Here is a 57,671-nt window from a genome sequence, read left to right as displayed (position 1 = left end):
TCCGCTCTCCTCCTGCCGAATTCGTCATTATGTACTCGATATCATTTTGCAAATGCTGAACCCATCCTCTAACCGTCAAATCTCATTTGATCTCCAAAAGGCTATGTTTACTTTGATCGAAACCGTTCAGGCAGCGCCAGAAAAGAGATGGACTAATAAAGATTTAGCTAATCAAATCGGCGTAAGTGAATCCCATTTCTATCGATTGTTTCACCTTATGTATGGTCAGTCACCTGCTAATTATATTGATCGGCTACGAATTGAACTTGCCTGTCAAATACTCCTTCAGAAAGAAATTAGCGTCACAACAGTTGCAATGGATTTAGGTTATAAGACTAGTCAGCATTTTGCCACTGTATTTAAAAAGTATATGGGTCTGTCACCTTCGCAGTGGCGAAGATGATTTCAGTTTAATAAGTACTCCAAAAAATATTACACAAAATCTAACGAGGTCATTTGTTACGCTAAACTTTCCGTTAGTTGAACGAATAGGCAGCCAATGTCTAGCTGGCTGCCGTAATGTCTTGTTGAGCTATAGTTCCTCGTTAGTTGAATCCCGTTATTAGAAAAATGCATATAGTCCGTCTTCAAAATATTTGTATTCTCTTTCATTTAATGTTTTTTCTCCGTATCCTTCAAAGAAAGTATTAATTTCCGAATTAGTTACAATAGCATTGGGCTTCGGACGTATTGCTAAAGATAAATCATATCTTGGGTCTCCGAACGCTCAACGAGGCTGCTGATCTATACCGACAGCCTCGTCCTTTTGATTATGAAGCTATAGTTCTCCGTTAGCGGAACAAAAACCTCACATAAAATAAGCCAAAACAATATCCCCGTTTCCTTCTAACTCTCCAGTTTCTGCGAACCCAAATCCTTATAGAGTTTATTTGCGGCTATATTATGTGGAATATGTGATACCCTGATTTGTTTACAGACCACTCTGGCACTGAGCATCTTAATTACTTCTCCAATCGCTAATTTTCCATATCCCTTTCCCTGAAATCTCTCGTCAATCATAAATCTCAGAATCCAATAATAACCGTCTTTATATATTTCATTATCAAAAAGTATAAACCCGACCATCATTCCTTCAGAAAAAATGCCGTATGGAACAGATGTAAGTTCATTTGTTGCATGTAAAAGTGAATCTGCATTACATGCAACCAATTCCAACTGTTGGCTGCTCACGCTTAATTAGATACATTCGCTTTCAAACTCTTTTGTAATCTTATAGTGGAGCAGCGTGCAGCAGATCAATTAAAAAGGAGCGAAAACTCGCCCCTTCTGTTCCCGCATGCTCGCCGGATGTCCATTTAGACGGTCTACGATTTATCTTCTGATGAAATCCTGCGAATAAACGAGCATTCGTGAGAAAACTGCATCGTAGCGAGGGAGCTTAATGTTCAGTTGGCTTGTTCTTGTCCCCGTACTTTCCGTTATGTTTAGCATTGCCTTCATATACTGCTCTTCTCCTGTGAGGGAGTTTAATGATGACAATAATTGTAACCCAAAAACTTGAAATAATGGTTCGAATATTTGAGTATAAATATGTGTTTTGCAACAAAAAATATAGTTGTTTGAAATTCTAAAAGCGATTGGAGCATGTAAATGAGAATGAAGAAAGTAATATTAATAATTGGATTCCTCGGATGTTTAATGATGTACTCTGCTATACCGGCATCTGCTGACAACATGGATCGATCCAACAACGGAACAACGATGAACGCAAACAACTACAGAACCAATGCAACAACAGATGATGATGGTTTCGATTGGGGTTGGCTTGGACTTTTAGGGCTCCTTGGTTTAGCTGGTGCTAGAAAACGTGCTCATGATCGTGAGCGCGAACGTGCTTAATACTTAAATAGTATAAATACCCCCAGTTCATACGGGGGTATTTGCCATGTATACAACTTTATATTCTGATCTCTATTCGCAAAGTATTTTAGTTTTTCCATGCATTAAATTCGTGTTCTGGGACACATTAAATAAGTCAAAATTGATCTGAAAAAGGAGAATAATTAATTGGGAATTTTAAGTGGTAATCCAAAAGATGAACCTATGCACTATGGAGAAATCTTCAGTGTGTGGCAAGCATCAACTGTTGCAAAAGGTGCCATTTCTTGTTATCAAGCATACTTGAATCATTCCGGTGATAAGGATCTCAAGAAATCATTAGAATCATTAATTGATCAAGCAAAGCTTGAAATTAAAGAATTAGATACTTTGCTTATGGAAAACGGTATTGCTTCAGCCCCTATGATGCCTGATAGACCATTAGTAAAACTTGAAGACATTCCAATTGGAGCTCGATTTACTGATCCTGAAATAGCTGCTAAAATTGCATCTGATGTTTCGTTGGGACTTGTTGCCTGTAGTCAAGTTATGGGGCAATCAATAAGGGAAGATATTGGCGCTTTATTTGCTAAGTACCATATCACTAAAACAACATTAGGCGTTAAAATACTCGAGATGAGTAAAGAAAAAGGCTGGCTCATTCCTCCTCCACTGCAAATAAAGAGACCTGAGACAGTGAATGCTTAATTTTAATTAAAAATTCTGCCCATAGGGTGGGATTTTTTTGATAAAAAAAAATTGTTAAACTAGCCTGCCCGTTGAATAATAACGATTGCCGAAAGACAATTAGACCTGGAAATAAGAAACGCCTCCCTAGAGAGGCGTTTCTTTTAGTATGTAGATTGCGACTTTGTACTCCATCTAAGGCTTCTTAAGCGCATATATTCTTGTCACCTGTCTTCTCCTTCTGTATGCCTCGCCAAGAACCCGTCCAGGATCTCTGCCATCGTCCCGTTTTCCAACGGTCCTTTTAGTTCGTTTCTAACCAGCAGCAAAGCAGCAGCAGGAGGCATATGGATTGTTCGTAGCGCTTCGATTAGAGTATTCTCTTCGTCACTTAGTCGCTTTATGTATTGCAACTCTATCGGTTCAGGTGTTATCACCAGTTTCACTCTCTTTCAGGGGGTGGTTTTGTGTTCTCTCAAACAAACGACATCATAAGATACTAAATCCCCCCATTTGTACCATGTTATGTAGTCTTCTTGGAGAAATAAGAGGAAGTGCTGTCACACTTCCCCTTTACCAATTAGAAAGACACCGGTATCTGCAGTATTAGCATATTTAATCGCTATTAACCAAAGCGCGTACGCAAAGGAAAGTGCTTGCCAGCATGTCCAAGAAAGGAATGCTTCTGTTTTTTAATGAATATCGTTTTTGGATAGTTGAATACACCATCTTTTCTATTTTTCAAATGTTTTCCGTTATCCTACCCGTTAGCTCAACGCGGCTACCGTTCTATGCCAGCAGCCGCGGCCTGTTGAATGTTTCGCTATAGTCTCCCTTAGTTCAGGCTATGTAACCAGATGTGACCAACCAGGGTTTGTCTTCATTTCATAGATTTTTTGGAGAGTATGGAAATGCTTCGTCTTCTCGTCATCAGCCTCTGTGTGGAGATACCCCTCTACAAGCTTGTACCCGAATACGAGAAGAATTATTTCATAGACACAATGATCGGCAATTCGGGTTACAGGTGCATACTCCGAAAAACCTTTGTAATACGCAGGGACGCATCGCTGGTAGTATTCGACCATGTGATCGATATCCGGTTCATCGGCGATCAGGCTTGCGAGATCCTCACCCAGGTAGCCCCATCCGCTGGTATCCCAGTCGATGAGCGCGATACTCCCTTCAGCGTAGATCAGGTTGGCTACCCAGAAGTCTCGGTGGCATAGCACGAGAGGCAATTTTTCGATACGAGCGAATATCTCGTCTGCATGCTCATCGATGTCGATGAGCATTTGCCGCACGTGCAACGGGAATTCGCAATCCTCTGAACGTATATAATCGTAGACGACCGGCCATGACCGATAATGCAGGTACGTATTTTTCATGAGATCCGCATGGCTCAGATTGGTCAGCTTCTGCAGTACGGCGGGCTGTTCCGCATACAACTTGCCCTGAAAGCGGCCTAACTCCAGCGCGGCCTTTTCATACATGTCACCGGTCAAGTCTAAGCCGGTTACGCCATCGATATATTCCAGCCACAGCTGGTATTCATTTTCTTCGGCATTGAGTTCAGCGAGATAACATGTCGGCCAGCGGAGGGATTGCGAGAACGTCGATCCCAAGTCAGACGAATAGAGATCATATTCCCGACGCCATGAGCCCGGGTCACCGTAACGCTCCCATTTATGCTGGATTTTGAGCACTATACGGTACGGTAATTTGTTGCCATCCACTCTTTCGGCAATCCCCGTTACCAGGTACACTTTCCCTACAGTTCCGCCCTGTAACGGCATCGTTTGGCAGTCGGCAGAGATGATATCCGTCTTGAAGCGTTGGTTTAAAACGTAAAGCAGCTTTTCAAGTTCAATATTCATTTATTCCTCCGTTTTCTTACTCCACATGGCGAGAGTTTTGTTTCGAGTTCTCTTGTCGATGAGGTAGTTCGTATTATACTGGATATACTCGCTACCATACTGCGTGGCATAGACCCATCTATTGAGAAGACGGAAGCCTTTAAACCAGCTGCTTGGATGATTATATCAAATGTAATTCCTAATTTTGGGGGAGACTTTAGTTATAACTATTTTGCCCGTTAGTTCAACGATGATGAAACACTAATAGACCACATAACCAAGGAAAAAAAGGCAGCACTCCAAAACATCTCTTTCCCGTAACGTCTTTTATTTACTATTTTTTCAATCGCTTTCAGCAAGGTAATTACAAATAGAAAACTAAATAATGGCACAAGGTATACAGCGCTGAAAAGAAAAAATATCATTAAAATAACCTCCTCCTTTTCTGACTGGCATTTGCTATAGTTCCACGTTAGATCAATCATTTTATGTACAACGAAGATCAAAATATGAATTTTTTCCTTCTTCAACGACTTCCAATTCAACGATATTTCCTTCGCTCGATTGTTCAATATAGTTAATTATTATTTGTACTCCCTTGTTATCTGTATTATAAAACTTAATTAATTCCTCTATATCTAAACTGCTTACAATTTTTCTTCTTGCTAAAAAGTCGCAATTATCACCATTACCATATAATCCGCCGACTTTTGAATATTTAGATAGTTCCCTTGTATTTGGTGGTAATGAAAGATTGAACAATTTCTTTTCAAATTTGTTTAGTCGATAATTATTATAGTAGGCGCTCAATGAAATTGGATTCATTAGTAATACCAATAATATACAACAGGTTATGACTATTAGAATTTTCATTCCTTTACTGCTCATTGAATAATCACCCTCGCTTAATAACTGGAGTGCATTGAACTAGCCTAATCTTATTCCTATATATTACCATACTTTCCTGCCTGTTAGCGTAATAAAGCAGCCAATCATAATGATTGGCTGCTTTATTGTTTTATTGAGCTATAGTGTGACAACTTCTTCGTACTTACCCATTACTTCCGAAATCAGTTCTCGGGATTATGTACTTTAGTCCACCCATCCGTGTTTTCAATGGTTCTAAAACTTCCGTTTATGATAAGGAAGACCTTCGCCTTCTTCGCAATACTGTTTAAGACTGAACAAAAAAATAGCCCAGTTATAATTACATACGCGATAAAATGCGGTTACTTCCTCCCAATTCATTTGACGAAAAATGATTGAAGTCTTCCCGTTTTTTTCCTCCATCTCAAAAGAAATTGTCGTACCTATCCATTGTGGATCTGAATCCACACACTGCCACAAAATCTTTTTATCGGTAACAAGCTCATCAACTCTCATCTTTGTTAAGCCTTTGCCCCCGAATCGGAACTCATTTATACTACCGATCTGATCATTGACTAGTAGTTCATTTGTCCATATTTCTGAAAGTCCTTTTGCAGTGGTTAATGCTTCATATACCTTTTTAGCTGGAACATTCACGGTCTGTAAGTGCTCAATATTTGCCATATTGCTCACTCCCCTCCTTTATCGGATGTAAAAATTTGTACACGTATATCTTTGGTTATACCATAGTACGGTTAATGTGATTTCTTTTCGATTGCTCATCTTTGAAATAAGATTATTTAGAAGCTTATTGGTGCGTAATAAGCTAATAATCGTGTTTGTCTTTTCTTTATCAATAAACTTCACTACAAGTTCTGTATCCATTCCTTCACCAAGTATTTCAATAATTTTACCTGTACCATACTTTGGATGTAAAATTTCTTTCATCTCCTTGAACCCGAGCATCTATTCTATTTGCAATTTCGATCATAAGTCCAAATACCCTCTCGTCAGCACCACTTATCATAAGCCTGCCATCTTTATATTGAAAAGGTACTCCCTTGAATGTTTCTATGAGATCAGAAACCTTCTCTATGTCTTCAACGGTTATAGGATTTTTTTCACTATATATCCAATGCTTTGCCTTAGTAATATGGACATCATAACTCATATAACCACTTCCTCAGAATTTAGTTTATTTGTAACATTCTAGTTGCAAATAAATAATTCCTTCCAGGTACACGATTTTTAAAAGCCTTTTGAAACTACCCGCTAACATAATGAAGCAGCCGATCACAAAATGACCGTAGTGGATGGAATACCCCCATTTCGGTTCTCTCGAGTGACGCTAAGCTGTTCTAATAAATCTTTAATCTGTAACATGTTTAGATCACTTCCCGAATCAATCCTTGTTTTAAGCGGTCGAGCTGCAGAAGATGATGACGGTAGTGCATTTCAACAAGCAGAAACCATTCCTCCGCACTCAATCCACCGAATCTCGGATGGGTCACTATATTTTGTTTGGATACTTTTTCAAGGGTAGGTTCAATTTCCTTCATTCTCTGGATGACTTTGTATAAGCCTTGAATTAGCTGATCTTTGCTTTCCGGCTGCTCCGGAGTATATTGTGGGGAAGGCGGAACATGAATACGAATGGGGGGGAAGCTCCCTTGAGAAAATATAGCTACACCAACCTCGGTTTTTTCCGTTTGAGGTACCCTGGGATCTTGGCTTGGCATCAGGCACTGATCAATATTACGAAGCTGCATATCAAGCGCCGAGCTAATGAGATGTTGAAACATCTGTCCGATAGACCACTCGTTGTCACTTGGCTTTTGCCTCAGCTGCTCCAGACTGAATTGATTCAGTTCATGAATATAATATGTCGCAGTTTCCTCAAATCGTTGTAATGCTAATTTTGTTGTAATCATCGTATATCATCGCCTCTAATCATCTTTTTTCTAAGTATACAAAAACGCTACTGACACCATTATGTCAGTAGCGTTTTAAGGTTTTTTATCGTTCGTTTCTAACCCCATCGCAGGATATATTATGGTTTTTCATATTTGTCCGTTATTCTCCAACTTCCATTCTTCAGTTTTACCTTTAACTGCAGTGGAACTCTTGAAGAACCATATTTGACTTCCTTTGTTTTTTTGTCTATTGCCTTGTATGTATATTTAATCCAAATGGTGCCTGAGTAGAAACTGTGTAATCCAATTCCCATATTTGTTGAGTAAGCTATTATTTCCTCCTGGCTTGATGAACTTGGTGGATATATTTCATTTCTATGAAACTTATTTAATGCGGATTCAGTTACTTGTTTATGCACTATTTGATTGTCCTTCTCTGGATGAAGATATATTGTTCTCAATGTTGCCTTAACACTGGATAACATCCAAATACTTACTGAAAAATATATCAAAATAAAGATAAGAACGATCAGAGTTATCCATTTTTTACTTTTCATCATTTCCCCCTAACATTAACTTAACAAAGAAATGAAGCGTGATTGCGGTGTTTATATGATGCACCCTACTCTAGTAATGTATATTTCAGTTAAGTCTTCTTTTAGGCATCACTTATTAATTACCGAGCTGTTCCGCCAAACCGATTAAAAGTCCTTCACTTCCGCGAATGTAGCAGAGCCGATACGAGTCCCCGTACTGAACCACTTCGCCAACGAGCTGAGCTCCATGCTTAGTGAGTCTGGATACCATTTCGTCTATGTCTTTAACAGTGAACATGACGCGTAGATAACCGAGAGCATTTACAGGAGCGGTTCGGTGATCTGATATAGTAAGTGGGTTGAGAAATCGCGAAAGTTCAATTCGGCTGTGGCCATCTGGAGTAACCATCATAGCTATCTCTACACACTGTGAACCCAGCCCGGTTACGCGACCTGCCCATTCACCTTCGACAGTAGCTCGCCCTTCGAGCTTCAAGCCAATCTCCTCGAAAAAAGAGATTGCGTTATCAAGGGATTCTACAACGATGCCAACATTGTCCATTCTTAGTAATTGGTTATTTGCCATAGTTTTATCTCCTTATGTGGACAAATTTATTATCTTATCATCTTCCTATTTATTCTACCATCAATTACTAATTCCTTCCAAACGTTTGATGTCTTGTCACGGTTCGTGATATTAAAGATAAGTCACAGTATAGTATTGCTTTCGGATGAAAATTTGTATTTTTCGTGGTATGAATGACTCATGCGTGATCCTCAAATAACGGTACAATATACTTTTTAATCAATTCAATTCTGTTCTGCGCACGTGGCATAAAACGAGAAGCGACGGAAATCACCATTTTTTTCTTGGTATTTACAAAAATAGCATTTCCACCATCGCCTAAAGCTGCGTAACAACTATGTTCTTTGTTGTCAACCATCCACCATAAATAACCGTATGACAACTCTCCCCATCGACTATTTTCTTTGGTGCTTTCCTCGATCCATTTTGAGGATAGAAATTGCTGGCCGTTCCATGAGCCTCCATTTAAGTATAGCTGGCCGATCTTCGCCATATCTCGTGGTGTTAAGGCTAACCCCCAACCAGCGGTGTTCGTGCCTTTGGGATCCACCACCCAACCACTAACATATCTATCCTTAAGAAAAGCAAAATACTCCTCTTTGCAATGTACGCTGGCATTATCGAGTGCATTAATTCCTAGTGGTTCAAACAGATTTTCAGTGGCAAAATCAAGCACAGGCTGGCCTGTTGCATTAGTGAGAATTCCTGATAAAATCTGTATACCGATTGTGGTATATTTAAACTCTCCAAGACCGCTCTTACCACCCAAAAAGTCCAGCGCAGCTTTTGTCCAATCATTGCTTTTATAAACTTTGGTATATGGATCCGACTTATACTTATACGGTGCTGTCATTGTCAGAATATTTTTTATTGTGATATTCCTTATCGTTTTTTCCCCGCGTTTGACCTTGTAATCGGGAAAGAAGTCCAATACTTTCTGATCTACGCTTTCGATATAGCCTTTATCGATGGCAATGCCAATCAAAGCAGAAACAATGCTCTTTGTCACCGATGCAGTATGAATGGTATCCTCAGCGGTGTAGCCGTCAAAATAACCTTCATATACCTTTTCGCCGCCTTGCCTCACCACTATTCCAGCAATATTACCATAGTCTCTTTTAATCAGACTTTCGAAATCGGTAATACTTTTATTCATTATTTCTTCTCCTCCTAAAATAGATATATCGATGTCTAAGAAGAGCATATTATGATATAAATTTTTTTGCGATAGTACGCACCATTCATATTAAAAATTCCACATGTGCAGCAATGGTGTCTCCAATTTGGAGTTTTACATCGAAGCATCAGCCTACAACCCAATCTTCTACTTTAACGCTATTTGCGGTACGGTTTTCACCGGGCATGATCGTAACTATCCAGCGCGTTAGCCCGACGAGGCTGCGTTCGGCTAGAACCCGAAAACAATAGTAATGAAAATAAGCTTCTCTTATATGGAAGAGAAGCTTATTTTCATTATCTTGATATAACACTTATTAGAAAAGTGACCGTAGCCCTTTTTTAATACTGTTCATAATCTTCTGTCCTGTGTTGAGTTCTGTAAGAGTAATGTCCCACATCACGGCATTTGTAGTCGGATTTGAGTCATCGTTCATTAATTTAATGGTTAGTTCATTTGCTCCGTTTATAGGGACTTGAAAAGAGGTAAGCTGATTCTCTCCGCTTTTGGCTGATAAACCTAATGAATAAATTTCTGTGCCATCTGCGATAAATAGGATGTCACTTTTCCCATTGCTTGCAGTGTTGATTACATCATCCGGTATAGCGACATAGCCTGCCACTTTTTTATATTTGCCATTCAAATGATACGTAAACTCATTAGTTCTTGTATTTTTTCTACTGTACATGTTGATTTGTGGTTCAACCTTTTCTTGGACTGCTGTAAAACTTAAGAGGGTTGCATCCCAAAGTGCAGACCCCTCTGTTATTGTAAGTTCATTCAGGGCTACGACTTCGCCGCCTCCCTTTTCCAAATAATTATTAATGCCACCAACAAGGGCAATGACCCCAATCGAAAGTACACTGGCTGTTAAAATGATTCGACAAATCCCTTTAAATTTATCTCGATCACGGTTCACGAACCGTTGCGCCCAAAATCCTACCGTCGCCCCTAATGTATTAATAATGATATCGTCAATATCAAAGGATCCTAGACGAGTGAGCATTTGTAAGATTTCAAGAATCGTAATAGACAAAATAAATAAGGTTATAAATCGAATGAAATTACAGCGAAACAGCAGCGGGAAAACAATTCCAAAAGGAATAAAGGCTACAAAGTTGCCCAACTCAAAAAACCAAATACGAAAGTCCCTTCCCATCGGAAAGTGTAAAGGAATCCCTTCAGGCATTAGACTATATCGCATGCTAGAATCTTGAAGAAAAGCACCCCTGTTGAAACCTATATACAAAAAATAGAACGTCAAAACGGTATACAATGCTAACAGAATTATAGTGATTTTTCGCAACTTTCCTCGATACATAATTGCATCCTTTCTCTTTTTCAAAGCGGCTCCCACATGTACAAAGTTTATTCGGCTAGCTTTCTCTTGATTTTTCTCCAGAAGCCGTCATTCCTCCGATTGATATACTTCTCATTGTAAATAAGTAGACTATAGGAGGACCACAACGTAGATGTTCGAATGATTATATAGGTTCCCATGGCGATCAAAACGACGCAAACCGGATAATATGGAACCAGTGCGCCTTCCGAGATCCCCTTTCTCTCCAGCAAAAAAGCTATCACACCTACTGCTAACATGCCAGCCCCGACGATGATTACCAATGTGTACCTACTCTTCAATTGTTTCAAACGTTCCTTCAATTGCTTCATATAACCCTGATCCAGCATAAGAGCTTCTTTTCCCAGCACATGGTACCGTTCTTCGTCTTTCAGAATGGCGGACACGAGCACAACGACTCCCCCTGCCGCCAACAAAATGATAAGAACGGAATAAACGACGGGCTCATGCCGAAGCATCAGATACGGTAAAAAAGCCATAATTAGTAGGCACACACCTGTCGCAACGCGATTAGATGATTTTTGCTGATGACTCAAATACCCTTCCGCCATCTCTTGGCTGACATAATACCCATGCTCTTTAGGGCCGCTCTTCAACTCGTTCTCCTTCAACATATAATCGATGGATACCTCGAATAAGTTACCAATCATAAGCAACTTTTCGGTTTCAGGGAAACCTTGTCCGTTTTCCCACTTGCTGACTGCTTGTCTGGTTGTGCCCAGTTTTTCGGCCAGCATTTCTTGGGAATAACCTTTTTCTTTTCTTAATTGCAACAACTTTTCACTAAATGACATAGGCTTGCTCTCCTCTGCTATCTGATACCTAAATTATAGGATAACAATGGAATCGATGCTAGATCATGGTGGTTGCGTTTGCGCCACTTGCGGTTGCAACTACGTAATACTACATAATAATAGGTACTTCGCTATCATCGTAACCTGCTCGATAGCCCAATGGGACTGCCATTCATTATCACTTTCGAGTGAAGGATCAGATCAAAAAATATGCAAAGAGCCCTCTTGCAACACAGGAGGGCTTCATGATGATTAAGGTTTGATCTACTCTGTTATTTCCACAGATAATGAACAGGGCTTTGCATTTATTTACTTGGAATGCTCCCGCTGTCTCAAGCTCTCATACAACAGCACCGTAGCCGCCATAGCTACATTCAGAGATTCCGCTTGGCCGACCATCGGAATAATGACCGACTCATTCACAAGGTCTCGAACGATTGGAGAAAGCCCCTCCGATTCATTGCCCATTAGCAGCCATGTCGACTGCTTCCAATCGTAGCTATAGCAGGTATGCTTGGCTTGCAAGCTCGTTCCAACAAGCGTTACGCCCTTGGCTCTCGCCTGCGGAAGCAGCTCTTTCAGGTCAGCTTCAATAATCGGCAAATGGAACAAGGAACCCATTGTCGATCTTACGGTTTTTGGATTGTAGAGATCCACGCAGCCTTTGCCAAGAATCACGGCATCGGCGCCAACCGAATCCGCACTGCGGATAATCGTGCCGGCATTGCCAGGATCACGTACATTGTCCAGGACAACGACGAGGCAGTTTTTGCGATACAATGCTGAAGAATCTGGAGACAGTTTCGTTAAAATCGCGAACACAGGCGGAGGCGTATCCGTTCCTGTGCATTTAGCCATGACCGCTCGTGAAGCTTGTACCCACTCCAAACCGAGCGTAGCCTCTGAATCATTTGTCTCACGTTCCAGCTTAAGCTCCTCTGGAATTCCACGGTCGGTGTCGTAGACGATGGTCAGCACGGATGCTTGTCCCCTCAGTGCCTCCAGAACAAGATGAACGCCTTCGATTAAAAATTGACCGCTGCGATCGCGGTTTTTTTTGTCCAGCAGTGAAGCCCAATGCTTGACCTTGTCATTTTGAACAGATGATAGCAATGGATCAAAGTTTTCATTCATAGTTGATTCTAACCTTCCGAATAAGCGATTTCTAAATTTGTAAGATCTGAGTTTTTGCCGACTATGACTAGAATATCTTCCTTGCCAATTAAATCGTCTGCATAAGGAGCAATATTCATCTCAGTGCCTTTCTTAATGGCCATGACATTGCATTTATATTTCGCCCTAATATCGAGCTGCTTCAAGCTTTGGCCGATCATGGGGACCGGTGCTTTAATTTCAATAATGCTGTAGTCATCCGAAATTTCGATATAGTCCAAGATATTGGGCGATACCAGATGATGCGCAACGCGAAGACCCATATCCCGCTCTGGGAAAACCACCTTGTCTGCGCCGATTTTGTTCACGACTTTACCATGGAGCTCATTTTGCGCTTTCACGATTAGCGTTTTAACTCCTAAATCCTTCAAGATCAGCGTCGTCAAAATGCTTGATTGAATATCTTGGCCAATGGCTACGACGACGACATCAAAGTTCCTTATGCCAAGCGCCCGAAGCGCTTCCTCGTCCGTTGAATCTGCGGATACAGCATGGGTAACCGTATTGACGACCTCTTGGATCCGCTGTTCATTCGAATCAATAGCCAAAACCTCAAAACCCATGTCCGTCAGTGCTTTTGCAATGCTGGAGCCGAAGCGTCCCATTCCGATAACCGCGTACTGCTTCTTAGCCATATTACCCAAATCCTCCTTGCAGGATGATTGCTGCAGTGATCTAACCAGTATACCACAGCTTGCCTAATCGGATGAAAACAGCCTCTGGTGGACAAAGTAAATAAGTAAATTTGAATGTACCAGGAGGCTGTTAAAATGGAAGTTATTGATTTGCGTCAAGCCATCGTTAGGCGTGTACAGGATAATTCGGCTAAGGAGCTGTCTGAGGTTATTGAAGACTCTATCGGTGCCGACGAGCGGGCATTGCCAGGCCTTGGCGTCTTGTTTGAAATGATTTGGCAGCAGTCATCGGAACCGGAGCAAGGACGCATGGTTGATTCCCTATACAAGCATCTTCACCATTCAGAAAATGCTAATCCCTCGCAATAACGAGTTTTGGAAGCATAAACCAGCTGCCCTCCGACAATGGTATGAGTTACCCAGGGCAGGCCATCATAGTGGTCTACTATAATAAGATCCGCTGCTTTGCCGGGTTCGATGGATCCAAGTTCACCAGCTGCACCTAAAGCTTGTGCGGGATTTAGGGAAGCCATTCGAACCGCCTCCGGCAAAGCGGCTATTCCTTCGTTCTCCAGCTTAAATACGGCTGCGAGCATCGAGGAAGGATGATAGTCGGAGCACAAGATGTATGCAGCATTCGCTGCAATCGCATCTATTGCTTTTAAGTTTTTGTCGTGCGACGCTCCTCTGACTACGTTTGGCGCACCTACGCAAACGCGAAGCCCCTTTGATGTCGCATATGTTGCCGTCTCCAGATTAATCGGAAATTCACAGACCGATACGCCAAGCCCCACCGATTCGTTTACCTTGTGTAAGGAGTCATCATCATGGGAAGCTAACGCAATTCCCTGTTTCGACGCAAGACGGCTTAGCTGCTTCAGCTGTTCCATACTAACCATTTTCCTGCGCTCAAGCAGATCCTCGACAATGATTCGAACCTCATCCGCGCTTACACCTTGGTTTTTCATGACGTATCGCTCAAACGAGCCTGGTTCGCGATATTGTCCCTGACCTGGTGAATGGTCCATAAAAGATAAATAATCAATTGTATTGTCTCGAAGAAAACGTTCAACAATCGGAATGCCTGCCAAATGCGAGACCTCCAAGCGCAAATGAATTCGATTACGAATCACTGAGCGTTTGCTTCGATAGCTGTTAATCTCTTCAACCATGCTGGTCAGCAAATGGTCACCGCGCAAGCTGAGTCCTACGCCAAGCGACAAGGAATGATACATGGTTGTAATCCCATGTACGGGCAGCTTCCGTTCGAATTCCAATAATGCCATCTTCAGCGGGAACAGTGTGTTTGGCCTCGGCTGTACTTCTTTCTCAATGGCGTCGCAATGAATGTCGATCAGGCCCGGCAGCACATACCGATTCGCTGCATCAATCACTTCTGAGCCTGGATACTTCCCTATCCACTCCTCCTCAGTAAATTTCGCGGCTTCAACAATAGCTGCAATACGGCCATTTAACACAACTACAGACGCTTCAACGATTTGATCCGGTAATATCATTTTTCCGTTCGCAATGATCATTGGCTTTAATCTGGTCGTTCCCTGATCATTCATCCATGCGGTCACCCTTTCATTAAGAGTTGTATGGATAAGTTTACCATAAACAACTTAGCGAATTCATCCAATCCCCATTCTGCTGTAGAAGCTCTTAATGGATTAATCATGAACGCTAGCTCCATTTATTGTTCTGCGAAACGGCTGTCTCTAACCAAAATAGAATACAAAAAACCGCAGGAGAAAGAGCTTCTGCGGTTTCAAGCATGACAAAATCAAATTTGGTATAGGCCGCACAGCTAATAACCCGCTGCCTATCCATTGCAAATTTCCTCTGGCTTTACTCTTCTTGCGGTATAAATTTATAAATGTCACCCGTCTCAAACGAATCAATTAATCGATCCAGCCAGCGGTAATACTTTAATGCTTCTTCAATCTTCTGCGTGTCATTCTCCAGTACGTCAAGGAAAGCTTGGTCTTGCTCATATTGCTGCTTTAATTGTGCAATTTCTTTGGTTGAACGATTTAAAGCACTCATATTTTGCTCGACGGCTTTCCGCCATTTAATAGAGAAAAAATCCGCAAAGTTCTGATGCCAATTCGTTTCAACCTCATATAAATCTTTACGGGAGCCCTTGCCCCAAACTTTATTTATCATCTTCAAGTCATGCAGCGTACGCATGCCAGTACTCATGGAAGTCTTGCTCATGCCCATCGTCTGGCTCATTTCATCAAGTGTTACCGGCTCACGGTTAAAATACATATTCCCATAGAGATGGCCGATCGACAAGGTTATGCCGTACAAATCCATGTTTTTCCCAATTGATTCAATGACGCGGCGGCGCGTATTTTGCAGCTTCGTTAGCTGCTCTTCCGTTAATGCTGCAAGTTCATTCATGTCGTTCCTCCTGAGGAGTGTCTTTCCCCTATCATTCCCATATCAATTATTGTAATCAAATGGTCCACCAGAGTAAAGAATACATATAGGTTGAAAAAGGGAGTTATCAAGAGTATACAGTACGTAAAGTACGTAAAGTTATAACTGTACAGAGTATACACTGTCTCACGCCTTTTGACCATTACAAAGATAACCAACTAAACTTATAGGAGTCGAAATATTCCACAAGGGGGCACAACATGGCGATTATAGAAGCCAAGAGGCTAACCAAGATTTTCGGAGCCGATCCGAAAAAGGCGATCCCGCTGCTGGATAAAGGATGGTCTAAAGAAAAGATATTTGCAGAAACAAAGCTTACGGTTGGGGTCAACCAAGCTAGTTTCTCCATTGAAGCAGGACAAATATTTGTCATCATGGGCTTGTCCGGCAGCGGCAAGTCGACACTTGTACGTCTGCTTAACCGACTGATCGAACCTACGAATGGTCAGGTACTATTCAATGGTACAGATGTATTGAAGATGTCTCCTGAGCAGCTAAGGAAGTTCAGAAGAAAAAACGTAGGCATGGTATTTCAGAAATTTGCGTTGTTTCCGCATCGCACCGTAATCCAAAATATCGAATACGGGCTTGAGGTTCAAGGCATCGATAAGAAAAAACGCAGGGAAATGGCGATGAACTCTCTTGAACTTGTAGGATTAAAAGGCTGGGCAGATAGCTATCCTGATCAGCTAAGCGGCGGTATGCAGCAGCGCGTCGGGCTTGCCAGAGGGCTTGCCAACGATCCCGACGTGCTTCTGATGGATGAGGCATTTAGCGCGCTTGACCCGCTGATCCGGAAGGATATGCAGGATGAGCTGCTTGAATTGCAATCGAAAATGAAAAAGACGATCGTGTTTATTACGCATGATTTGGATGAAGCACTGCGCATTGGTGACCAAATTGCATTAATGAAGGACGGCAGCATCGTACAAATCGGTTCGCCGGAAGAAATTTTGATGCAGCCGGCCAATAAGTATGTAGAGCGATTCGTCGAGGACGTTGATTTGTCTAAAGTTTTAACGGCTTCGCACGTGATGGTCAAGCCTGAGACGATTACCATTGAAAAGGGACCGCGCGTGGCTCTGCAATTTATGCGCGACCGGGAAGTTTCCAGCTTATATGTTGTTGATAAAGGCATGAGGCTGCTTGGCGTTATTACCGCGGAGAATGCAGCCAATGCAATCAAAAACGGACAGAAGCTTGAAGAAGCCATGGAACGGGAGGCACCTTCCGTACTTCCGGAAACGCTGCTTAACGAATTATTTGAAATCATGAGCAATTCCAAATTCCCCGTTTCCATTATTGATGACACTGGGCGGTTAAAAGGAATTGTCATTAAAGGCGCTGTTCTGGCCGCATTAGCCGGAAATTCAACATTAGAGGCTGGTGATAGTCATGAATCTGCCTAAAATTCCTTTAGCAGAGTTTATCGAATGGTTTGAATCCTGGCTCGAAAATAATTTGGCGCCACTATTCAAATTTATAAAAATTGTAGTTGGAGAAACCGTAAATGGCCTAGAAACAGCGCTTAATTGGTTTCCGGCGCTTGTTCTTATCCTTTTATTTACGGTTCTTGCCTGGTATATCGGCAAATGGAGAATGGCGTTATTTACACTAATAGGCCTGCTCATCATTGAGAACCTAGGATTATGGAGCCAGACGATGCAGACGCTAGCGCTTGTTCTAACCTCTGCCTTCATCTCGGTGCTCATTGGCGTGCCAGTAGGCATTTTGTGCGCACGCAAAAACGGTATTCAGAAGATTGTTACGCCCGTGCTGGACTTTATGCAGACGATGCCTGCATTCGTATATTTATTGCCAGCCGTTACCTTCTTCTCGCTCGGTGTAGTACCAGGGGTGATCTCATCCATTATATTCGCCATCCCTCCAACCATCCGCCTAACTAATTTAGGCATTCGCCAGGTTCCTGAGGAACTCGTAGAAGCAGCGGATGCATTTGGCTCCACACCCGCTCAGAAGCTCTTCAAGCTCCAGCTTCCGATAGCTCTGCCTACCATTATGGCGGGCATCAATCAGACCATCATGCTTTCTTTATCGATGGTCGTTATCGCCTCGATGATTGGCGCACAAGGGGTCGGCGCTTATGTATACCGTGCCGTTACGCAAGGAAATACGGGTATAGGCTTTGAAGCCGGGCTTGCTATCGTTATATTGGCCATTATCTTAGACCGTTTAACCCAGCAAGTGATTCGCAGAAGCAAAACAACCTAGACATTCAAAAGCTTACTTGATTAGTAAATTTGTTTCATAACAGTAGCTGCGCGAGCAGATCATTCTTACGATCGCGGTTGCAGCCAGATTCTTTGATTGCATTAAACATGTATAGGTAAGAATCTGACTGCAAAGGCGAACACTTCGTTTCTCCAGAACGATCTGCTCGCTTCGCTTCCACATTCACAAAACAAAGATCTATGCTTACGAAGCAAGTTTGTTCCACCACCTTTAAGCTAGCTTTTAAAATATCAGTTCCACAAACTTTAAGACTATGCTTACGAAGCAAGTTTGTTTCACACGCATGAAGCTCTCGCTTAATGCGCCATATTCCACAAACTTTTAAGACTAAGCTTACGAAGCAAGTTTGTTTCACACGCATGAAGCTCTCGCTTAATGCGCCATATTCCACAAACTTTTAAGGAGTGATTTTTTGAAATTCAACAAAATGACGGTAATTGTAGCAGCGGTAATGGCTTTCGCCTTGATAGCGGGATGTTCTTCTTCCGGGGACAGCGGCAAGAAAAAAATAACGCTGGCTTATGTAGCTTGGGATTCTGAAATCGCGAGCACGAATGTGGTAAAAGAAGTACTTGAACAAAAGCTTGGTTATCAGGTGGAAATGATGCAGGTAGATGCGGGACCCATGTGGGCCGGTATCTCCGATGGCAGCGCGGATGCGATGGTCGCCGCTTGGCTTCCGACTACACATGCTTCCTATGTCACCAAATATAATGGAAAATACGATGATTTGGGTCCGAATCTCGAAGGTACCAAAATCGGCCTCGTCGTTCCCCAATATATGGACATCAATAGTATCGATGAGTTGAATGGTACTTTTGGCGATACGGTGGACCACACGATTATCGGGATTGAGCCCGGCGCAGGACTCATGATGTCTACCGAGAAGGTACTTGATGAATACAACTTACGCGATAAATGGACACTGCTTGAAAGCTCATCTGCAGCGATGACGCAAGAACTGCAAAAAGCTTACGCCAACAAAGAGCCCATCGTAGTTACAGGCTGGACCCCACACTGGATGTTCGCCAAAATGGATCTGAAATATTTAGAAGACACGAAAAACGTATATGGCGGAGACGAACAAATTCATACGATTGCTCGCCAAGGCCTGAAGGATGACCAACCGGAAGCTTACGCTTTCCTAGATAAGTTTAACTGGACTCCTGATGACATGGCAGCCGTCATGATTAAAATCCAAGAAGGCGAAACGCCGGAAGCGGCAGCTAAAGCCTGGGTTGAGGCTAATGCCGATAAAGTAGATGCATGGGTTAAATCATAACAAAAACAAGAAAAAAGCAGAGCGATTCGTCGCCCTGCTTTTTTCTTTTGCTGCCATAGATCAAAGCGTACTAGTCTAAACAAAACGGCTGCAAGCCCAGCGGCAGCGGTGCCGGTCTCTCGCAAGTGCTCTTCATTACATAATGCGCGCCTTGCTCGGAAGCATCATGGAAGCCATGCATGGCTTCCAGCACATGGTAAGCCAGTTCACCGTTAGCCCGATGCTTGCGGCCGGTTTGAATCGCTTTCGCCATATCTGCAGCGCCGACGCCGCGAGCATTTTCCGTATAACCGTAAGCAAGCGGAATATCCGACCATTCGTTCGAGCCTGCTCGCCATAGCTTGATTTGTCCGCCGAATCCGTTAGGATCGGGAACGAGCAAGGTTCCCGCGCTGCCATATACCTCGATACGCGGCAGCATGGAGCCGCCCTTTACATCAAAACTCGTAAGCAGTGTCCCGATAGGGCCCGATGCAAAATCCATCACGCCTGCGATATGTGTAGGCACCTCAACATTTACCTTTTGGCCATATTTAGGCTTGCTGGTAATGGTTCTCTCCGGAAAGGAAATGCGTGCCGAGCCCGTTACGCGGGTGATCGGCCCAAGCAGCGCTACAAGAGCAGTTAAATAGTAGGGGCCCATATCGAACATTGGACCGCCGCCTGTCTGGTAATAAAACTCGGGTGCGGGATGCCATGATTCATGGCCGCCGCAAACCATAAATGCCGTTGCGCCAATTGGTGTACCGATCCAGCCATCCTCCACCAGTTTAATGCTGGTTTGGATTCCTCCCCCAAGGAAAGTATCCGGAGCGCTGCCTACATAGAGCCCCTTCTTCTCTGCAAGCTCCAACACCTGCTGCGCTTCTTCGCGGGTAACGGCGAATGGTTTCTCAACATATACATGCTTGCCTGCCTCTAACGCCCGCAAACATACCGAAGCATGCGCTTGGGGAATGGTCAGATTAATGATCATTTGAATCTCAGGATCCGCGAGCAATTCCTCGACCGAGCAGCCGCGCACGCCAAATTCCTCACCCTTTGCCTTCGCACGTTCAACATCCAAGTCCGCGCAGGCTACAACCTGAAGCGCGTCAAAGCGGTTCCCGTTCTCAAAGTAGATCCCGCTGATATTGCCAGTTCCAATAATACCTGCTTTAATCTTCTCCATTTTCGCCAGTCCCTCGTCCCATATCTTGAATTTTAAAATTTGATTATAGCTGGTTATCTGCCATTCCGCTGTATGCAGCCGATTTCACGCCAGCTTCGAGTGCTCTGGCCTTGCCTTCCGCACACCATAGGAAGCCGCGCCGCATCAGCTCCTTAACGGTCGGTATTTCAATGATGTTCGCTTGATGGCCAAGCGAGTTGTAATATACTCGTCCCACTCCCCAACGCTTCGTCCAAGCCACCGGCATATCAACCGCTTTATTCAGCGAGTGTGGCCCCTCCTTTAACGGGAACCTAGTCGTCGCAAGCACTTCCACAGCAGGGTCTACGTGTAAGTAGTATTGCTCGGAGCTCACGACAAAATCTTCAATTCCATCCGTAAGCGGGCTGGATGAATTGTTGATATTCACGGTATACTCAACGCCGTCATTGCCGGGATGCGCTACCCATTGGCCGCCCGTCATAAACTGCCAGTCAACGTTCTCCCGGAACGCATCACACATGCCGCCATGACAGCCAGCAAGGCCGACGCCGCTCTGTACCGCTGCCGAAACGTTATCTACCAACTTTTGCTCAATGCGCGCCATCGTCCACACCGGTACGATTAGATCAAGTCCAAGAAGCTTTTCCGCGTCTGCAAAAGCCTCCAGCGTATCGGATACCTCTACCTCAAAGTTTTCCGAAGCGAGCACCTCGCGAAATATTTCTGCTACTTCCTTCGGCTGATGGCCGTCCCAGCCACCCCATACGATTAATGCTTTTTTCACTAGATTGTCCCTGCCTCTCTACTACTCTATTTGTGCTTGTTCGTTTGTTTAGGCTAGCTCGCTAATGGAAACCCAGCGGCGTTCTGCAATCGAGCGGTCAACGGCTTCCAGCACCTCTTGGCATTTCACTCCGTCCACAAAGTTAGGCACCGGCTGGCGATCTTCTGCAAAAGCCTGCATCAGCTCATGCATCTCATGCGTGAACGTATGCTCATAGCCAATGGTATGGCCGGCAGGCCACCAAGCATCCATATAGGCATGCGAAGGATCAGTAGCCAGCACGCGCCGGAAGCCTTGAACATCCTCGGCATCATCCGTGAAATAGACCTGAAGCTCATTCATCCGTTCAAAATCGAACTTGATGCTCCCTTTACTGCCATTAATCTCAAAAGCGTTCGTACAACGGTGCCCTGCAGCAAACCGCGTGGCCTCAAAGCTGCCCAATGCGCCATTAGCGAAGCGTGTCATGAATACCGTAGCATCGTCGACGGTTACTTCCCCGCGCGGTCCATCCTCGCTTCCTTTGGCGCTAAGCCCTGTCATGGCCGAAGCGATCGGACGTTCCTTCACAAAGGTCTCGCTCATGCCGATAACCTCGTTGAATTCTCCCACTAGGTAACGGGCCATATCGATCAAATGAGCCCCTAAATCGCCATGCGAGCCCGAGCCTGCAATTTCCTTCTGAAGGCGCCATACGAGCGGGAAGCTTGGATCGATGATCCAATCCTGCAAAAACACCGCGCGGAAATGGTGGATTTCGCCGATCCGCCCGTCTGAAACAAGCTTTTTCGCGAGTTGGATCGCGGGTGCAAAACGATAGTTGAAGCCGACCATGTGCTTGACACCAGCCGACTCGGCCGCTTCTAGCATTTCACGAGAATCCGCAAGCGTGAGCGCCAACGGCTTTTCGCAGAAAATATGCTTGCCCGCAGCTGCAGCTGCAAGCGCAATCGCTTTATGCGCATCGCTTGGCGCATTGATATCGATTAAATCGATATCCTCGCGTTTCACAAGCTCTTTCCAATCGGTTTCCGAGCTTGCCCAGCCAAACTGAGCTCTCGCTTGCTCAAGTCCTTCAGGATCACGCCCGCAAATGGCCGTCATCTCCGGTTTAATGACCTCTGGAAAAAACATCGGAAGCGCGCGATAAGCGTTGCTATGTGCCTTGCCCATAAATTTATAACCGACCATACCTACACGTACTTTTTCCATATAAACCCGCCTCTCAATTAATGATGCTCAATTTTCCGATCTGATGTTTCCCTTTGAACCAAGCTCACGGGCAGCACCTCATGGCGCAGCTCGCTTGGAGCGCTGGCTTGCTCTGCATCAAGCAGCCTAGCGGCAGCCAGCTTGCCCATCTCATAAAAAGGAACCGCCACCGTTGAAAGCCTTGGGCTAATGATGCGCGAGCCGTCTGAATCGTCATAGCCAATTAACGCATAATGCTGGCTGGTTTCAAGGCCATGCTCCCGCAATCCCTGCATCAGTCCGATGGCCATCCGGTCGTTGGCAGCAAAAACAGCGTCAATGCTTCCTATCTGAATTTCCTTTGCAAGCCGTTCGGCAAGCTCGTAGCCGCTCTTTCGGCTGTAATTCCCGACATAGACATGCTTTGTCTCATACTTCATGCCTGCTTTCTCAAGTGCATTTCGGTAGCCTTCCAACCTGTCGGTACTGTTGGAATACTGGGCAGGTCCATTTACGAAAGCAATGCGGTGGCTGCCTTGTTCAATTAAATGCCTGACGGCCGCCTCGCTGCCGGCAACATGATCAGCATCGACGGATAGGAATTCCTCCTCTTCAAAACGCTGATTCACCAAACAGAAGGGAAAGCCGCCCTCTTTAAGCTCGACGAGAGCGCTTCGTTCCTCCAGCACATTTTGAGAGCCTAGCACGATGCAGGCATCAATCTTCTGCGTTCGAAACAGCTTGGAGTAATCCCTGGAACCGTCCGGCTCTCTGAAGATAAGCAGCAAATCGTAGCCGCATCGCTTCGCGGTTTCACCGATACCGCTTAGTATCTCTGAGAAATAGTAGGTCGAGAACAAATGAACCTTCGGCACAAAAGGCAAAATAACACCGATATTCCCACTTTTTCTCCGGGCAAACTGCTGGGCAAGCGCATTAGGCACGTACCCAAGCTCAGCAGCAGCCTGCAATACACGCGCACGTGTCTCCTCTTTCATGGGGCCGACTTTATTCAGCACCCGGGAAACGGTCGCCTCTGACACGCCGGCCAGCTTCGCTACTTCTTTCCTGCTAATGATCGTTGGCCTCCTGAATAAAGCTTATAAATTGCATACAACATAAAGAGTTGTGCTTGTACGGTCATCGGGTTGTTTTAACTCATGTACACGTAATGAAACAGTTTAATGTACACGCGTACATTATGGCATGAAAACGTTTTATCGTCAATCATCTTTTTTATATATTTTGTAAAAGAAGCATGATCTCCCTAAAAAAAACGACCCGTCCGCAAAATTGCTGGACAGATCGCCTCGTTTAGCATTTCGATATAAACGATGTTTTTTCTATTTCTTCGCAATTTCATTAATCCAATCGAATACGGCGGCCAAAGCGTTTGCTTCCTCGGTCATATTCATTCGGTCTATATACATTTTGCGATTATCGTACAAACGCTCCACGCTATCCGCCAAGGTAGTTGCAGTCAGCTTCTCCTCGTACAGCACATCGGCGTAACCTGATTTTTCGAAGGACTGGGCATTCAAAATTTGATCGCCGCGGCTCTGCTCCTTCGTTAAAGGAATGAGCAGCATCGGCTTCTTCAAGGAAAGGAATTCAAATATCGAATTGGAGCCTGCCCGTGAAATGACGAGATCCGTCATCGCCAGAACATCCGGAAGCTGCTCGTTTACATATTCAAACTGCTTATAGCCGGCGATCTCAAGCGTGGGATCAAGCTGGTTTTTGCCGCAGAGATGAACAATTTGAAATTGCTTGGTAAGCCTCGCCAGTGCCTGCCTTACCGTCTGATTAATCTTGCGTGCACCCAAGCTGCCGCCCATGATCAGAATGACTGGTTTGCTTCTAGTAAATCCGCAGAAAGCGCGTCCTTGGTCGGCATTTCCCTGTTTCACTTCCTCACGAATGACTGCTCCTACGTGACGGCTTTTCTCAGCCTTCAGCATGCCGCCAGTCTCCGGAAAGGTTGTGCACACGCCCGTTGCAAAAGGGATCGATATCCGATTGGCAAGCCCAGGCGTTAAATCCGACTCATGAATCAACAGTGGCACTCTATTCAGCCAAGCTCCGATTACCACCGGCACGGAAACGAAACCGCCCTTGGAGAAAATAACATTTGGCTTGTTCTTCTTAATGAGCCGGTATGCTTGATAGAGGCCTTTGACGACCTTGAACGGGTCTTTAATATTTTGAATATCCACGTATCTTCTTAGCTTGCCTGTGGCGATCGGGAAGTACTTGGCCTGCGGTATCGTTGCGACAAGCTCACGCTCAATGCCGCTTTCCGAGCCGATATATTGGACTGACCAGCCCTCCTCGAGAAATCGCGGGATCAAGGCCAGATTGACAGTAACGTGTCCGGCTGAGCCTCCCCCGGTGAACATGATTGTTTTCATGAATGACTAGCCACCTATCGTTTTTTATCCATTTATTATACGGGCAAACCTATATTTTAGCACTGAAATTCCTGCCCCTAAGCATAAAAGCATCCCCGGCCACAGGCGCTGCTGCGCCTTTGGCCGAGGATGCTATTTACCTGCGAATATCCTTGCCCTTAAGGCGCGGTTTCCAAAAACTTCGAAGTCGGGTTTTTGTCTATCGCCGTACGCATCGCATATTCGTTCTCGAACAAGACAACATAATTGCCTTTCTTGTCCTTGACGAGCGTCGTATTGATCCTGAATTTGCCTGGGTCAATATTTTCATCAACGATCCAGCGTGCGAATTGGAACTGCATGCGGTGCAGTTGGATATCTACCCCGTATTCCGCTTTCATCCGATGCTCGAATACTTCAAACTGCAAATGGCCAACAACGCCAAGAATCGTCTCGTCGAAGTTGCCTGTGGAATGGAACACCTGAATGGTGCCTTCCTCTGTCAACTGGTCGATGCCTTTTTGGTATTGCTTATGCTTCAACGCATTTTTGACCGTTACCTTTGCAAAAATCTCTGGCGAGAATGTCGGGAGCTCGTCAAAGACAACCTCTCCGCCTTGCGACAACGAATCGCCAATTCGGAAAATACCCGGATCGAACAACCCGATAATATCACCTGGATATGCGGTGTCAACGATATCGCGGTCCTGCGCCAAAAATTGCTGCGGCTGCGCCAGCTTAATATCCTTGCCGTTGCGAACGTGGCGAACGCTCATGCCCCTCTCGAATTTGCCAGAGCAGATGCGGAGGAAAGCAATTCGGTCACGATGTGCCGGGTTCATGTTTGCTTGAATTTTAAAGACATAACCGGTAAACTTCTCATTCGTTGGCTCAACCTGGCCTGTCGTGCTATTGCGCGGAGTCGGTTTTGGAGCAAGCTGCAAGAAGTTTTCCAGGAACGTTTGCACGCCGAAATTGTTAACCGCGCTTCCGAAGAATAACGGCGTCAGCTCTCCTGCCTGCACCTTGTCAAAATCGAATTGATCGCCGGCAACGTCGAGCAGCTCTAGGTCGCCAATCAATTGATCCGTCAAATAATCGCCAGCCATCTCACGAATAATCGGGTCATTATAATCGCTGACAGGCTTAACCTCGATGGTCGAATGGTCATTGCCTTGGAATAGCTCGACCTGTGTTTTCATCCGGTCATAGACGCCGCAAAGCTCGCGTCCCATGCCGATCGGCCAGTTCATCGGAACAGCACGGATACCAAGTACCCGCTCCAGCTCCTCCATTAATTCAAATGGGCTTTGGCCTTCACGGTCCAGCTTGTTAATAAAAGTAAAGATAGGAATACCGCGCTTGCGGCAGACCTGGAACAGCTTGATCGTTTGCGCCTCTACGCCTTTGGCAACGTCAATAAGCATGACGGCGCTGTCCGCTGCTGTAAGGGTACGATAAGTGTCCTCACTGAAATCTTGGTGACCAGGCGTATCGAGAATGTTGACGCGGTGGCCCAGGTAATCGAACTGCATAACGCTGGACGTTACCGAGATTCCCCGCTGCTTCTCAATTTCCATCCAGTCGGATGTGGCATGGCGGCTCGCTTTGCGTGCCTTGACTGACCCTGCAAGCCGAATGGCTCCTCCGAATAGGAGGAGCTTTTCAGTGAGGGTGGTTTTCCCTGCATCAGGGTGAGAGATAATCGCGAATGTCCGGCGCTTATCGACTTCCTGTTTAATTTCTTCACTTAACGATTTGCTCATGCTTGCCTTCCCTTCATTACGTAAGGTATAGGGCAGCGATTATTTCCCGCTGTTCGACACCCAAATGACGTTATCTTCCTCTTGCCCGTTGACTGGCCACCAATGGAAGCCATCCTCTTTAAGCAGCTCGTTCGCTGCTGCTGGACCCCATGATCCGGCAGGGTACAGCTTCAAATCATCTTTATCTTCGCGCCAAGCCTGCGCGATTCGATCCACAAACGCCCATGCTTGGGAAACCTCATCCCAGCGCGTGAAGTATGTGGAATCGCCGCGTGCCGCATCGTGGATAAGACGCTCGTACGCTTCCGGCGTGTTCAAGCCGACTTGGCAGCTTTGGCAAAACTCCATCGCTACTGGCTGAACCGAATTGTTCTCGCCTGGCGTTTTTGCGTTGACTTTAATATATATGCCCTCAAGCGGGTTTACGCGAATAACTAGCAGGTTCGGAGCCAAATCATGGCGCTGCGCAAACAATACGTTTTGCGGCATCGATTTGAACTCGATAACGATTTCGGTCGTTTTCACGGGCAGACGTTTGCCTGTTCTGATGTAGAAAGGAACGCCAGCCCAGCGGAAGTTATCTACAAACACCTTCGCTGCAAAATAAGTTTCCGTCGTGGAATCCTCGCTAACCGAATCCTCTTGGCGGTAGCCGGTAAGCTCTTTGCCGTGATGGCTGCCTTCGCTGTATTGACCGCGGACAACATTATCTCTGACCACTTCACTTGATGAGTAGTTTCGAAGGGAACGAAGCACCTTTACCTTCTCATCGCGGATATCTTCCCCGTGCAAACGGCTTGGCGGTTCCATAGCGATCATCGTCAGCATCTGCAGCATATGGTTTTGACCCATGTCACGCAATGCGCCTGACTTGTCGTAATAACCGCCACGATCCTCTACGCCAACCGTTTCCGACAGCGTGATTTGTACGTTTGCGATATGGTTATTATTCCACAATGGCTCAAAAAATGCATTGGCAAAACGGATGACTTGAATGTTTTGAACCATTTCTTTACCAAGATAATGATCAATCCGGTAAATTTCTTCTTCCTTGAACACCTGGTTGATTTGCTCATTCAGCTTCTGCGCAGACGGCAGATCATAACCAAATGGCTTCTCAATCACTACGCGGTGCCAGCCTGTGGACTCCAGCAAGCCGCCATCGCGCAAATTGAAGGAGACCGGTCCAAACAAGGATGGAGCAAGAGCCAAGTAGAACAAGCGGTTACCCGGAATGTTAAATTTCTCATCCAGTTGTTCTGACAATTTGCCAAGCTCGCGGAACCCTTCGACGTCATTGATATCTAGGGACATGTAAACGAAATGCTCTGCAAAACGATTCCAAAGCTCGGCATCGTCTGCTTTGTAACGACAAAATTCTACGATCGATTCATAAAGATCCGAACGGAATTGCTCATTGGTCCGAGGACGCCTCGCAAGACCAACAACAGCAAAATTTTCCGATAGCTTGCCTTCTTTATATAAACTGAACAGGGCTGGGAACAGCTTGCGCCGAGCCAAATCGCCCGTTGCTCCGAACAGATAATAAACTGCGCCTTCTGCGGAGACGGAATCAAGATTAGTCGTATATGTCATTTGCCTCATTCTTTCCCTATGTATTTTCATGCAACTTTACATGTTATGTAGTTTAGCATATTCGCCTATAATTCGCTATTCAACAGGCATAAAAAATACTGATAAGTTACGTTACTTATTCTAATCAGCAAGCACTAAGCTTATCGGCTTATGGCGAATCAGTTGTGGAAACGCTATATTCACCTGAAATTAACGGTATTCCGATCGTTAAAGCTGTCTTGTTGGTTTCTGTATTTTTATGCACGGCTACTTGATAGTTCGCGGATTTCCCGTTTTTGACGGCAATTGCAGAGTTAAGCATCCTTGTGTAAAAGCTCTCACTCACGGTCCCTCCGTCCTCATAACGGTCAACCATGCTTGCGTTCGCAAGTTTGGACATGCGTGAGGCAACCTGTTTCTGTTCCGTAAAGCCCTGTACTTTCATGCTGCTCGTAAACGAAGGCGACAGCTGAGCAAGCTGTTCTGAAATAGCCGAGGATGCTTGCAAAAGCATGCTTTTCGTCAATGGAGAGGAATGGTTTGTCTCTAGCAATACCATAAGCTGCTCCTTTTGATCACCGGCTTGAATCAGGCTAATCGAAACCTGCCCCCCGTAAGCAGGGACGAGGCCGGAGACGGTTTTCCCTTCATTTTGCTCAAGCTTAGCCAGAACCATTCCTTTCTCATCCGTAAACATGTTCTTTACAAGCTCCTTCATTGCACCCTCCTTGCCTGTCACATTCCATCTAATCGTCCAATCTGCGCTCTCCGAACCGCTTCTCAGTTGTTCGTCGCTCCAAACCCACAGCAATTGCAAATCATGCTGCAGCCGCTTCACTGCCGTGGCCGTGGAAATCTCCTTTGCATGATTCGATTGCTGCCCCAATGCCCAGCCTGCGCTCAGCAAAATAACAAGCATCGCCAGAATAACGCCAATCCTCGTTTGTTTGGCACGCTGCTTCGCTGAGAGCCTGCGCCTGACTGGCTTCGTATCTTTTGGAATATACATGTTTTTCGCTCCTGTCCGCTCAGAATGGGTATACATCCATACACGTTAGCCTGTGGGTGAATACACTGGTTGCAGGAATGATTAATTTCAGGAGGTGTCATCCTCGTATGGAACAGATTTATCCATTACATGAGGAAGTAGTTAAGCGTTATTGCGGGTATCCGGTAGGCGTGATTATGAACGACGGTACGCGTCATGTCGGCATACTTAGCGCCTGCGGAAACGGCAAGGTGATGCTGAATGCGGGACCCGGCGAAGCCGAAGCGATGTTAAATCAAATCCAGCCCGCGCAGAAAGCCGTTTCAAAAAAGAAAAAAGGCGGTAAAGGTAAACAAGAGGCACCGCATAAATCCAGCAAATCGCAAGCTCAGACACAAGCTTATCCTTATGATCCTTATTATTACGGACAACAATATTATAATCCCTGGGGCGGCGCCCTTACTCTTGACTTTGCGCTAATTGCTTTTCTGTTTTTGCTATTGTAGCGACCGAAGCGGCGTGCTATCCGTAGCGGCGCCGCAAGTTTTTTTCAGAGGGGCGACAGGTTTCGCCAGCCTTTTTGAATGGACTATAGTATGCTGACGCTGCATCTGACAATGGATAACGAGAGGAGTTTGCTTATGAGCACAAATCTACGATCAATCCGAGGGATTGAACGGACCCATGCCTATGTCCCTGTACAAGCTGTCAGTCCTTACACTTCTTATCCTTACCGTGACGGTGAGGTTCAGCAGGTGTTTGAAGATGAAACCGAATGGAGCCGGATCTACCAGCAAGCTGCCAATAGCGCAGCCGCGTGGATCAGCTCTTCCAAGCAAGCACAATCCGAGCTCGAGCAATTAACCTGGAAGCTAGGCAGAGAGCTTCATGAGGGCAAACCGATCACGGACAGCTTAAACCGTTTTACGACGCTGCTTAACAAACAAGAAACGATCTATAAGCAACATGCCGATGATCTAAAGCCCGAGCTTTGGGAGAGCGTTGAGCTCGCCTTACGGCATCCTGCCGCTCAAGAACTTGGACTGCGCCGAAGCACAAGCGACGGAACTTGGGTCATGGACTCCAAGCATGTCATCGCCAGAGAGGATGGCACGCCGTCAAATCAGCTATCCCCAGCCGCATCCGATCGAATGAAAAGACTTCTCCTTGGTGCGGACGGCCTGCTCAATGACTTAAAATATGCGCTCGCTTACGGAGATGAGCAAAGCACCTTCGATCTCCTCCAGCCGCAGCTTACATCCACGCTTCCCTATGCGGCTTACTTCGGCTCCATGCAAACCTACTCACCAATCCCTTATATCGGCTTGGTACTAAATCGCTATCTCTAAGGGTGTTGGTGATGCATTACAGCTATCTGAGTGACAGTTGAAGATGCTTGTATGCATAACTGTTTGAGCGGCTGCTTAACTTGCTGAGGACATTACTGTTCGAGTGGTTACTTACCTTGCGGAATACAAATCAGTTTGAGTAGCTAATTACTTTGTTGAGAACATTACTGTTAGCTCCACTACCTACGTTACTTATCTTGCTGAATAATAACTGTTCTGCCGGCTAATTAGGTGGGGTTTGGAAGCCTATCGTTGCTCTTCAAGCTTTTCGGCCAGAATGCTTGTCTTCCTAGAATTATCTAAACAAGTCAACCAATTAAGCTTAATTTCACCTTCGGTCTGCCTACCTTTGTGCATGGCTTCTTACCATTTGCTCATGGCTTTTTCCATTTGTTTTAGATGGAATTTCTCCCACTATTTTAGAGGATTTCAGCACTTTTTAACATTTAGATGGATTTTATCCTTCTAATTCCAAGTGATTAGCCTGAAATCATTGAAAACCGTTAAATTAGCGGGACAAATTCCATCTATTTTATAATTTAATCAAATGAGGCTATTTTAACGGGAGAAATTCCATCTAGTTGAGTTAGAAACATTACGGTAACGTCGCTAAGCGAGGATATCATTCTTTTCATTCTTTTCATTCTTTTCATTCTTTTGGACCACAGTTGCAGCCGGATTCTTAGATTTAGTTAAACATAATAAGGTGAGAACTCGATTACATAGGCGAACATTACGTTACGAAATACCCGTCTCCCTGTTGCCAATCCACTCACATCTTTAAACTCCATAAAATTAACCTTCAAACACTCAAGTCATTCATCCAACATGCCTCTAGAAAAGAATAAAGCGAAGCTATTTTGTTATCGTTCTGAGCAAGTTGTATGTTTTATCTATATCCTTATATTCGTTCCCGCCCTCAGATTTTCCTCCATTTAAATTCATATTTTCCTTTTAATGTTTCGAACTGGCTGTTCAATCAATAAGCAGATGTTCACATGGGGATTAGAAACATCCAAAGAACAAGAATAACATCTATCGGCTTTCCCGAATGATCCGTCTCCCCCTAGAACCAAACGGATTAAAAGCGGGTTCATCTCAATCTCCTATGTATACCATCATGGTCAAGGAATGAGGATAACATCTATCAGCTCTCCCGCTTCGGCTCCCCTAGAGCCAGATGGAATGACGGCAAGCCCTTCGGCATCCGCGATGGAGGCCATCATGCTTGATTTGGAGAAGGCGAGCGGATCGGCGAGCAAGCGCCCTTCCGGGTCATAAAGCAGTTTTGTACGTACGTAACGTGTATGAGGGCTGGGTTTCTCGACGCTGGTAAGCAGCTCAGCCTTTACGGTTCGCGGAAGCGCCTGCTCAGCTCCCTGCAAGCGAAGCAGTACAGGGCGAACAAATAATTCAAAACCGACGAAACATGCTCCTGGATTGCCTGACAAGGCAATTAAGAGCTTACCGTCTATGAGCGCAGCTGAAGTTGGGCTGCCTGGTCTCATTGCCACGCGGTCGAATAATAGTTGGTCAGACGAGCATTCGTGCTTAACCGAGCGGAACAGTTCTGACATCACATCAAAGTCGCCAACTGAAACGCCCCCAGTTGTCACAATCAAATCGGCTTCAATTGCAGCTCTCGTAATGGCTTCTCTTACAGCATCTAGCCTATCCGGCAGCGAACCGCACATGATCGGCACGGCGCCGCTTTGCTCCGCCATGGCCGCGATCATGCCGCTGTTGCTGTCGCGGATCTGCCCCGCCGCCAGCGCCGCCTCCACCGGCAGCAATTCGCTGCCGGTCGCAAACACCGCTATGCGCGGCCGCTTGCAAACCGGCACCTCGGCATAGCCGAAGGTGCCTAGCAGCGCAACATGGCCCGGCCGAACAAGCGTGCCGGGCCCCGCAAGCGCGCTCCCAAGGCGAAATTCCTCGCCTTGGGGCGCTATGTGCTGGCCTGCGGCAGCGGCGCGCTTAATCAGCACCGCAGCCGAGCCGCAGGCCAGCATCGCTTCCGCGGTCTGCTCCAGCATGACGACCGCGTCAGCCCCCACAGGCACAGCCGCGCCGGTCATGATGCGCACGGCCGTGCCCTGCTCGACAGCCGCACGGGCGAGCCCGCCCGCCGCGACTGTGTCAACCACGCGCAGCACCGCCGGCTGCTCCGGCGTCGCGTCCGCGATATCTGCCGCGCGCACGGCATAGCCGTCGAGCCCTGAGCGCGCGAATGGCGGCCAGTCGCTTGTCGCAGCGATCTGCTGCGCAAGCCTTCGGCCGCCACTCTCAAGCAGCGGCACGTGCTCGCTGCCGAGGCACAGCCCGTCCGCAGCAGCCAGCACCCTCTGCTGCGCTTCTGCGACTTTCACCGCCACACGATTAAACCGTGAGGCACTCTCGCCGCTACCTACTCCTCCGTTGCTCTCCTCATCTGTCTTCCTGTCAATACTCTCAGCTTTCCCGCTCCCTGATCTCCCCTTATCGCCCCCGTAATCAACACTTCCCGCTAGATCTTTTTCATACGCTATACCCGTTTCACTCTCACATACCTTCCTATCCGTGCTTCCCTTCGCCTCTCTTATATCCGCTCTATCCGCTCTACCCGTTCCACCGCCGCCTAGCGTCTCCATTCCTATCCCCCGTCCCTGTGCTGCTCGTTCGATTTTTAAACAGCTTATTCAGCATTCATTTTACAATGTATGTTAAACTTATGGCAATTAAGGACGCTCATAAAGGAGAACGCCATGCAGCCGCCATCAGCACGCCATCAGCTTGTTATCCAAGTCGTTGGATACAAAAATACCGGCAAAACCACATTGGTTTGCCGGCTGACCGAACGCTTTAAACAAGCGGGTTATATTGTAGGAACCATTAAGCGCGACGCGCATGATTTTCAAATCGACAAGCCCGGAAGTGATACCTGGCAGCACCAAGCAGCCGGGGCAGATTTGACCGCCATCACCTCTTCCAAGCGGACAGCGCTCCTTAAAGCTCACCCGGAAACGCTTGAGCAGCTCATCGCTCAAATGGATGAAGCCGATGTCATTCTTATTGAGGGCTTTAAAACAGCCGACTATCCAAAAATACTAATCCTTCGGACGGAAGCGGATAATGAACTATTCGACCAATTAACGAATACTGCCGCCATCGCTTACTGGCCAGAGGCCAAAATCAGCGAAATTTCCCACAACGGTATTCCAGCCATACCCGTTGATCAAACGGATCAGTTGCTGCAACTCATCATGCATGATAAAACAAATAGATAATGAATTAAACAAAAGCCTCGTTAATCAGCAATTCCTTGCTTATGTGCATAAATAGCAGCTTGAGTACGGTCATCGACATCCAGCTTGTTGAAAATATTCGTAATATGAAACTTGACTGTTTTCACACCGATAAACAGCTGATCGGCAATTTCCTGGTTAGACATGCCCTGCGCTACACGCTTAAGGACATCCATTTCGCGTTCCGTCAGGTCATCATGCAGCGGAGCCTGCTCCTGCTGCTTGGGCTGGCGGAAGCGATTCATCATTTTCGCAGCCACCTGGGACTCCAGTACCGATTGCCCGCGGGCTGCTGCGCGAATCGCATCGGCGATCTCCGTTGCTCTTGACGTTTTCAGCAAATAGCTGAACGCTCCCGCTTCAATGACCGGATACAGCTTGCTGTCGTCGAGGTAGCTTGTTAAGACGATAACCTTGCATTCGGGATATAATTCAAGCAGCTTCGCAGTCGTTTCCACCCCGTCCATGCCGTCCATCACCAGATCCATGAGAACAACGTCCGGTCTATACGCCTGTGCCAATCGAATGCCGTCCATGCCATTGCTCGCTTCTCCGACAACTTCAATCCCATCCTCGGTATCCAGCACTGCCGCAAGTCCGATCCGCACCATTTCATGATCATCGACTAGTAATACCTTTATCGGCTGACTCAATTGCTCCATTGCCTCCACACCTTGCACCGCCTTTATATGATCTTACGATTTTCCAGCCTTTCTCTATCCATTGCTTTTGCTTGGTTTAAACTTCAATAGGAACCCAAATTAATATTGCGGTACCTTCTCCTGGCTTGGAAATCATCTGCAGTGAACCGCCAATTTCGATGACGCGTTCCTCCATCGTGAGCAGCCCATAGGACGTTTGCTTCTTCGCTTCGAGATCAAAGCCGACACCACTATCCTTCAAGCTCATATGCACTTGCTTCTCTGTACGAATAAGCTTGATTTCCATTCTGTCCGCTTTAGAATGCCTGAGCGTATTGGATAGGGCTTCCTGCGCGATCCGAAACAAATGATCCTCGGCATTAGGAGCCAGCACAATCGTTTCATCCACTTCCAAGGTTATGACCATCGGTACCTTCTGCTTCAGCTCATCCACTAGAACAGTAAGCGCCTGCCCCAAGTTTTTGCCGTCCAAGTGGACGGGCCGAAGGTGAAGCAGCAATGCTCGCATCTCGGATTGAGCTACGGCAGCCATTTCTTCTATAAGCTGTACTTGTCGTTTGGCCCGCTCCCAGTCGCGCTCAATGGTCCGGCTGACCGCGGTAGCTGTCATCGAGATGGCAAATAGCTGCTGACTCACCGCATCATGCAGCTCACGCGCAAGCCGCTGGCGCTCTTCGATAACTGCCGTAAATTTCACCTTTTCAGTCCAGCTCGGATCAACCTGCTCCTGCTCCGAGATTTCGTTATCCGTCTTGTCGCCATTGCTAAGCGTCACCGTGAACCTCCGCTTCTTCTGCTGCTCGGTCAATCGCTTAAGCGATTCCTTTAGCCGGGAGTTTTGCAAATAACCGTTTAATGCCGCTGCCGCCAAACCTGCTCCAACGATTGCAAGACCAACAACCGCCCATTTCCCTTGCAAGGTAAATAGCTCTACATAGCCGATCCCTTGCAATACAATGACGACCAAGCTGATGATAATGAGCAGCCACAATATCGTTTCTGTAATATTGCGTCTGCGGGCCGCATGACTCGGTTGATCGTTCTTATTGCTTTGCTCCATACGGCTCACTTCCTTTTATGTACTATTTTAACCCTTATTGCCTATCCCTGTCATGTCCCCAACAAATGAAAGAGCAGACCGCTAAGCGGTCCGCCGATTCCATTGCCTTATCCTATTCTTCTGATTGCTCTTTAGCTAAGGATGGGGATGGGGCAAGTTTGTTTTTCAAAGCTTGAAGCTGCTCATCAACCTTAAGCTGTTTCTCTGCTTCGGCAGCGTTGAACGTGTTCGATGATCCGCTGTATGAATACGGAGTGCGAAGAACATCCGCTTCTGCTTCCAACTGCATGATTTTCTCTTCCATCCGGTAGAAGCCGCGTGATGCAGAGCCGCTGTCAATCGTGTGGTTAGAAGATAATTGAGCCATTTGTTTTTGGGCTTTGGCTACCTGTGCACGGGAAGCGAGCTCGTTGCGCTTATTGCGCAATTGGTAGAACTCATCCTTCATCGTGTGCAATTGCTGCAGCAGCTCCTCCGCTTGCACTTTGGACTGTGCATGCAGATCTGTGTATTCCGTTACCTTTTGGTCAAAATACAGCTTCTCTTCAAGCAGCTTGCGTGCATGCTCTTCTTGGCCTGCTCTAAGGGCTGCCTCCGCTTTCGATTCACGGTCTGCCGTACTGCGAACCGTTTCTTCCAGGCGCTGCTTCATGCGGCGCTCGTTAGCCATTTGCTTAGCTACCGTTACCTCAGCTTGATGAATCTCAGATTCCATATCGCGCAAATATTGGTTCAGCATAATAATCGGATCTTCGATTTTGTCCAATGCCTCATTTACCGATGCCTTTGTCATATCCTTCATGCGTTTAAAAATTCCCATATTAAAAATCTCCCTTCTCGTATTTAGCAATTTTGGCTTTCAATTCTTCGATTTCACGACGCAGTGCTTTTTTCTCCAAATCATCCATCATGCTGTCAAACTGAGTTGACGCTGCTGGCTGCTGCGGAGCCGCTCCGGTCGAATTCCATGAACCTGGAGGCTGTGGCGGGTTTTTGTAAGGACCGCCGAATTGCGATTGCGCTTGTTGACCGTAGCCGGGATTGTATCCTCCACCGCCATAGCCGCCGTTGCCGTAGCCGTTTGGACCAAAGTTGGAGTAGACTGGCGGTTCCTTAGGAACAACGAGTCCTGCAATGATATAGATAAGAATAACGGCGCCGCTGGTAAAGATCGTTACAACAATAAGTAAGATCCGCAGCAGGGTCGCATCTACGTTTAACATTTCCGCTAGACCGCCGCATAGGCCGAATAGCTTCTTGTCGCGAGAGGAACGGTATAGTTTTCTCAAGACGACCAGCCTTCTTTCTCAAGCTTTCGCTTTAATTGCTCAAGCTCTCGTTCTATAACGGATTGCACGGTGTTACCCGCTTCCGTTACGAATTCTTGCCCCATTCTGCGAATGTCGCGCAAGCTCTTTGCTTCGTGCTCCATTCCGCTAATGCGATCCTCAAGTCTTCTAAATGCTGTACCCGATTGAATGCCGTTATCTCCAAAACCGCTGTTGTAGCGGCTGTTCATGCGCTGCTGAAGCCTTAAGGATTCCATCCGCGCTGCATAATATTCACGCTTGTCGTATACGGATTGATATTCGCTGCGCATCTCGCGTAGTTGCTCTTCTAGATCAAGCGTATTTTGGCGGCTTTGCTCAAATAGGTCACGATACTGCCTCGAGCGCTCCTCGCAGCCTGCTTTCTCATGCAATGCGATTCTCGCCAGCTGCTCCTCGCCTGCTTTCAGTGCCGTCAGCGCTTGATTCTCGCGCTTTTCCTTTTGCTCCTCAGCCTGCAGCCACTGTGCTTTCAGATGATTGCTATGCCCTGCATATTGCTGGTACAGCTTCTCTGCCTGAATAATATCTTCTCTTGTGGACCAAAGGAACTGATCAATCATGCGAACCGGGTCCTCTGATTTCTCAAGCCGTTCATTTAATGTAGCGACTGTAATGTCGCGTACTCGCTTCATAATGCTCATTGCGTGTCCTCCTTAACGTTTTGCGGTGCAAAACCAATCTTCGACTCGTTCTTCTATTCTCACTCGCAGCAATTAGTAAACTCTGCGTTTATCCTTTTTAAAGAGGCTCACGCCAGCAACGATCAACCCAATGGCTAGAAGCAATACGAGTATGCCACCTAGCTTGCCGAGAAGCATCAATCCGCCAACTGCGGCCAGAATGCCGCCGATCCATTTCTTGTTGTTCATCCAACCGACAACTCCAAAGCCGATTAGTATGAACGGGAGCAAAAATCCTAATATAGCACCGAAATGAACACCTACAAAATTAAGTACCGCGATCCCGCCAACGATGACGAGCAATACGCCAAGAGCGCTTTTTCCATTCATCTCCAAGTTCAACTCCTTTCACTGATTAGAATTTATTCATTTTGTTTGTTGCCTTGTTTGTGTTGCTCTTGCTTATGTACTTAGTTTAGATCAATTTTCGCCTTTATAAAACGGACTTTCGGCGGTTTTCGCACTGGACTTAAGTCGAGTCGACTGCCCGCCTCTAGGGGCAAAGTGGGCAGTTATCCATATTTTACAGCTTAAACTGCTAATATCCATGTGTTACGTTAGTAGCAGTCCAGGAGGTGTATACGCTGCCAATGAAAAACTTATCCCTAAAAAAACTGCTCGTCACATGCGTATTATCAACAACACTGCTTAGTACGGCCCTTGCGCCTTTTCCAATAGAAGGACATGCCTATGCGGCATCCTCATCGGTTGAGAAAATGATTGCAACAGGAATGAAGTACTTAGGAACGCCTTATGAATTCGGATCGAATCGCAGCACAACGAAAACATTTGATTGTTCAGATTTTACAAAGCACATATTTAACGCCGTCGGCGTGACGCTTCCACCGACAGCCGCGACACAAGCCGCTTACATCAAGCAGCATTCAGCAGTAAAGACAAGCTGGAGCAGTCTGAAACGCGGCGACCTCATGTTCTTTATGTCGTACCATGGCTCCGAAGCATCCGGCTACGCCAAACTTACGAAAACCAAGCAGGTAATTACACATGTTGGCGTTTATTTAGGCAATGGCAAAATGTTAAACACCTATTCCAAGGAAAGCGGCGGGGTTCGGGTAGACAGCATTGACAACAAACACTGGGAATACCGTTTTGTTTTTGGCGGTAGTGCACTTTAGCAAGCTGCATATAACTAAAGAGCCGGCTAGGCGTATATCCGCTTGGCCGGCTCTTGTTATACTTATATCCATGGAAGCTAGAAGATCGTTCAATCCCCTTATTTATTGGAAAGAAATTGGTCGAACTGAGCTTGCTTCTCCTTAATGATCTTCTCAATGCCTGCCGCTTTCAAGCTTTCAACATATTCCGGCAAAACCTTATCGACATCGACAGAGCCGGTTTCCAGCGCGGTTTGATACTGACGGTCCACATTCACTACCGCTGCTACCTCCGCACGAACCGCGTCGCCATTGAATACAAAGCCTAGGCCTGGCGAGAGCTTGGCATTTTGATTAAACTCTCTGAAGTTTTCCCATTTCTGTGGATTTTCGCTTTCCCATATATAATTCAAAAACTGATTGCCAAACATCCAGTTGGCGGCAGGATTATAATTTTTCGTGTATTCCGTAGGCCTGATCACATTCTCACTAATCTTCACGAAATGCTTTCCTTCAATGCCGTAGTTAAGAAGATTGTTTAAATAGGAATCGGTATGCAGCAAATTAATGAACATCATAGCCCGCACTGAATCCTGAGAGGTCGTGGAAATCGCGAGCATCGAGCCTGCCGTCTCCGAGGTTGCTATCGTCTTCTCGTTCAAAGGAAGCTGGGCAAGCTTGCCGATCAGTCCGGTCTGGATCGCAAGCTCCTCATCCTTGCCCGGCTTCAACGATCCGGTAATCGAAAAAACATCGCCAGAGCTCAAAGCATCGATGTTCATCGTCTGATTGGTTGCGGCGTCCTTATTAATATAACCTTTCTGAAAAAAACGGCGGGTGGTATGCAAGGTATTCACATAGCGCTCCACCTCATAAGCGGGCTTTACGGTTGTGCTGTCTCCGTCTTTCAGAATGATGCCAGGGATCGACGTGTCCCCGAGCGCATCGAAATTTCCGACATAATGCGTATTAAAGGTTTCACCAAGCTTCATATAAATCGGGGTCATGCCCGGTTTTTTGAGCAGAATCGTCTCGTAAACAGCATCCAAATCCTCAATTGTCTTCACAGCAGACATATCGATGCCAAGCTCTTTGGCGACGTCTGAACGGTAGATGATTCCTCCTTGAGAGGCTAGCTCCTTATTGGTTGGGATCGCATAGTTTTTTCCGTTAATCTTTGCGCCTGCCAGAAATACGGGATCAAGCGATTGCAATATTCCTTGCCCATATTGCTCAAGAAGCCCATCCAGCTCAAGAAACGCCCCCTTGGCCACATTCACCGCATGCTTATTCCACTGTGCAGTGAATAAAATGTCGACCTTTTCCCGCGAAGCGACCATTAGATTGATCTTATCGTCCCAAGGTCCCCAATCGATCGGCATGAGATCGATTTTCGCATTTATTTTGTCAATCAGATAAGCGTTCATCGCTTCTTCTATTTCCTGCTCATCGCGCTGCGGCGATCCGGTATAGACAAACCGCAAGGTGTAGGGCTCCAATTTCTTGCTGCTATTCTTCCCGTCATTTGAAGCGCTTACAGGATTATTGCTATTTCCTGCATTCACATGGCTTGTTTGCGGGCTATTCGTGCCAATCTGATCAGAGCAAGCGCTTATTAATATTAAGCCGGCTAAAAGGAGCAAGCTTGCGCAAATCAAACGGCTGGTCGAACGAATCATAGTCGAATGGCCCCCTAGCTTGGGATCGGATTTGTATTTGTTAGCTTAATTGTAAAGAATACACAAAAAAATGCAAGCAAGAAAAACCCGCTCCTCTCGCGAGGCGCGGGTTTTCATTATTTTTTTTCGGACTATTTGCTGGCAAGGAAGGCGTCGAATTGTTTTTGCTTCTCCGCTACGACCTTATCCACGCCTGCATCCTTCAGCTTCTTCTCGTACTCTGCCAATGTTTTATCCACGTCAACCGAGCCCGTTTCCAATGCTCTTTGATATTGACGGATCACGTTTGCAAGCGCTCCTACCTCTGCTTTTACCGGCTCGCTGTCAAAGACGAAACCAAGTCCAGGCGATACTTTGCCGTTTTGGTTGAATTCTTTGAATTTAGCCCATTTGTCCGGATCTTCTGTATCCCATACATAGTTCAGGAATTGATTGCCGAACATCCATGCAGAGCCTGGATTATAATTGGCCGTATTGCCTGTTGCGGTAATAATTTCTCCATTGCGGGTATAGTGGTCGCCCTCGATACCGAAATTAAGCAAATTGTTAATTTCCTTATCCGTGTGCAGCAAATTAATTAGCATCATAGCGCGGGCAGGGTCCTTCGAAGTAAAGGAAATGCCGAGCATGGAGCCAGCGGTTTCGGATGTGGCAACTGTTTTCTCGTTCATCATAATTTGTGCAAGCTTGCCTGTAAGCCCGGAAGCGCTCGCAATCTCAGCATCCTTGCCTGGTTTAATAGGCTCCAGCGTCGAGAATACGGTGCCTGCTTTCCATGCATCTGCCGAAGCGACCTGCGTCGTTGCAGCATCCGCGTTAATATAGCCTTTTTTGAAATAATCGCGTGTAATGTTCAGTAATTCCTTGTAACGGTCGATTTGCTCCATCGGCACTACTTTCGTATCATCCTTATCCTTCAGAATCGCGCCTGGGATGGTCGAATCGCCCAAGAAATCGTAATTGGCGAAGAAATGGGAGTTAAACGCTCCAGCAGTTGTATAAAGTGGAGTCAGATCAGGCCTTTTTTCCTTCACAACTGCGTAGACCGCATCCAGATCCTGAGGCGTCTTCACATTGGTCATGTCAATGCCAAGCTCATCGGTAACGTCTTTGCGGTATACGATACCGCCTGCTGCCGCAAGCTCCTTATTTGTTGGAATCCCATAGTTTTTATTATTGATTTTCGAGCCATCGATGAAAGCTGGATCCAATGATTCAGTGATGCCTTTGCCATACTGCTCAAGAAGATCGCCTAGCTCAAGGAACGCTCCTTTAGCCACATATTTCGCATGCCCGTTCCACTGTGCAGTAAACACGATGTCTACTTCTTCCTGCGAAGCGACCATTAGGTTGATTTTGTCATCCCATGCGCCCCAATCGATCGGTCTAAGATCAATCGTTGCATTGATCTTTTCTGTAAGCAGCTTGTTCAAAGCCTCTTCGATCTTTTTCTCATCCGCCTGTGGCGTACCAGGATAAACGAGGGAGATTTGGTAAGGCTTTAAATCCGAAGCAGGAGGATCTTCTTCCGTAGCGACTGGTTTGTCGGTAGCGGCGGCTGGTGCTTTCGTTGGCTCCGTGTTGTTCTTGCCGTTGTTGCCTGAGCATCCAGATACAATTAGAACGATGGTCATCATCATGAGAAGAAGCATAGATGTCTTTTGTTTAACTTGCTTCATAGCGGGTGGACCTCCCTTAAAAATTAGGTTTTATATGCTAAACCGGAATATCCGGCATCAGCCAAATGGATTTTCAGAGAGCGATTGCTCAGCCCTTCACGGCACCGACAGTAAGCCCTTTGACAAAGTACTTCTGAAAGAATGGATAAGCGAAGATAATTGGGCCAATACCGACAACCACCATCGCCATGCGAACCGTTTCGCTAGGGAACCTAAACGTTCCGCCCGCTGCCGTAATGGCTGCTGCCGCCGTGCTGTTGTTGGCCAGAAACTGAATGTTCAGCATCGTCTTATACATCAAGTACTGAACGGTAATATTGCCATCCTTCGTAATGAACACGAGGCTGAGAAACCAGTCATTCCAATACGTCAGCGTCTGGAAGAGAGCGACCGTCGCCAATACAGGAAGCGAGAGAGGCAATACGATTTTCAGAAAAATCGTAAGTTCGCCCGCCCCGTCGATCTTCGCGGATTCGAGAATTGCAGCCGGAATGGTCGTCTGAAAGAACGTACGGATTATGAGGACGAAGAAGGCTGCTACCAGCAGCGGCATAATAAGTGCCATTAGCGTATCCTTCAGATCCAGCGTCTGTGCGTAGACCAGATACCAAGGCACAAGGCCGCCGGAGAACAGCATCGTGAAGAAAACGAAAAAGGTAAAAAACTTGGCATGCGGGAAATCTGTTCTCGATATCGGATAAGCATACAATGCCATGATGACAAGACTCAGCACGGTACCCACGATCGTCACAAAGATTGAAATGCTGTAGGAACGAAGAATTTGAGTAGCATCCTTAAACAGAAATTGATAAGCGCCCAAATCAAATTTTGACGGGATAAATTGATAGCCGTTGCGAACGACCGCCGACTCATCCGTTATCGATACCATAACGATCAGCAGCAGCGGAATTATGCACAATAAAGAATAAATAATGAAAAATACATTGATGCCTAGAGAAGCCGGAACGGACAATTGGTTTTTAGGATTAGACCCGGACGACTGTGTAGCCTCGGCTGCTTCCATAGGTTCACCTCCAACAGTTTTTCAAAATAATAACGGTTTACATTGCAACTCCTAAAATAGGGCGTTCTCCTTGTTGATGCGGCGCACCACCCAGTTGGACAGAAACACAAGCGTAAAGCCGACGACTGATTGCAGCAATCCTGCGGCAGACGATAGTCCGATGTCTCCAACAGTCAGGAAAGTCCGATAGACATACGTATCGATAACATTCGTTACCGGGAACAATACGCCCGATTCTCTCGGCACCTGGAAGAATAGGCCAAAATCCGCATTGAATATTTTACCGATTTGCAGCAGCGTCATAATTGTGATTACGGGCATAATCAGCGGTACCGTGATGCTTGTCATCTGTTTCCACTTGCTTGCTCCATCAATGGTGGCTGCCTCGTAATACTCGTCATCTATGCCGATGATGGCTGCCATATAAATGACCGTAAAGTACCCCATGCTCTTCCAGGTATTCACGATAGGCAGAATATAAGGCCATACCTCCTGGGTAAAATACCATTGAACCTTCTCTAGCCCCAGCGAAGGGAGCAGCGAGCTGTTCAAGTAACCATGCTCATCGCTCAGAAAACCAAACACGAGATAACTGATGACGACCATAGACAAGAAATAGGGCAGAAACATGATCGTTTGATGCAGCTTTGCAAGGAACCGGCTTCTGATTTCGTTCAGCATGATGGCAAACGCGATCGGAAACACGAGATTGAGCACGATAAACCCTGAATTGTACAACAGTGTGTTTCGCGTAATAATCCATGCATCCGAGGTTTTGAACAAATATTCAAAATTGCGGAGCCCGCTCCATGGACTGCCTAAGATGCCGTCTGCATAGTTGATATTTTTGAAAGCAATAATAATTCCAAACATCGGAATGTAATTGTTCAATACCAGCAGCACGATCGCCGGCAGCATCATCACGTAGAACATCCAATACTTTCGGAAAATACGAAGGTGAGACATTTTTTTCACAGAGCTTCTTGGAATATAAGCGGCGGCTGCCGCTTCTGGCGCTTGTTTCGCCATCGCTTTCCCCCTCCTCTTTCTTGTTCCCATTTGTTTTGCTTCTTGTATTTATTGTATAAAAAAAAGACGCCGACAGCTGTCGGCGCCGTGACCGTATTAACGGTCCTGTGACTTCACGTTTACACATCCTGATATTTTTTGCGATATTCCTGCGGCGTCAAACCGGTTGTTCGTTTAAACAGCTTGGAGAAATGCGAAAAGTTTGCATAACCTACATTGACGGCAATGTCACTCACCCGGTTATTCGTCTTCTCGAGCTCCGTCCGTGCTTTCGTAATCCGCAGCCTGACCAAATAATCCGTTAAGGAATAACCCGTTTCCCTTCGGAACAAGCGGGATAGATACGCCGGATTTAAATAAACGGCTTCCGCAGCTTGCTCGCGGCTGAATTCCTCTCCCAAATGCTCTTCCATATACCGCTGCACCTTCTCTACTACTTGGGACACATCCTTCCCGTTTTGCGCTCCGTATTCGGTAACTTGCTGGCTTAGCTGCTGAGTTAACGCCCTCATTCTCGGCAATGACTTGAGGACATTCTCGCCAACCTCCCACTCCCTGTTCATAAACACATCGGTCATCTGAACCGATTTCTTATTGAGCCATTGGAAGAGCATGTTCATAAACCCGTAATAAAACGAGGCCATAAATGTATAGTCCACCTTGCTCTCGTGCATTTGGTCGAAGCATTCATCGATCCGGAGCGACAATTCGGTCTGCTTTCCGGATTCAAGCAGCAGGGACCAGTCAGAGAAGGACGCTTGCGGAAGAGTCCCCATGCCTTGATTCGGCAAATGGTTCCTCTCCAATATAACCGTGCAGGTCTCACTTACGTTGCTGCGCTCCAGCGAGAGCAGCGCCTGAACGGCAGTCCGCAGCTGCATAACCGCAGTGCCTTCTCCTATATAGCACGAGAGATGGCAGTGCAGCATGCTTTTGCACTGGTGTATAAAGATGTTGCAGCGCTCGGCTATCGCGCTAAGCGGAAGTTCCTCTTCCGTCCCGTAAAATAAGGCATACATAATGCCGTTCCCATCTTGTACGATATGGCCTGGCGCGCTTTGCAGGACAAGCTCCTCCGCTGCATTTTTTATGCCGTACGTCATGATCTCCTCATCTCGGGCAGACCATTCCTCGCGCCACTGCTCAATGCTGATCAGGACCACTCGCAGCTGGCTCTCCGCTTGCAGCGGCAGCCCATAATTTTGCATCTCGGAATCAAGCTGCTGCTGCGCCGCCGATATTCGGTAGTGGATTACGTCCTGCCAGAAGCGCTCGATCAGAATCGGCCGCTGCTTGCTCCACTGTTCATAGAATAAGTTGTACGTCCCACGGATTTTTGCCAGCTGCTCCGTTTCCCGCACCTTGTCGAGCGCTTCACTCACACAAGCCTTCAGTGCCTGATGGTCAATCGGCTTGAGTAAATAGTCGAAGCAATCGAGCTGTACCGCTTGCTGGGCATATTTAAAGTCGGCATGGCCGGTGAGGAATATCGTTACGCTGTGGGGAGAATGCTCATTCGCCCACTCTAACAGCTCAATTCCGCTTTGATTGGGCATATCGATATCCGAGAGCATAACGTGAATCTGATGCTCCATCAGCAGCGCCTGTGCCTCTTCCGCATCAATGGCGGTATAAATGTTAGCAAACGGAAGCGTAGACCAGTCAATTCCTTCTACAATGCCGCGAATGGCAATTTCTTCATCATCGACAACCAATAAATTATACAACAGCTTTCACGCCCTCCATTAGCTTTGGAAATACGATAACTACGACAGCCCCGCTGCCCTCTAATTGATTATGGAATGTAATCGAGGTCCGCTCGCCATATAGCAGCTGCAGCCTATGAATAACGTTCATAATGCCTAAGCTGCTCGATTCCCCTTCCTGCAGAGGCTCCTTATGCTGCAGCTTATGCAGCACTTCCGGGCTAAAGCCCACGCCATTATCACTGATCGTAAGCGCAAACCCATCCTCGCCAGCAGTATCCGCCGTTATTTTAATTTGAAACAGCTGGCGCCTATTTTTGAAGCCGTGAATAATCGAATTTTCCACAAAGGGCTGAACGGTTAGTGCCGCAATGGGGTAATGAAGCACCGTCTCCAAGCCCTCGAACGTGCACACCAGCTTATCGGGGAACCGGATTTTTTGAATCGTCATGTAATTCTCAATATGCTGCATCTCTTCCTTGAGCGTGATCGTATCCCGATTGGCCTTCATAATGAAGCGGAAATAATCCGCTAGGTGCAGCGACATCTTTTTGACTGATTCCGTATCCCCAAGCGCCGCCAAATTATAAATAATGTTTAAGCTGTTCATATAAAAATGAGGGTTAATTTGTGCCTGAAGCTGCTTTAATTCCCCTTGCTTCACGCGAAGCTGCTCTTCGTAGACATCGATCTTTAACGTCTTGATTTGCTCGGCCATAATGTTGAACGTGTTGCCCAAAAACTCAAATTCAAGCGTTTTGTTTTTCTTCAGCCTGACGTCCAGCATGCCAAGAGAAATTTTCTTCATCCCGAGTATGAGCTCATGCAGCGGCTTAAACAGCATATTTCGCATAAAAAACAAATAAAGAAGCAATATCGCCAAAAATCCGATCGGTGCGAACAGCGTCGCGTTTCTAAAAAACAAGAGGTTGCGCAGCAGCGTTTCCTCCGGAATGACGACGCGATAAGCGATATTGACCATCGTGCTTATTCTGTTCATTACCAAATAGGAAGCACCCGTCTTACGGTCGGTTAACGATTCATAAGGCTTATTCGATAAGCGGTAGCTAAGCTCGAGCGGCGCGGAGTTCTCTGTCAAGGACTGGACAAGCCGATCTTCGTTGAGTAAATAAATGCCATTATGGCCGATATCTCCATCGCTCCACTGGATCGAAAGCATCTTGTTTATGTCCTGTACCTTGATCATGGCGCCGACGAATAAACCATCCGACACCTTAATGAAATTAATAAGGAAGTACTTGCCTGGCATTCGGTCGTCTGCCCGTACCTCCCACGTATGCTGGTTATTCAGCAGCAGATTCTCTTCCGTGGTCATGCTGTCCATATGGGTTTTGATGATTTTTTTCGTATCATTATATACGCTGTCGGTTCCAAAAATAATATCGTTTTTATGGTACAAAAACACCGCATCAATCAGATTATAGACGCCGACGTCACGGTTCAGCTTCGAATCGATTCTAATTTTGGTTAAGGTGTACCCGTCGCTGTCCATCGGAAAGGACATCAACAATCCCACGTCCGAATCCAGCACTGACATTTTATAAAGATAGTCATTGATTTGCGATAGGTTGTGATCCGTCTGGCCCACATAAATATCAAGTGTGTTCCGGTACGTCTCAGACACTTTCTCCCGAACAATATCGCGCGAGTAGCTGTTATTAATCAGCATATAAATGACTACCGGCAGCATGACCGCCATAAACCCAATAATGAGACGAGATCTAATTGATTTGCCGAATCTCACGCTGCCTCTTCCCCCTAGCATTTGACCGTTTCTCTCTAATACTACCATTTTAAGCGTTTTCTTAACATCATATAATCTGAAATAACAGCGGCATAAATAGATACGTTTTGTATCATATTCTCTGATTTTTGGTACATTATGACTGTTTTTTGCATGTCATCTCTTTAGACTAGCTTCTATACTGTAAATGAAATCGATAACGGGTGCGTGCAGCAACCAGCAATGCGAGGTGAAATGAGGGATTTTTTGAAAGCGCAATCAAAGGTATGGGTAACTATGAAAAGGATGGTGAACGGTTAATGGGTTGGAAAACCGCCAAGGTTACAAGAAGGGCCGTCGCACTGACGACGGGACTTGCCTTGCTTTTGGGCACGATGGTCCAAGCCTCCGCTTCCGACGGGCTAAACCGCGAATCGGCCAGCAAAGGTTCCGGTTTGCAGCTGGAATATTTGGACCGGGGGCTCGTTGCAGCTGCTACCTCGCAAGGCGTCTTTTTGAGCTGGAGATTGCTTGGCAATGAAGTCACTGGCTATTCGGCTACTGGCATGACTGGCACGAATTTCAATGTTTACCGCGATGGGCAAAAAATCGCCTCCGTTGAAGACAGCACAAACTATGCGGATGCTTCCGGTACCGTGACTTCCAAGTACTCCGTAGCTGCAGTCGTGAATGGCAAAGAAGTCGATCAGAGCGCAGCCATTGCACCATGGAGCAACGCTTACTACAATTTACCTCTGCGCAAACCGGCTGACGGCGTTACTCCTGTCGGTGAGGCTTATACGTATGCAGCCACCGATATGAGCGTTGGCGATGTCGATGGTGACGGCCAGTACGAATACTTCGTCAAATGGGACCCTTCCAATTCGAAGGATGTCTCTCAGAAGGGTTATACAGGTAACGTCTACATCGATGCCTACCGTTTGAACGGAACGCTCCTTTACCGAATTGATCTTGGAGTCAATATTCGGGCAGGTGCCCATTATACCGAGTTTATGGTCTATGACTTTGATGGCGACGGAAAAGCTGAAATGATGTTCAAAACAGCTCCCGGCACCAAGATTTTAAAATATGACGCTCAAGGCGCGGTAACATCAGAAAAATATATTACGATGCCTCAAGCGGATATGGCTGCTGGCTATGCCAATTCGGATGATTACCGCGTCAGCCGTACCGATTATTACAACCATGTCGTAGACATGTTTATGGGTTGGCATGCGCATGAAGAGGTTGTCAGCGGCAACTGGCCTGCTACGCTGGAGGAAAGCTTTGGCATTGCCAAGCAATACAGCTACCCGCTCTCTCGCGTCGATGCTGAAGCCTTAACGGATTATTTTATGGATGTGTATGCGCCAAGCCGAAGCGCCAATAACAAGCTGCGCGAATTCGAAGGGTTTATTTTGAAAGGACCTGAGTATTTGACTGTATTTGAAGGCGAGACAGGAACGGAGCTTGAGACGATCCCTTACAAGCCGGGACGTCAGGATGACGGTCTGCTATGGGGCGACTACGCCATGGGCCGCATTGAGCCAGGCAACCGGGTTGACCGGTTCCTTGCTGGCGTCGCTTATCTTGACGGAGCCAAGCCTTATGCCGTGTTCGCACGCGGATATTATACGAGAACAACTTTAGTCTCCTATGCATGGGATGGCAGCCATCTGAAGGAGTATTGGTTTGTCGACAGCGGCTACGCGCCAATGAGCAATCCCTTTAACGACGGCCCGCATGGGAGATTCGGTACAGATCCTTTGCTTGGATCTTTGAATACGCAAGGTGCACATTCGCTTAGTACCGCCGATGTCGACGGAGACGGCAAACAAGAAATTATCTATGGCTCTTCAACCATCGACCATGATGGTACACTGCTCTACAGCTCTTCAGCTGTGATGCCGCCTGAAAGCGCGAATCCTGGGGTAATCGCGGGACTTGGTCACGGCGATGCGCTTCACGTAGCCGACATTGACCCCGACCGGCCGGGGCTTGAAATCTTTATGGTTCATGAAGGCGCAGCTTATGCTCCTTACGGCTATGCGCTTCGCGATGCAAAAACCGGAGAGGTCATCTATGGAGGGTATACAGGAAAGGATACCGGACGCGGAATGGTAGGGGATGTCGATCCCGATCATCGCGGACTTGAAACCTGGGCAGTTGGCCTCTGGACTGCAGCCGGAACACGGATTAACACATCGGCTCCTGGAACGAATATGAATATTAAATGGGCAGCCAATATGACCACGCAAATTGTGAATGGCTCTGGCAACAGCACACCGACCATTGATGATTGGAAGCGTGGGCGCTTGCTAACGGCGACAGACACAAGAACGAATAATGGCACCAAAGGAAATCCGTCACTCGTTGCCGACATTTTTGGTGACTGGCGGGAAGAACTGCTCGTGCGCACGACAGACAGCTCCGCGATCCGTATCTTCTTAAGCACGGAGGTAACCAACCGCAAGCTTTACACGCTGATGCACGATGCACAATATCGCACCGGAATCGCTTGGCAGAACACCACCTATAACCAACCTGCCTATCCTAGCTTCTACTTTGCATCCGATACGAACTTTGCCAATGTTCCAATTCCAAGCTTCTGGACACCTCGCATAGGTGAAGAAGCTGGAAGCGGCGGCTTTCTATCTGGTCCAGATGCTAGTGAAGTAGGCAAAAGCTTTGCTCTAACTTACGGATTGAACAAGGTACAGAAAGAAATCGTGGCTCAAGACATAACGATTAGCTATGATTCCAATCGTTTAGAGCTTGCTGGGGCTCCTGAAGCAATCGACACGAACAAAATAACAATCATAGAGACAAGTGCGGATACACCAGGGCAGGTACGTATTCTTGCCGTACATCTTGGCGACCAATCGCAGCAGGTGGATGGAGATCTCGTCAAGCTGGGCTTTAAAGTTAAAGCGGCAGCTCCCGCTGGCATTGCCAATGTCAGCATATCCAAGCTAGTAATCGCAGGCAGCGATGGTACGGAATCCGAACTAAGCGGCCATACGCACAGCATTGAAATTGGCGTGGACAAAGCGGCTTTGGTTGCACTCATCTCTGATGCACAGCATCAGCATGACGAGGCTGTCGAAGGAAACCGTATCGGTCAGTATCCAGCCGGCTCGAAAGCTGCGCTGCAAGCTCAAATCAATCTTGCCAAGTCAGCAGCAAATGAGTCCTCGTCTACGCAAGCACAAATTGAAAAAGCAGCGCTAGATCTTAATGCTGCGCTGCAAAAATTCCTATCGCTAGCTAATCAAGCCGTAGAAGGCGACTACAACAACGATAATGTAACAAGCGTCGGCGATCTTGCGATGATGGTCAAAGCTTATGGCAAAACTTCTGCCGATCCGGACTGGAATTCGGTCAAAGCGTTCGACCTCAATAAAGATAACATCATTGATATTCAAGATCTCGTCACGCTTGCCAAGCTTATTCTGAATTGGTAAGCCATCGTCCATAACACGTACCAAAATCAAGAGCGTGGGAGAAGGCGGGATACCGTCCTCTTCCCGCTCATTTTCAAGAAAGGATGGTCGGAACCTCATGAACCGCAAGTTAGCTTTGATCATATTAGCGATAGCCCTTGTGCTAACCACTTTGCCTGCAACTGCCCTCGGAGCTAATGCTCCGTCCTTTTCCCTATCCCTAACAAATGCATTGCCGAGCCTTAATCAGGATGTCCGCATCACCATAAATGGGAAACAATTAACCGATTTGTATGGGTATGAGCTGCAAGTCCAGTACGATACTACCCGCTTGCGTTTTAAGAGCGCCGCCGCTCATTGGACGGGCCTGACTGTACCGGCTTCAGATCAAAACGGATTCATTACCTTCGCGCATACCAAGCTTGGAAAATCAGCCGGTGAAAATGGCGCTGCCTCGATCGCCACTCTCTCCTTTGAGGCGATTTCAGCTGGCCCGGCCATTGTGAAGCTTACGCGAGTCAAGCTTGTGGACAGCAAAGTAGAAGCCGTCACGCTAACGCCGAATCTCCAAGCTAAAATAAATGTTTCGCTAAGCCATCCAAACCTATCTTTTTCGGATATCGCTGGCCACTGGGCTGAAGCAGATATAAAGCGCGCTATTTTGCTTGGTTTCGTTAATGGCTATGCGGATGGAACATTCCGTCCGAATCAACCCGTAACGAGAGCAGAGTTTACTGCGATGCTGTCACGGGCCATTCCTTTGCCTCTGCCTTCCGATGGCGAGGTTGCCTTAAACTTTACAGACCTCGATCTAATACCGGAGTGGGCAAAGCCTTACATCGCCGAAGCTGCTGCTGCTGGCATTATTACGGGCTATGACGATCATACTTTCCGCTCCAAACTGCTCATTAACCGTGCCGAGATGTCAGTCATGATTGCGCGAGCAGCTGCCTTTGATTTAACGCTCAACCTGACACCCGACTACAGGGATGAGAGCCAAATTCCACAATGGGCCAAAACGGCCGTAGCCCTTTCTTCCGAGAAAGCACTATTGAATGGACGAGGCAATCAGACCTTTGCGCCACTTGGCCATACTACCCGTGCAGAAGCATTGACGGTCATCCTTAAGCTACAAGCTTTGTTATTGCCTTAAAAGCAATAAGAGCATTGGAGTCTCCAGTTCTGGAAACTTCAATGCTCCTATTTTCTATTCGCTAACACTAAACCTCTACTTTTTTGTTTAACAAATAAATCGTTAGCAACAAAAATCCAGCGTTAAGCGCCACTTCCAGCAGGAACGGGCCGAATAGATAATCCGTGTTCAGCGATGAAGCAAAGCTTACCGCTCCGGGTTCGACAGACGAAGTGTCCATTGAAATAATGCCTAATGGGGCTTGGTTAGCATCAAATAAGAGAGAATTAAACCAAGCAAATAGGCTTTGGACAGCGAAGAAAAAAACAATGCCGATCCAAGCTGAGCGCTTCATCCGGAAGCTACGTGCCACCGTAATGGATGCCAATATGGCAATCATAATTGAAGTATAGGCCCATAAGCCCGCAACAGCCATTCCGAACAATCCACCATGTTTGAACTGAACGATCTTATGCCATTCACTCCAACTTGCATCAGAGAAATTCAAATAAATAGTAATATGAATAAGCGCTATTATGGTCACTAAGAGCAGTATGATCCAGCTTAAAATAATGATGGCTCCGATTCCATGAATGGGATGCAAGGGAATCAGCCTTCTGCTGAATGACTTAATATTGCTGTCATATGTCCTGCAGCAATGAATGAACAACAGGATAAGCGCCAACACATATCCGAATATACTAAACGAAAGAACAATCGCATCCTCCCAATCTCTAATGAAACCGGTTATGCTCAGCGCAGCTTCCAAAATAATCAAGATGGCAAGCGTACTGAGAATGCCGTCATTGCTCCGTTTCCAATCATATTTGAGCAGCTTGATCATTCTCCAAACACCTCCTTGAACATTTCATCCACGCTTTTCCCATGTGCAAGGCGGATGTTCTCTACCTCGTCATGAAGAACAATTTCTCCCTCTTTCAGGAATACAACCTCATCAAAAATCCGCTCGATATCCCGTACAAGATGAGTCGATACCATTAAGCTGCTCTCTTCACTGTAATAGTTAACGATAGCATCCAATATTTTAGCTCGGGCAACTGGATCTACCCCGCCGATAGGCTCGTCAAGCAAATACAGCTTAGCATTGCGCGATAAGGTTAGGGTTAGCTGCAGGCGCTCGCTCATCCCCTTGGACAACGAACTTACCCGATCCTTTTTGCCTAGTTTCATAAAAGCAAGCATTTCATCCGCTTTGGCGCTATCAAAATCTGCATAGAAATCCCTATAAAAATCAATCGCATCCTCGACCCTCATCCACGGTTCGGATAGAGGCTGATCAGGCATAAACGAGGTTACAGCCCTCGTTTCAATTCCTACCGGCACACCGCCCACCTTCACCGTACCGCTAGCCGGCTGAATAAGTCCAGTTGCAATTTTCATAAGCGTGCTTTTGCCGCTTCCGTTGCTTCCTAGCAGGCCGATAATTTTGCCCGGCTTAATGGTAAGCGATACCTGCTTCAATGCTAATTTGCCCGAATAAGACTTTGATACATCCGCAAGCTGCAATACGCTTTCCACGATTAATTCACTCCTATCCTTTAGCTTTATCTTTCTCTTGTACAGCATCGCTGACGATGGTGATAATATCTTTCTCTTTATAACCGAGCTCCTGCATGCCTTGGATAAAGCGGCCAAGCAATTCGCCAGCCATCTCTTTTTTGATATCCATGATCTTCGACTCCTCACTAGTTACATATCGGCCAAGTCCTCGCCTAGTTTCAACGATTTGTTCACGCTCGAGCTCCTGAAACGTTCGCTGGATCGTATTGGGATTGATTTGCAGCTCTAAAGCCAGCTCGCGTACCGCAGGTATTTTATCGCCGGCTTTCAGGTTTCCGATAATAATTTCTTTTTTGATATAGTTCATGATTTGCAAATAAATCGGTAGATTATTATCGAATTCAATGCTCACAATTGGAATTCTCCCTTCTGTGCCCTGATTAATCAAACGTTATCTAGGCTATATCCCTTTTTTTGAAAGTAACAAAGCTGATGACCAGAAACACTATGGCATAAGCTGCACAGACCATACTTGGGAAGGCTGTACCTCCATTTGAACCACCACCAGCGTATTGGGATAAGTCCGTATTCATAAACAGTAGGTATTTGGAGAAGTCATAGCTCGAAAGAAGCATTTGCAACAATCCCTCCATAAGAACAGCTGTCATTCCGATCCCGATGGTTGCTCCCGACGATCGCGTCAAGATGCCGAACATAAAGGTTAACGTAACATAGATGAATGTGTAAACCACTTGATACAATACGGCTTCCGCCACACTCCCCCACGTTTCTTGACCTGCATTTGTATCAAACCCGAATGCAATGCCGCTTGCTATAAAGCCTGTGACTAACGAGAAAATAATGATAGAGCTCACAAATAACAAAGCGGCAATATATTTGGAAGCCAAAATCTTGCTTCTTCCGTGTGCTCGGATGAGCAAAAACTTTACCGTGCCAAGCTGATGCTCTTTGGCGACAATGCCTGCTGTGAAAATAATGGATATGATGGTAATAACCTTTCCTACGGCACTGGCAGACATGACCATTGCAATAAAATCAAGCACAGTCGACGTTTCAGTCCCTACATCTGACGACTGAATCCCTGAAAGTTTCCATATGAGATAAGTAAAACCTACGATCGTAAACAGCATAACCGCGTACGAGATAAAAAAACTGCGCTTCTTCGACATCTTCAACCATTCGTTTAATACTAGTCCTCCAAAATTAAGCAATGCGACTACCTCCCGTCCATTTCAAGAACTCATCTTCCAGCGTAAGCTTCGTTTCAGTAATACGATAAACCTTGATTTGACCGTTCCCTAATCGAGTAATCATGTCAGGGATCAATTCGTTCTGAAGAGCTAAGATGAGTTCGTTCCTCTCAACAATGAGCTGAACAACTTTCACGCCTTCTATTTTGCCAGCGATCAAGGCTGCTCGCTCAACGTCATCCACACGGAATGCAACAGTAAGTGATTGAGACTGCTCCATTTTTTCGCTCAAATTACGCTCAGTAACAAATTTTCCTTCCTGAATGACAACTACCCTGCTGCACATCAGTTCCATCTCGGATAACAAGTGGCTGGATACAAGAATAGAAATGCCCTCTTGGCTTGCAATCTGTTGTAAATACTGCCTCATTTCCCTGATCCCTGCGGGATCCAAACCATTTGTCGGCTCATCCAATATAAGTAGAGCTGGACGATCAAGCAGCGCTTGCGCAATCCCGAGGCGTTGCCTCATCCCAAGTGAGTATGCTTTGACCTTCTTGTTCATCGCAGCTTCCAGGCCAACCAGCTCAACAACCTCTTTAATCCGTTCATCGGTTATGCCCGTTGACATCCGTTGATATTGCTTCAGGTTATCCCGCCCTGTCATGTACGGATAAAACTCAGGGTTTTCAATAATAGCTCCGATATGGCGAATGGCGCTCGTAAAATCATTTCGAATGCTATGGCCTTGCACGACTACATCTCCCTCAGACATTTGGATAAGCCCTACAATCATCCGGATCGTAGTTGTCTTACCAGCTCCGTTCGGTCCAAGCAGTCCGACAATCTCGCCTTTCTGAATATCAAAAGACATGCGGTCTACGATAGCCTTGCTGCCAATTCGTTTGGTTACGTTTTTTAAAGAAAGTACAGGAAGTATTTCCTTTTTCTCAATCGATGAATTCATGAACTTAACCCCCAGTGTTCTTGTGTATTAGTTAAATAGTACACTAGATAATTGTGATTGTAAAGGGCGGTTTTGAAATCATTTAAATCGCTATTTTGAAAGAGAACACAAAAAAAGCTCTCAAGATCATAATGATCTTAAGAGCTTATGTAGAAAAAGTTGGTGCCGATGAGAGGACTCGAACCTCCACGGTTTCCCTCACGATTTTGAGTCGCGCGCGTCTGCCATTCCGCCACATCGGCATTTAGTGAAAATATGGCGTGCCCTAAGAGATTCGAACTCCTGACCTTTTGATTCGTAGTCAAACGCTCTATCCAGCTGAGCTAAGGGCACATATTTTTTTCTGAAAAATTGTGGAGGCGCCACCCAGACTCGAACTGGGGGTAGAGCTTTTGCAGAGCTCTGCCTTACCACTTGGCTATGGCGCCAAATTAATGGAGCGGAAGACGGGAATCGAACCCGCGACCCTCGCCTTGGCAAGGCGATGCTCTACCGCTGAGCCACTTCCGCATATAAATGGCTGGGGATTCAGGGATCGAACCTGAGAATGACGGAGTCAAAGTCCGTTGCCTTACCGCTTGGCTAATCCCCAACAAAATGCAATATCAATTACTTGAATAAAAATGGGGCGATCGAGGGGAATTGAACCCCCGAGTGTCGGATCCACAAACCGATGCGTTAACCACTTCGCCACGACCGCCACGTTCAAGTATTTAATTGGCAGGGGCAGCAGGAATTGAACCCACACCAAAGGTTTTGGAGACCTTTGTTCTACCTTTAAACTATGCCCCTAAAACTGGTGGAGGATGATGGATTCGAACCACCGAACTCAGAGAGAGCAGATTTACAGTCTGCCGTGTTTAGCCACTTCACTAATCCTCCATATGGTGCCGTCGAGAGGACTTGAACCCCCAACCTACTGATTACAAGTCAGTTGCTCTACCAGTTGAGCTACAACGGCATATACACTTCGTTACTGCAAGTACAACTTAAATGGTGGCTCGGGACGGAATCGAACCGCCGACACGAGGATTTTCAGTCCTCTGCTCTACCGACTGAGCTACCGAGCCTGATGTTGTTTAAATGGCGGAGCTGACGGGATTCGAACCCGCGGTCTCCTGCGTGACAGGCAGGCATGTTGGGCCACTACACCACAGCTCCACATCATATCTCGGAAAGATCCGATAGGTAAAGATTTTTGGTTGCGGGGGCAGGATTTGAACCTGCGGCCTTCGGGTTATGAGCCCGACGAGCTACCGGGCTGCTCCACCCCGCGTCGTTAAGTAATTATAAATGGTGGAGGATGACGGGATCGAACCGCCGACCCTCTGCTTGTAAGGCAGATGCTCTCCCAGCTGAGCTAATCCTCCATGTTGAGCGACCTTTATATCATATCATAGGCCATTCTTTTTTGTCAATACTTTGTTTGAAAAGTTGTTGGTGACCCGTAGGGGACTCGAACCCCTGTTACCTCCGTGAAAGGGAGGTGTCTTAACCACTTGACCAACGGGCCTTGCTGGCAGAGAGGAAGGGATTCGAACCCTCGAGACCCGGTTAGAGCCTACACGATTTCCAATCGTGCTCCTTCGACCACTCGGACACCTCTCTACAATGGCTCCCCGAACAGGACTCGAACCTGTGACAACTCGATTAACAGTCGAGTGCTCTACCAACTGAGCTATCAGGGAATAAAATCATTTCAAAGCAAATTGCGCCCTGAAAACTGGATACGAAAGATCAGGCTTGCTGAAGCCTTGTTGCTGCTGTCTACCGGATGTATGGGTCACAGTAAACGTGTTTAGGAT

The 57,671-nt window shown here is 46.4% G+C and carries 54 protein-coding genes, 16 tRNA genes and 1 pseudogene (1 of these 71 running past the window's edge); 14 read left to right on the top strand and 57 right to left on the bottom strand.

Features of this window, described 5'->3' with window-relative positions; translation table 11 throughout:
* Positions 1–403, top strand: partial view of an AraC family transcriptional regulator gene (locus tag FJQ58_RS18780; RefSeq protein ID WP_139996181.1) — the 3' end only. Its footprint begins 461 nt before the window's first position; 403 of the gene's 864 nt are visible here — the last part of the coding sequence; its start codon lies beyond the left edge, outside the window; its stop codon occupies positions 401–403.
* Positions 404–846: 443 nt separating this feature from the next.
* Here FJQ58_RS18780 and FJQ58_RS18770 read toward each other — a convergent pair whose 3' ends face one another.
* The gene (locus FJQ58_RS18770) at positions 847–1,176 is read right to left on the bottom strand and encodes a GNAT family N-acetyltransferase (protein ID WP_162341580.1); all 330 of its coding nucleotides are present in this window, start codon (positions 1,174–1,176) and stop codon (positions 847–849) included.
* Between the two features lie 435 nt (positions 1,177–1,611).
* On the opposite strand from FJQ58_RS18770, the gene FJQ58_RS18765 reads away from it, so the two are divergent.
* Positions 1,612–1,860: a WGxxGxxG family protein gene (locus tag FJQ58_RS18765; protein WP_162341578.1), complete on the top strand. Its 249-nt coding sequence runs from the start codon at positions 1,612–1,614 to the stop codon at positions 1,858–1,860.
* A 168-nt stretch (positions 1,861–2,028) separates the two neighbouring features.
* On the top strand, positions 2,029–2,547 hold the full coding sequence (locus FJQ58_RS18760; protein ID WP_139996177.1) for a DUF3231 family protein: 519 nt from the start codon (positions 2,029–2,031) through the stop codon (positions 2,545–2,547).
* 824 nt (positions 2,548–3,371) lie between these two features.
* Here the strand turns inward: FJQ58_RS18760 and FJQ58_RS18755 are convergent.
* From FJQ58_RS18755 to FJQ58_RS18700, 12 genes are all read right to left on the bottom strand, one after another.
* Entirely contained in the window at positions 3,372–4,400 is a 1,029-nt protein-coding gene (locus FJQ58_RS18755) for an aminoglycoside phosphotransferase family protein (protein ID WP_139996175.1), read from the bottom strand.
* Positions 4,401–4,865: 465 nt separating this feature from the next.
* Positions 4,866–5,267, bottom strand: a complete 402-nt coding sequence (locus tag FJQ58_RS18750) for a hypothetical protein (RefSeq protein ID WP_139996173.1) — start codon at positions 5,265–5,267, stop codon at positions 4,866–4,868.
* A 234-nt stretch (positions 5,268–5,501) separates the two neighbouring features.
* Complete coding sequence (locus FJQ58_RS18745) at positions 5,502–5,930, bottom strand: SRPBCC family protein (RefSeq protein ID WP_139996171.1); 429 nt, start codon at positions 5,928–5,930, stop codon at positions 5,502–5,504.
* A 226-nt stretch (positions 5,931–6,156) separates the two neighbouring features.
* Positions 6,157–6,417 carry a hypothetical protein gene (locus FJQ58_RS18740; protein WP_139996169.1) on the bottom strand — a complete coding sequence of 87 codons (261 nt, stop codon included), beginning with the start codon at positions 6,415–6,417 and terminating at the stop codon, positions 6,157–6,159.
* Positions 6,418–6,631: 214 nt separating this feature from the next.
* Positions 6,632–7,174, bottom strand: a complete 543-nt coding sequence (locus FJQ58_RS18735) for a DinB family protein (protein WP_139996401.1) — start codon at positions 7,172–7,174, stop codon at positions 6,632–6,634.
* 122 nt (positions 7,175–7,296) lie between these two features.
* Positions 7,297–7,716: a hypothetical protein gene (locus FJQ58_RS18730; RefSeq protein WP_139996167.1), complete on the bottom strand. Its 420-nt coding sequence runs from the start codon at positions 7,714–7,716 to the stop codon at positions 7,297–7,299.
* 115 nt (positions 7,717–7,831) lie between these two features.
* Complete coding sequence (locus tag FJQ58_RS18725) at positions 7,832–8,281, bottom strand: VOC family protein (RefSeq protein ID WP_139996165.1); 450 nt, start codon at positions 8,279–8,281, stop codon at positions 7,832–7,834.
* Between the two features lie 178 nt (positions 8,282–8,459).
* Entirely contained in the window at positions 8,460–9,437 is a 978-nt protein-coding gene (locus FJQ58_RS18720) for a serine hydrolase domain-containing protein (protein ID WP_139996163.1), read from the bottom strand.
* Between the two features lie 337 nt (positions 9,438–9,774).
* Positions 9,775–10,779, bottom strand: a complete 1,005-nt coding sequence (locus tag FJQ58_RS18715; RefSeq protein ID WP_238404185.1) for a VanZ family protein — start codon at positions 10,777–10,779, stop codon at positions 9,775–9,777.
* Between the two features lie 47 nt (positions 10,780–10,826).
* Positions 10,827–11,612 carry a helix-turn-helix domain-containing protein gene (locus tag FJQ58_RS18710; RefSeq protein WP_139996159.1) on the bottom strand — a complete coding sequence of 262 codons (786 nt, stop codon included), beginning with the start codon at positions 11,610–11,612 and terminating at the stop codon, positions 10,827–10,829.
* 309 nt (positions 11,613–11,921) lie between these two features.
* Entirely contained in the window at positions 11,922–12,746 is an 825-nt protein-coding gene (locus tag FJQ58_RS18705; protein ID WP_139996157.1) for a TrmH family RNA methyltransferase, read from the bottom strand.
* 8 nt (positions 12,747–12,754) lie between these two features.
* Positions 12,755–13,420, bottom strand: coding sequence for a potassium channel family protein (locus tag FJQ58_RS18700; RefSeq protein ID WP_139996155.1), 666 nt, complete (start codon positions 13,418–13,420; stop codon positions 12,755–12,757).
* A 135-nt stretch (positions 13,421–13,555) separates the two neighbouring features.
* On the opposite strand from FJQ58_RS18700, the gene sspI reads away from it, so the two are divergent.
* A complete protein-coding gene (gene sspI / locus FJQ58_RS18695; RefSeq protein WP_139996153.1) occupies positions 13,556–13,789 on the top strand; it encodes a small acid-soluble spore protein SspI in 234 nt (77 codons plus the stop codon).
* Here sspI and FJQ58_RS18690 read toward each other — a convergent pair.
* Both FJQ58_RS18690 and FJQ58_RS18685 read right to left on the bottom strand, forming a co-directional pair.
* Positions 13,756–14,991: an alpha-D-ribose 1-methylphosphonate 5-triphosphate diphosphatase gene (locus tag FJQ58_RS18690; protein ID WP_139996151.1), complete on the bottom strand. Its 1,236-nt coding sequence runs from the start codon at positions 14,989–14,991 to the stop codon at positions 13,756–13,758. The genes sspI and FJQ58_RS18690 overlap by 34 nt on opposite strands.
* A gap of 280 nt (positions 14,992–15,271) precedes the next feature.
* Positions 15,272–15,829, bottom strand: coding sequence for a GbsR/MarR family transcriptional regulator (locus FJQ58_RS18685; RefSeq protein ID WP_139996149.1), 558 nt, complete (start codon positions 15,827–15,829; stop codon positions 15,272–15,274).
* 239 nt (positions 15,830–16,068) lie between these two features.
* Between FJQ58_RS18685 and FJQ58_RS18680 the strand changes: the two genes are divergently transcribed.
* The 3 genes from FJQ58_RS18680 to FJQ58_RS18670 all read left to right on the top strand — a co-directional run bounded on the left by FJQ58_RS18680 (position 16,069) and on the right by FJQ58_RS18670 (position 19,403).
* The gene (locus FJQ58_RS18680; RefSeq protein WP_139996147.1) at positions 16,069–17,277 is read left to right on the top strand and encodes a quaternary amine ABC transporter ATP-binding protein; all 1,209 of its coding nucleotides are present in this window, start codon (positions 16,069–16,071) and stop codon (positions 17,275–17,277) included.
* The gene (locus FJQ58_RS18675) at positions 17,264–18,100 is read left to right on the top strand and encodes an ABC transporter permease (RefSeq protein WP_139996145.1); all 837 of its coding nucleotides are present in this window, start codon (positions 17,264–17,266) and stop codon (positions 18,098–18,100) included. The genes FJQ58_RS18680 and FJQ58_RS18675 overlap by 14 nt, the downstream gene beginning before the upstream one ends.
* A gap of 433 nt (positions 18,101–18,533) precedes the next feature.
* Positions 18,534–19,403, top strand: coding sequence for a glycine betaine ABC transporter substrate-binding protein (locus FJQ58_RS18670; RefSeq protein WP_338016152.1), 870 nt, complete (start codon positions 18,534–18,536; stop codon positions 19,401–19,403).
* A gap of 70 nt (positions 19,404–19,473) precedes the next feature.
* On the opposite strand, the gene FJQ58_RS18665 is transcribed toward FJQ58_RS18670, so the two are convergent.
* The 8 genes from FJQ58_RS18665 to FJQ58_RS18630 all read right to left on the bottom strand — a co-directional run bounded on the left by FJQ58_RS18665 (position 19,474) and on the right by FJQ58_RS18630 (position 29,271).
* Positions 19,474–20,574: a Gfo/Idh/MocA family protein gene (locus tag FJQ58_RS18665; protein WP_139996143.1), complete on the bottom strand. Its 1,101-nt coding sequence runs from the start codon at positions 20,572–20,574 to the stop codon at positions 19,474–19,476.
* Between the two features lie 43 nt (positions 20,575–20,617).
* Positions 20,618–21,340: a ThuA domain-containing protein gene (locus tag FJQ58_RS18660; protein WP_139996141.1), complete on the bottom strand. Its 723-nt coding sequence runs from the start codon at positions 21,338–21,340 to the stop codon at positions 20,618–20,620.
* 48 nt (positions 21,341–21,388) lie between these two features.
* Positions 21,389–22,552: a Gfo/Idh/MocA family protein gene (locus FJQ58_RS18655; RefSeq protein ID WP_139996139.1), complete on the bottom strand. Its 1,164-nt coding sequence runs from the start codon at positions 22,550–22,552 to the stop codon at positions 21,389–21,391.
* 17 nt (positions 22,553–22,569) lie between these two features.
* Positions 22,570–23,610, bottom strand: coding sequence for a LacI family DNA-binding transcriptional regulator (locus tag FJQ58_RS18650; protein WP_139996137.1), 1,041 nt, complete (start codon positions 23,608–23,610; stop codon positions 22,570–22,572).
* 264 nt (positions 23,611–23,874) lie between these two features.
* The gene (locus tag FJQ58_RS18645; protein ID WP_139996135.1) at positions 23,875–24,942 is read right to left on the bottom strand and encodes an undecaprenyldiphospho-muramoylpentapeptide beta-N-acetylglucosaminyltransferase; all 1,068 of its coding nucleotides are present in this window, start codon (positions 24,940–24,942) and stop codon (positions 23,875–23,877) included.
* Positions 24,943–25,100: 158 nt separating this feature from the next.
* Positions 25,101–26,687, bottom strand: a complete 1,587-nt coding sequence (locus FJQ58_RS18640; RefSeq protein ID WP_139996133.1) for a peptide chain release factor 3 — start codon at positions 26,685–26,687, stop codon at positions 25,101–25,103.
* Positions 26,688–26,726: 39 nt separating this feature from the next.
* The gene (gene zwf / locus FJQ58_RS18635) at positions 26,727–28,283 is read right to left on the bottom strand and encodes a glucose-6-phosphate dehydrogenase (protein ID WP_139996131.1); all 1,557 of its coding nucleotides are present in this window, start codon (positions 28,281–28,283) and stop codon (positions 26,727–26,729) included.
* A gap of 148 nt (positions 28,284–28,431) precedes the next feature.
* Entirely contained in the window at positions 28,432–29,271 is an 840-nt protein-coding gene (locus FJQ58_RS18630) for a YwmB family TATA-box binding protein (RefSeq protein WP_162341576.1), read from the bottom strand.
* A gap of 107 nt (positions 29,272–29,378) precedes the next feature.
* Here FJQ58_RS18630 and FJQ58_RS18625 point away from each other — a divergent pair, with 107 nt between their 5' ends.
* Positions 29,379–29,756 carry a hypothetical protein gene (locus FJQ58_RS18625; RefSeq protein ID WP_139996127.1) on the top strand — a complete coding sequence of 126 codons (378 nt, stop codon included), beginning with the start codon at positions 29,379–29,381 and terminating at the stop codon, positions 29,754–29,756.
* 135 nt (positions 29,757–29,891) lie between these two features.
* A complete protein-coding gene (locus tag FJQ58_RS18620) occupies positions 29,892–30,599 on the top strand; it encodes a hypothetical protein (RefSeq protein WP_139996125.1) in 708 nt (235 codons plus the stop codon).
* A 1,124-nt stretch (positions 30,600–31,723) separates the two neighbouring features.
* On the opposite strand, the gene FJQ58_RS18615 is transcribed toward FJQ58_RS18620, so the two are convergent.
* Positions 31,724–33,229, bottom strand: a complete 1,506-nt coding sequence (locus FJQ58_RS18615) for a molybdopterin molybdotransferase MoeA (protein WP_139996123.1) — start codon at positions 33,227–33,229, stop codon at positions 31,724–31,726.
* A 114-nt stretch (positions 33,230–33,343) separates the two neighbouring features.
* On the opposite strand from FJQ58_RS18615, the gene mobB reads away from it, so the two are divergent.
* Positions 33,344–33,865, top strand: coding sequence for a molybdopterin-guanine dinucleotide biosynthesis protein B (gene mobB / locus FJQ58_RS18610; RefSeq protein ID WP_139996121.1), 522 nt, complete (start codon positions 33,344–33,346; stop codon positions 33,863–33,865).
* Between the two features lie 20 nt (positions 33,866–33,885).
* Here the strand turns inward: mobB and FJQ58_RS18605 are convergent, their stop codons facing one another.
* The 6 genes from FJQ58_RS18605 to FJQ58_RS18580 form a co-directional block, all read right to left on the bottom strand.
* Positions 33,886–34,545, bottom strand: a complete 660-nt coding sequence (locus FJQ58_RS18605; protein WP_139996119.1) for a response regulator transcription factor — start codon at positions 34,543–34,545, stop codon at positions 33,886–33,888.
* A 76-nt stretch (positions 34,546–34,621) separates the two neighbouring features.
* Complete coding sequence (locus FJQ58_RS18600) at positions 34,622–35,605, bottom strand: sensor histidine kinase (protein WP_139996117.1); 984 nt, start codon at positions 35,603–35,605, stop codon at positions 34,622–34,624.
* Positions 35,606–35,717: 112 nt separating this feature from the next.
* Positions 35,718–36,425 (bottom strand): PspA/IM30 family protein, encoded by a 708-nt coding sequence (locus FJQ58_RS18595; RefSeq protein WP_139996115.1) that lies wholly within the window; start codon positions 36,423–36,425, stop codon positions 35,718–35,720.
* A gap of 1 nt (position 36,426) precedes the next feature.
* On the bottom strand, positions 36,427–36,894 hold the full coding sequence (locus tag FJQ58_RS18590; RefSeq protein WP_139996113.1) for a PspC domain-containing protein: 468 nt from the start codon (positions 36,892–36,894) through the stop codon (positions 36,427–36,429).
* On the bottom strand, positions 36,891–37,577 hold the full coding sequence (locus FJQ58_RS18585; RefSeq protein ID WP_139996111.1) for a PspA/IM30 family protein: 687 nt from the start codon (positions 37,575–37,577) through the stop codon (positions 36,891–36,893). The genes FJQ58_RS18590 and FJQ58_RS18585 overlap by 4 nt, the downstream gene beginning before the upstream one ends.
* A 72-nt stretch (positions 37,578–37,649) precedes the next feature.
* Entirely contained in the window at positions 37,650–37,946 is a 297-nt protein-coding gene (locus tag FJQ58_RS18580) for a LiaF transmembrane domain-containing protein (RefSeq protein ID WP_139996109.1), read from the bottom strand.
* A 260-nt stretch (positions 37,947–38,206) separates the two neighbouring features.
* Here FJQ58_RS18580 and FJQ58_RS18575 point away from each other — a divergent pair, with 260 nt between their 5' ends.
* Positions 38,207–38,752 carry a C40 family peptidase gene (locus FJQ58_RS18575; RefSeq protein ID WP_139996108.1) on the top strand — a complete coding sequence of 182 codons (546 nt, stop codon included), beginning with the start codon at positions 38,207–38,209 and terminating at the stop codon, positions 38,750–38,752.
* A gap of 98 nt (positions 38,753–38,850) precedes the next feature.
* Here FJQ58_RS18575 and FJQ58_RS18570 read toward each other — a convergent pair whose 3' ends face one another.
* The 6 genes from FJQ58_RS18570 to FJQ58_RS18545 all read right to left on the bottom strand — a co-directional run bounded on the left by FJQ58_RS18570 (position 38,851) and on the right by FJQ58_RS18545 (position 47,613).
* Complete coding sequence (locus FJQ58_RS18570) at positions 38,851–40,410, bottom strand: ABC transporter substrate-binding protein (RefSeq protein WP_139996106.1); 1,560 nt, start codon at positions 40,408–40,410, stop codon at positions 38,851–38,853.
* Between the two features lie 131 nt (positions 40,411–40,541).
* On the bottom strand, positions 40,542–42,089 hold the full coding sequence (locus FJQ58_RS18565; protein ID WP_139996104.1) for an ABC transporter substrate-binding protein: 1,548 nt from the start codon (positions 42,087–42,089) through the stop codon (positions 40,542–40,544).
* An 88-nt stretch (positions 42,090–42,177) separates the two neighbouring features.
* Positions 42,178–43,113: a carbohydrate ABC transporter permease gene (locus FJQ58_RS18560; protein ID WP_139996102.1), complete on the bottom strand. Its 936-nt coding sequence runs from the start codon at positions 43,111–43,113 to the stop codon at positions 42,178–42,180.
* A gap of 51 nt (positions 43,114–43,164) precedes the next feature.
* Positions 43,165–44,142, bottom strand: a complete 978-nt coding sequence (locus FJQ58_RS18555) for an ABC transporter permease (protein WP_139996100.1) — start codon at positions 44,140–44,142, stop codon at positions 43,165–43,167.
* Between the two features lie 119 nt (positions 44,143–44,261).
* Positions 44,262–45,869, bottom strand: coding sequence for a helix-turn-helix domain-containing protein (locus FJQ58_RS18550; RefSeq protein WP_238404161.1), 1,608 nt, complete (start codon positions 45,867–45,869; stop codon positions 44,262–44,264).
* A complete protein-coding gene (locus tag FJQ58_RS18545) occupies positions 45,862–47,613 on the bottom strand; it encodes a sensor histidine kinase (protein ID WP_139996096.1) in 1,752 nt (583 codons plus the stop codon). The genes FJQ58_RS18550 and FJQ58_RS18545 overlap by 8 nt, the downstream gene beginning before the upstream one ends.
* Before the next feature lie 299 nt (positions 47,614–47,912).
* On the opposite strand from FJQ58_RS18545, the pseudogene FJQ58_RS18540 reads away from it, so the two are divergent.
* The 3 genes and pseudogenes from FJQ58_RS18540 to FJQ58_RS18535 form a co-directional block, all read left to right on the top strand.
* A pseudogene (locus FJQ58_RS18540) lies at positions 47,913–50,609 on the top strand (rhamnogalacturonan lyase family protein); the annotation flags it as partial.
* A gap of 24 nt (positions 50,610–50,633) precedes the next feature.
* Positions 50,634–51,056 carry a dockerin type I domain-containing protein gene (locus FJQ58_RS33310; RefSeq protein WP_338016156.1) on the top strand — a complete coding sequence of 141 codons (423 nt, stop codon included), beginning with the start codon at positions 50,634–50,636 and terminating at the stop codon, positions 51,054–51,056.
* Positions 51,057–51,153: 97 nt separating this feature from the next.
* Entirely contained in the window at positions 51,154–52,188 is a 1,035-nt protein-coding gene (locus tag FJQ58_RS18535; protein ID WP_139996092.1) for an S-layer homology domain-containing protein, read from the top strand.
* 67 nt (positions 52,189–52,255) lie between these two features.
* On the opposite strand, the gene FJQ58_RS18530 is transcribed toward FJQ58_RS18535, so the two are convergent.
* The 21 genes from FJQ58_RS18530 to FJQ58_RS18430 all read right to left on the bottom strand — a co-directional run bounded on the left by FJQ58_RS18530 (position 52,256) and on the right by FJQ58_RS18430 (position 57,554).
* Positions 52,256–53,011: a hypothetical protein gene (locus FJQ58_RS18530; protein WP_139996090.1), complete on the bottom strand. Its 756-nt coding sequence runs from the start codon at positions 53,009–53,011 to the stop codon at positions 52,256–52,258.
* Entirely contained in the window at positions 53,008–53,706 is a 699-nt protein-coding gene (locus FJQ58_RS18525) for an ABC transporter ATP-binding protein (RefSeq protein WP_202915291.1), read from the bottom strand. Before FJQ58_RS18525 ends, FJQ58_RS18530 begins: the two co-directional genes overlap by 4 nt.
* Positions 53,707–53,719: 13 nt before the next feature.
* A complete protein-coding gene (locus FJQ58_RS18520; protein ID WP_139996088.1) occupies positions 53,720–54,100 on the bottom strand; it encodes a GntR family transcriptional regulator in 381 nt (126 codons plus the stop codon).
* A gap of 43 nt (positions 54,101–54,143) precedes the next feature.
* The gene (locus tag FJQ58_RS18515) at positions 54,144–54,920 is read right to left on the bottom strand and encodes an ABC transporter permease (protein ID WP_139996086.1); all 777 of its coding nucleotides are present in this window, start codon (positions 54,918–54,920) and stop codon (positions 54,144–54,146) included.
* Positions 54,913–55,866: an ABC transporter ATP-binding protein gene (locus FJQ58_RS18510; RefSeq protein ID WP_139996084.1), complete on the bottom strand. Its 954-nt coding sequence runs from the start codon at positions 55,864–55,866 to the stop codon at positions 54,913–54,915. Before FJQ58_RS18510 ends, FJQ58_RS18515 begins: the two co-directional genes overlap by 8 nt.
* Positions 55,867–56,026: 160 nt before the next feature.
* Positions 56,027–56,108 (bottom strand) — tRNA-Leu (locus FJQ58_RS18505).
* Positions 56,109–56,122: 14 nt separating this feature from the next.
* A tRNA-Arg gene (locus tag FJQ58_RS18500) sits at positions 56,123–56,199 on the bottom strand.
* A gap of 21 nt (positions 56,200–56,220) precedes the next feature.
* Positions 56,221–56,294 (bottom strand) — tRNA-Cys (locus tag FJQ58_RS18495).
* A gap of 7 nt (positions 56,295–56,301) precedes the next feature.
* A tRNA-Gly gene (locus tag FJQ58_RS18490) sits at positions 56,302–56,376 on the bottom strand.
* 7 nt (positions 56,377–56,383) lie between these two features.
* A tRNA-Gln gene (locus tag FJQ58_RS18485) sits at positions 56,384–56,458 on the bottom strand.
* Positions 56,459–56,490: 32 nt separating this feature from the next.
* Positions 56,491–56,566 (bottom strand) — tRNA-His (locus FJQ58_RS18480).
* Positions 56,567–56,584: 18 nt separating this feature from the next.
* Positions 56,585–56,658 (bottom strand) — tRNA-Trp (locus FJQ58_RS18475).
* A gap of 5 nt (positions 56,659–56,663) precedes the next feature.
* A tRNA-Tyr gene (locus tag FJQ58_RS18470) sits at positions 56,664–56,748 on the bottom strand.
* A gap of 3 nt (positions 56,749–56,751) precedes the next feature.
* Positions 56,752–56,827: transfer RNA gene (locus FJQ58_RS18465), tRNA-Thr, on the bottom strand.
* A 33-nt stretch (positions 56,828–56,860) separates the two neighbouring features.
* Positions 56,861–56,936 (bottom strand) — tRNA-Phe (locus FJQ58_RS18460).
* Between the two features lie 14 nt (positions 56,937–56,950).
* Positions 56,951–57,027, bottom strand: a tRNA-Asp gene (locus tag FJQ58_RS18455).
* Between the two features lie 38 nt (positions 57,028–57,065).
* A tRNA-Met gene (locus tag FJQ58_RS18450) sits at positions 57,066–57,142 on the bottom strand.
* An 18-nt stretch (positions 57,143–57,160) separates the two neighbouring features.
* Positions 57,161–57,236, bottom strand: a tRNA-Val gene (locus FJQ58_RS18445).
* A 68-nt stretch (positions 57,237–57,304) separates the two neighbouring features.
* Positions 57,305–57,379: transfer RNA gene (locus FJQ58_RS18440), tRNA-Glu, on the bottom strand.
* 4 nt (positions 57,380–57,383) lie between these two features.
* A tRNA-Ser gene (locus tag FJQ58_RS18435) sits at positions 57,384–57,474 on the bottom strand.
* A gap of 4 nt (positions 57,475–57,478) precedes the next feature.
* A tRNA-Asn gene (locus FJQ58_RS18430) sits at positions 57,479–57,554 on the bottom strand.
* Positions 57,555–57,671: the final 117 nt, after the last annotated feature.

It is taken from the genome of Paenibacillus paridis, from assembly GCF_006345825.1.
In the GTDB taxonomy this organism is placed as follows: domain Bacteria; phylum Bacillota; class Bacilli; order Paenibacillales; family Paenibacillaceae; genus Pristimantibacillus; species Pristimantibacillus paridis.
The sequence above is the reverse complement of the archived record's forward strand: the minus strand, read 5'-3'. Positions and strand labels throughout refer to the sequence as shown.

Excerpts from the sequence above, each read along its gene's own strand:
- FJQ58_RS18765 (WP_162341578.1), top strand. The coding sequence starts at position 1,612 with ATGAGAATGAAGAAAGTAATATTAATAATTGGATTCCTCGGATGTTTA.
- FJQ58_RS18755 (WP_139996175.1), bottom strand. The coding sequence starts at position 4,400 with ATGAATATTGAACTTGAAAAGCTGCTTTACGTTTTAAACCAACGCTTC.
- FJQ58_RS18750 (WP_139996173.1), bottom strand. The coding sequence starts at position 5,267 with ATGAGCAGTAAAGGAATGAAAATTCTAATAGTCATAACCTGTTGTATA.
- FJQ58_RS18745 (WP_139996171.1), bottom strand. The coding sequence starts at position 5,930 with ATGGCAAATATTGAGCACTTACAGACCGTGAATGTTCCAGCTAAAAAG.
- FJQ58_RS18740 (WP_139996169.1), bottom strand. The coding sequence starts at position 6,417 with ATGAGTTATGATGTCCATATTACTAAGGCAAAGCATTGGATATATAGT.
- FJQ58_RS18730 (WP_139996167.1), bottom strand. The coding sequence starts at position 7,716 with ATGAAAAGTAAAAAATGGATAACTCTGATCGTTCTTATCTTTATTTTG.
- FJQ58_RS18725 (WP_139996165.1), bottom strand. The coding sequence starts at position 8,281 with ATGGCAAATAACCAATTACTAAGAATGGACAATGTTGGCATCGTTGTA.
- FJQ58_RS18720 (WP_139996163.1), bottom strand. The coding sequence starts at position 9,437 with ATGAATAAAAGTATTACCGATTTCGAAAGTCTGATTAAAAGAGACTAT.
- FJQ58_RS18715 (WP_238404185.1), bottom strand. The coding sequence starts at position 10,779 with ATGTATCGAGGAAAGTTGCGAAAAATCACTATAATTCTGTTAGCATTG.
- FJQ58_RS18710 (WP_139996159.1), bottom strand. The coding sequence starts at position 11,612 with ATGTCATTTAGTGAAAAGTTGTTGCAATTAAGAAAAGAAAAAGGTTAT.
- FJQ58_RS18705 (WP_139996157.1), bottom strand. The coding sequence starts at position 12,746 with ATGAATGAAAACTTTGATCCATTGCTATCATCTGTTCAAAATGACAAG.
- FJQ58_RS18700 (WP_139996155.1), bottom strand. The coding sequence starts at position 13,420 with ATGGCTAAGAAGCAGTACGCGGTTATCGGAATGGGACGCTTCGGCTCC.
- sspI (WP_139996153.1), top strand. The coding sequence starts at position 13,556 with ATGGAAGTTATTGATTTGCGTCAAGCCATCGTTAGGCGTGTACAGGAT.
- FJQ58_RS18690 (WP_139996151.1), bottom strand. The coding sequence starts at position 14,991 with ATGAATGATCAGGGAACGACCAGATTAAAGCCAATGATCATTGCGAAC.
- FJQ58_RS18685 (WP_139996149.1), bottom strand. The coding sequence starts at position 15,829 with ATGAATGAACTTGCAGCATTAACGGAAGAGCAGCTAACGAAGCTGCAA.
- FJQ58_RS18680 (WP_139996147.1), top strand. The coding sequence starts at position 16,069 with ATGGCGATTATAGAAGCCAAGAGGCTAACCAAGATTTTCGGAGCCGAT.
- FJQ58_RS18675 (WP_139996145.1), top strand. The coding sequence starts at position 17,264 with ATGAATCTGCCTAAAATTCCTTTAGCAGAGTTTATCGAATGGTTTGAA.
- FJQ58_RS18665 (WP_139996143.1), bottom strand. The coding sequence starts at position 20,574 with ATGGAGAAGATTAAAGCAGGTATTATTGGAACTGGCAATATCAGCGGG.
- FJQ58_RS18655 (WP_139996139.1), bottom strand. The coding sequence starts at position 22,552 with ATGGAAAAAGTACGTGTAGGTATGGTCGGTTATAAATTTATGGGCAAG.
- FJQ58_RS18645 (WP_139996135.1), bottom strand. The coding sequence starts at position 24,942 with ATGAAAACAATCATGTTCACCGGGGGAGGCTCAGCCGGACACGTTACT.
- FJQ58_RS18640 (WP_139996133.1), bottom strand. The coding sequence starts at position 26,687 with ATGAGCAAATCGTTAAGTGAAGAAATTAAACAGGAAGTCGATAAGCGC.
- zwf (WP_139996131.1), bottom strand. The coding sequence starts at position 28,283 with ATGACATATACGACTAATCTTGATTCCGTCTCCGCAGAAGGCGCAGTT.
- FJQ58_RS18630 (WP_162341576.1), bottom strand. The coding sequence starts at position 29,271 with ATGTATATTCCAAAAGATACGAAGCCAGTCAGGCGCAGGCTCTCAGCG.
- FJQ58_RS18625 (WP_139996127.1), top strand. The coding sequence starts at position 29,379 with ATGGAACAGATTTATCCATTACATGAGGAAGTAGTTAAGCGTTATTGC.
- FJQ58_RS18620 (WP_139996125.1), top strand. The coding sequence starts at position 29,892 with ATGAGCACAAATCTACGATCAATCCGAGGGATTGAACGGACCCATGCC.
- FJQ58_RS18615 (WP_139996123.1), bottom strand. The coding sequence starts at position 33,229 with ATGGAGACGCTAGGCGGCGGTGGAACGGGTAGAGCGGATAGAGCGGAT.
- mobB (WP_139996121.1), top strand. The coding sequence starts at position 33,344 with ATGCAGCCGCCATCAGCACGCCATCAGCTTGTTATCCAAGTCGTTGGA.
- FJQ58_RS18605 (WP_139996119.1), bottom strand. The coding sequence starts at position 34,545 with ATGGAGCAATTGAGTCAGCCGATAAAGGTATTACTAGTCGATGATCAT.
- FJQ58_RS18600 (WP_139996117.1), bottom strand. The coding sequence starts at position 35,605 with ATGGAGCAAAGCAATAAGAACGATCAACCGAGTCATGCGGCCCGCAGA.
- FJQ58_RS18595 (WP_139996115.1), bottom strand. The coding sequence starts at position 36,425 with ATGGGAATTTTTAAACGCATGAAGGATATGACAAAGGCATCGGTAAAT.
- FJQ58_RS18585 (WP_139996111.1), bottom strand. The coding sequence starts at position 37,577 with ATGAGCATTATGAAGCGAGTACGCGACATTACAGTCGCTACATTAAAT.
- FJQ58_RS18580 (WP_139996109.1), bottom strand. The coding sequence starts at position 37,946 with ATGAATGGAAAAAGCGCTCTTGGCGTATTGCTCGTCATCGTTGGCGGG.
- FJQ58_RS18575 (WP_139996108.1), top strand. The coding sequence starts at position 38,207 with ATGAAAAACTTATCCCTAAAAAAACTGCTCGTCACATGCGTATTATCA.
- FJQ58_RS18570 (WP_139996106.1), bottom strand. The coding sequence starts at position 40,410 with ATGATTCGTTCGACCAGCCGTTTGATTTGCGCAAGCTTGCTCCTTTTA.
- FJQ58_RS18565 (WP_139996104.1), bottom strand. The coding sequence starts at position 42,089 with ATGAAGCAAGTTAAACAAAAGACATCTATGCTTCTTCTCATGATGATG.
- FJQ58_RS18560 (WP_139996102.1), bottom strand. The coding sequence starts at position 43,113 with ATGGAAGCAGCCGAGGCTACACAGTCGTCCGGGTCTAATCCTAAAAAC.
- FJQ58_RS18555 (WP_139996100.1), bottom strand. The coding sequence starts at position 44,142 with ATGGCGAAACAAGCGCCAGAAGCGGCAGCCGCCGCTTATATTCCAAGA.
- FJQ58_RS18535 (WP_139996092.1), top strand. The coding sequence starts at position 51,154 with ATGAACCGCAAGTTAGCTTTGATCATATTAGCGATAGCCCTTGTGCTA.
- FJQ58_RS18530 (WP_139996090.1), bottom strand. The coding sequence starts at position 53,011 with ATGATCAAGCTGCTCAAATATGATTGGAAACGGAGCAATGACGGCATT.
- FJQ58_RS18510 (WP_139996084.1), bottom strand. The coding sequence starts at position 55,866 with ATGAATTCATCGATTGAGAAAAAGGAAATACTTCCTGTACTTTCTTTA.